The sequence below is a fragment of the Photobacterium ganghwense genome, assembly GCF_017329545.1.
GTDB lineage: Bacteria > Pseudomonadota > Gammaproteobacteria > Enterobacterales > Vibrionaceae > Photobacterium > Photobacterium ganghwense.
In genome coordinates this window covers 1,265,986-1,322,883 of record NZ_CP071326.1, presented here as the reverse complement: position 1 = coordinate 1,322,883, position 56,898 = coordinate 1,265,986, and the positions used below count along the sequence as shown (strand labels likewise).

Here is a 56,898-nt window from a genome sequence, read left to right as displayed (position 1 = left end):
CCTCATAAAGCCGACCCTTGGGGTTATCAGGCAGAGCAATATCCATCATTTGCTTCGGTTGTTTATCAGCAGTCGAACTACCAGTGGCAGGACAAAACCTGGCAGAGACGCCCGGTCACAGCAAAACATCAGCAAGCACTGTCTTTCTATGAGCTGCATGCCGGTTCGTGGCGTAAAAACGAGCAAGGTGAATTTCTTAATTACCGTGAATTAGCTGACGCGCTGATCCCTTACCTGACTGATATGGGGTATACCCATGTCGAGCTGATGCCGATTGCCGAGCACCCGTTCTATGGTTCATGGGGTTATCAGCCGATTGGCTTGTTTGCGCCGTCCAGCCGTTATGGCACGCCGGATGATTTCAAATACTTTGTTGACCGTTGTCACCAGGCCAACATTGGCGTAGTGCTGGACTGGGTACCGGCACACTTTCCTTCCGATGATCACGGTCTGGCCAATTTTGATGGCACAGCTCTGTATAACGATCCGGATCCGCGTCGTGGCTGGCACCAGGACTGGCAGAGCTACATTTATGATTACGGTCGTGAGCATGTCCGTCGCTTTCTGGTAGCCAACGCTCTGTTCTGGTTTGAGCACTACCATGTTGACGGCCTGCGCGTAGATGCCGTGGCTTCTATGTTGTATCTGGATTACTCCCGGGAGCACGATCAGTGGATTCCTAACCACGAAGGCGGCAACGTCAACTTTGATGCCGTCAGCCTGCTGCGTTGGGTCAATGAAGAAGTGTACCGTTTGTATCCGAATGCGATGACTATCGCGGAAGAGTCAACGGCGTTTCCTGGTGTAACCAAACCTACCAGTATGGGGGGGCTTGGATTCGGTTTCAAATGGAACATGGGCTGGATGCATGACAGTCTGACTTACATGAAAGAAGATCCGGTGCATCGCAAGTATCACCATAACACCATCACTTTCCCGATGGTGTATGCCTTCAGTGAAAACTATGTATTATCTCTGTCCCATGATGAGGTGGTCTACGGCAAGGGGTCGTTGCTGAATAAAATGCCGGGTGATGAATGGCAGCAAACGGCAAACCTGCGGGCCTATTTGGGCTTCATGTATGGTCAGCCGGGTAAGAAACTGAACTTCATGGGGGCAGAACTGGCACAAAGTGCAGAGTGGGCACACGAAGGGCAGTTAGAGTGGCACTGGCTGCAGTACCCACGCCATAGTGGGGTACAGCAACTGGTTAAAGATCTGAACCATTTATACACCTCAGAACCCGCGCTTTATGAACTGGATTGCGACCCAGCAGGGTTTGAATGGCGTGTACATGATGATGCGGAAAACAGTATTCTTGCTCATGAACGATTGGCACAGAACGGCGAAAAAGTGCTGGTCGTGACCAACTTTACACCGGTTCCACGACAAGGTTATCGTTTGGGTGTACCGCTGACTGGTCATTATGATTTGCTGTTGAATACCGATGATCAGAAATACTGGGGCGGACAAGCACCAGTGAAAGCGGTACTGGAAGTGACAGAGGAACCAAGTCACGGATTAGCACAGTCCGTTCAGATTGATTTGCCACCGTTAGCGACAGTGTTTTACCGTTTTAAAAAACACGAAGACTAATCTGTCTCCATCGAATCAGCAGTGATGACTCTACCTGGATGCGTTGTTCAGAAGCATGGGTGAAAAGCTACTCTTGCTGATTTCGTTTTAAGAGCGGCTGCCAGAGTAGTAAGTAAACGTTGTCATTACTATTCACTGCCATGGTGAACAAACCCGAAACCGTCATTTTGCTCTCGCAATGTGGCGGTTTTTTTTTATTGGTATTGTGTCCCATAGTCGGTTTCGTATTGTGGTTGGTTTCCAATTAGCCGATCGTATTGGAATACAATCAGTCAGCAGGTGATGAATTTGGTAGGGATGCGTGTAAGAGATCTCTCACAAAGGAGTAAGATTTTAACGAAATGTCATGTAAGTCAATAATACGTGATTTAAATAAAAGCATTAAAATCAAATGCTTGAGGTTTTATTGTTAACTCGAAATTTTTTATCAAAGAAAAATGTGATCTCTGTTGCTTGCTCAAAAACTCAGATCTTTTAATCTGTACCCCGTCGGAAGGAACTGACGGAACGGAACAGGAAAGCGGCCAGGGATGTTGGCAACCTCAGGAAGAGGTCGGTGTATCAGGATGATATATCGGACAAGGACTGTGAAGGGATAATCGAAAGGAGTCGATAACGTAAGTAGGATGCTTACGGGTCAGGAAGACAAAATGGACCACTTCAGGATGAAGTAAGGGACACCTCCAGGATGGAGAAGAGAGTCGAAACAGGATGCTTCGACGGGTCAAGGCGAGACCAACAGGACATATCCAGGACGGATAGATAAGGGACTGCGCTGAAGGAAACAGCTTAATCAAGGAATGATGCAGGGAGCACCATCGTAGCGGGATTGCTGCAAAAAAGACCAAGGGCGCGACTTATGTCGCGCCCGCTCTTTTTGGGCCTTTCATTCAAAGTAAAGGGCCAATCTTATCAGAAGCACTCTTTTTTAGATTAAGCTGCGTGATAATACGAAAGAGATGAATCAACGAGTTAGAAATACTTGTCGACCTCAAATTGTGGCCATTTTCAGCACTATGCCCCAGTCAGCGCCATGTTCCTGAATTATGTTCACAAACAAAGAGCCGTACAGATAGGCTCAAAAATAGTGTCACAAAGAAAGGCGTTGCCTTCTGATACCCAATCTCGAATGAAAAAAGCCAGCAGAAGCTGGCTTTTTGGGTTTTGGCGATTCTCTGACGTTTCACTTCACGTTGAGCCGCACTACTTTTATTCGTTCGTTGCTCTGCCGTTGTCGGTATGTGGTTACTGCGCCACTACGGTAGACTTTGTTCTGAGGCTGGCAATCAGCATATATACTGAGGTGCTCAGCAGAACTGCAAAGAAAAATCCCATCAGTCCGTATTGGCTTTCCATAAAGCGGTTTGCGGCCAGAGGTCCCAATGCTGAGCCAACGCTGTAACAAAATAGCATAACCTGAGTTGCTGACACGATGGATGCTGATGCTAAGCCATCACAAGCCAGAGTAATTGCAATCGGGTAGAGGGCAAAGGCTGACATTCCCAGCAGTGCCAGGCTGACAATCTGAATACTGTAACTTTGATCAATCAGGTAGATTCCCATCGCAAACACACCCAGCAGGCTCATCAGTGCCAGCAGAACGGATTTTGATATGCGGCAAGATACTTTACCGATGATTGGTTGGATAACCATGCCGCCCAAAACAGTAACAGCCATCAATACTCCGATACGATCGTCATTGGTTGTATTGCCTTGCAAAGCAAGAGGCAGCAGACCGTAAATAGAGCCCATGACAACGCCGGATACCATACAGCCAACCATCGCCGGTTTACTCAACCCCAAAATCTGACGTAGAGACAGACTCACGTGGTGCTCAACTTTAGGTTGGGCGCCTTTTCCTGCCATTGCCGGCAGGGTAGCCATCGCTAAAAGACAGATGATGACTATAAAGGGTAGTGCACCAGTGGTGCCAATCAGGCCAATACCGAATTGTCCCAGAGTCGTACCGCCGTACAGCGAAGTCATGTAAAGGCCAAGATTCTTCGCCCGCTCTTCTTTGCTGTCACCAATCAAAAGCCAGGACTCAATAACCACAAATACCCCGGCGACCGCGACACCTGCAACAAAGCGGCTTAATAACCAAGACGTTAGGGTATGGTTGACCATCATTAGAGCGACAGAGACTGTCAGTACAGTAATAAAGCTAACAAATGATAGTCGGTGACCAATTTTATTTATCACGGGTTCAATCAGCATGGCCCCGAAAAGCAGTCCCAGGTAATACACACTTGCCAGCCAACTCGCCGCGTTTGTTGGCAATTGGTGACTTTCCAGCGTTAAAGGCAGCAGGCTCATCAAATAACCTGAGGCAATGGCAAAAATGGTAAGGCCAGAAACAGGAACCCAGACACTGTTACGTGGTGCCTGAGTAGCGTGTGTGTTCACTACGGGTAACTCCAGATTGATAGAAAAACTCACAGCCACAACAGGACGTTATGGCACCATTTGACTCGAATAAAGCCAGAATACGTGTGATGAAAATTGTGATTGAGGACTCAATCTGGGTGGAATATGAACCTAAATTACTGTTACGTAAAATGAGTAAAACTAATGTCAATACTGAATTTGATTTATCTCATTACTATTAGAAAAAACTTAACTTGCTCTCTAATGATTTGAGTAGAATGTAATTGGTACTTTCAGTCTTAAATATCCAGTAAAAACGGTGGTTTTTACTTTTGTTTTCTCTTTGTTAATCGCAAGAATGCACGTTCTTATGTTAGAGCTGTAATGTATTTTTGGCGGCTTAAATTCTTTGGTTAGTCGCGAAAACCTTGAAAAAAAGTATTACTGAAATTCATGATGGCATGTGAGTTTGTCAGGAGCCCCTGTTTGTATTTCTCAGTCGCTGTAATGCAGGCTCTGGCGGAGATTTTTTGTTTTTAAACGAAGCTCAGTTTGCTGTCAGCTAAATGTTTCAAGTTTCAAGTTTCAAGTTTCGGATTGAGCTGTGAAGTTAGTTAGTGCTCAGGTTTTCTTTATGACTTTTCAGGACTGCTTATAAAATATGTTGTCTGTCGGTGGGCAGGAGCTGGGCGCATGTTATCGAACTATGGGAAGCCAGAAAAGAATGTTGAGTCATGGTGCAGATTATCACCATAACAGGGCAGGTCTGAGTGAATTTAAGTGGTAATCATTTGATTTTATTTGAGTTAAAGGTTGGCACGTATGATGCAGTATACACATTGCAACTTGCTGGGCCTCACGCTGTGCTCTGTGAGTTGCGGCTATGGGTACATAATCACGTTGTCATTTGACGTTGTGGCACTGTTTACCGAGTCGTTGGCGCAATTTTGTATCTTCACTTTTCTCAGTAGCGGGAGATGAGTGGTCTGATATTGACTTGTACTTTCGTGTAGGACGGTAAACAGTGCCAATTTTTTCGTTGTTTTTTCTTACATTCGTGTCGCCTGAATGCTTTTCCCTTTCCTACTTTAATCGGATATTCAATAGCATAGTGTCGAGCATGTTGCGTGTCCGAAAGGTTTTCATCATTTGATTACCTCTCGTTATTCAAAACTAAAAGCAAGTTTAGTCACTGTTTCAACATACTGCCTATATCTAACCCCTGCCAATATCAGAAAAGGTATAAAAAGTGCGTAAATTAGCCTGATACTGAATCAGGCTAGGCCAGAGAATCGCTAGATTCGGGTAAATCTCGACAGATAGCGACCGTCCCTTGAAAAGAAAATGATCTCTTTGGTGGTGTCGTTTTCGTTGCGATAAATACGGATTTGATTATCGATACCTAATGCAAACAAGCTGTTTTTGCTTTGAATCTGTAACGGAATATCAAATTGGTTTACTTTGGCTTTCAGAATTCCGCCTTCAAACACAACCTGTAGAGGCACACCGCTGTTGTCGAGATAGTTACCTATGATATCCACATCTTTTCGCCAGGTGGCAAACTTGCTTTCAGGTAGCTTCAGTGTATGAAGTGGGTCTCTGCCATCTACTAAACGGAGCAAGTCCACAGTCAGTAAGTCTATGTTCGTATTGTGCAAGTTACTTAACGCAACAATGGTGGTTTTTGTTTCCGGATGCTGGAGAAAAAGTGCTTTAAATCCGTCAATTTGGCCCTGATGGAGATAATATTGCCGTCCCTCAATTTCTTCGTTAAACAAACCGTACTCGTTGGTCAGCATCATAGTGTAGGAGGCAGGAGAAAGCAGTTCACCGTTTTGCAGCGCTTGGCTGAATGTCATTAAATCGCGGGCAGACGTAATGAGCTCGCCCGCGGCCCAGGCACAACCACTAGGCGTAATGTAAGCATCAACCAGTCCGGATAGTTCATAGGATTTTGCCAACTGAAAGGACAAAGTCAGCTTTAAGCTGGAGTCTTTCATGCCTAATGGGCGTAGCACTTCCGATGTCACAAACTTTTCAAAGGTTGATTGGGTGACTTTTTCGATGATGCCGCCCAACAGATAGTAATTGGCATTACTGTAGTTAAAAATCAGATGAGGGGGATAGTCTGCGGAGGTGTTGATTGTGTTTCTGATCAATTGGTCTGATTTACAGCTGCTGTCATATTCACGCCATGAGTTATCCCGAAACAGCCCGGATGTGTGGTTCAGTAACATTGCGATCGTAATATTGTCTGCTTTCTTCAGCTTCGGGTAGTACTTAGAAACAGGTTCATCGAGATTCAGTTTCCCCTGCTCGTGCAATCGCAGAATGGCCGCAGCGGTCAGAGGCTGGGTTAATGAGCCGACTTTAAACAGGCTGTCAGGGGTAACAGGGCGCTTCATTTTCACATCAGCCATCCCGAAACTACTTTCATAGATAAGCTTATTTTCTTTGGCAATCAAAATATTGCCGCTGAAACGTCCGTATTGATTCTGATGCGAGAGATACTGATCTACCTGAACATTCAATGCATCATGTTGTGTTTCAGCTGCCGCCTGTGAAGTCAGTGCTGCAGTAAGTAGCAGTGGAAAAAAGCTAAAAAATCGGGTGCGCATCATTTTGAAAAGAAAAGCCTTTAAAAAGAACTCGGGATTTCTTTGAAAGTAACATCGGCAGATTTGGTGGGCTAATAATCTGTCACGCAGAGAATAACTAAAGGCGCAAAAATGGAGGTATGCATCGTTTTTAATATTGTGATGCAGATGTTTTCATTGAGAAATGATGATTAGGTGCAGATTTGACTGGCAAGTGATTGTTTTATGAATTAAGCAGTCACTATGGAGTGACTGCTTAATAGTTTACCCGTTTATTCTTCCCACTGAATCAAACGATCTTTTGGCCAGTCCGCCCCAATATTGTGGTATTTTTTCTCTAATAAATGACGCTTAATTTTCAGTGTTGGTGTCAAGAAGCCATTTTCCACACTCCATGGCTCTTTAATCATCAGAACGCCTTTGATTTTAGCATGTGATTCCAGCTCTTTGTTGATCGTTTCAATGACCCGCTGCGCAGTTTTTTCATAACGTTGGCGGTCGAAGTTCGGAAAATCATGTGGAACGGCAAGGAGAATAGGAGCGGGCATCCCTGAGCCGACCAGACACATCATTTCAATACTAGCGATCTCAAAAATCCGTTTTTCAATAGGAACCGGTGATACAAATTTCCCTTTGGCGGTTTTGAAGGTGTCATTTTTACGTCCTTGTATCGTCAGGTAACCTTCTTCATCGATGGCACCGATATCGCCGGTATGCAGCCAGCCCTCATGGTCAAACATAGCCTGGCTAGCTTCTTCATTTTTGTAATAACCGGTGAACAACCCATTACCGCGAACCATGATTTCTTCATCGGCTGCGATTTTCAGCTCGATACCCGGCCCTGCATTCCCAACAGTACCAATCTTATCGCTGCGGAACGGGTAGTTCAGGGTGCTGTATGCAAAGGACTCTGTCATGCCCCAGGCTTCGGTGATATTGAGACCAATGGTTTCATACCAGCGAAGCAATGCTGGTGAAACCGGTGCCGAACCACAACCCAGAACGCGCGCTTTATCCAGCCCGAGCCCCTGTGCCAGTTTGCGTTTAATCACGCCAGAGATAAACGGGATCTTCAGCAAAATATTGAGTTTTGATTGCGGCAGCTTTTCCAGAATACGTTGCTGGAACAGTGTCCACAGACGAGGTACCGAAATGAACAGAGTCGGGCGATACATTTTGACATCATCAATGAAAGTATCCAGCGACTCCGGAAAGGCAACCTGGATCCCGGCCATGACGGACGAGCCAAAAATGTAAACGCGTTCGGTAATGTGCGCCAGCGGCAGGTAAGAGAACAGACGTTCACCGTCCTGCATGCCGATATGATCAATCAGTCGTTGCGCTGACCAGGCAAAACCGCCGTAACTCAGCATGGCGCCTTTAGGCAGGCCTGATGTGCCGGAGGTGTAAACAATGGACATGATGTCGCCCTGCTGGTGCTCTGGCCGTTCTTCACTTGGCGCATGCTCATTAATAAAGTCATTGAAATCAAAATGACATTTCGGCGCGCTAGGGTAATTAAACGCAATTGACAGCAGGTCAGGATATTTCGCCATGACAGATTCGATGGCTTGAGAATTATCCAGTTTCCCGATCAGGATAGCTTTTGATTCACTGTGGGTCAGGCAGTGCTCAATTGTATCAGCCCCGGCCGTTGGGAAAACCGGCACACTGATATAGCTTCCCAGCATTAACGCCAAATCGGTAATAAACCATTCTGCACAGTTTTTTGACATCAGCGCGATGCGGTCACCGGGCATGAAACCCTGAGCTCGGAGGGCGCTTACCAGGCGTAGTGCCTTATCGGCCACCTCTGCATAAGTGAAATCGACAAATTGCCGGTTCATAATCTGGCGAAGATAGACATCATTGGGTCGCTCTTCTGCCCATTTTAAGATCATGTCAGTTGGCAGCGGTTGTGTCATGAGTGAGTCCCTTAAGCGTTCCGATTGCAGAGGTAGATTCATACTTCGATCCTTTGAAATGTTATTATTTTGTAAAATTAAAGCAATTTTATACTATTGGTCAAGGTGTTAAAACGCTGTCAGCGCGCGTTTCCTGAAATTCATGCCGCCTGACGGGTAAAAGAAAAGCAGAGTGTTTCACTGATTAAAATAGAACAAAATTCAAACAGGTGTACAATTTTTATTGCAGCTATCGCCTATTCATAAAATTTTGTTTCTATTATACTTGCCAGACTTTAGTGAGCTGCTGATGGGTTAACTTAAAACCGTGAGTAGTTGACGGGCTTGTTGATAAAGATGAAGACAGAGTCAACGGATTATGCCAAAGCGTAGTAAAGAAGATACTGAAATCACTATCCAGACAATTATGGATGCAGTGGTCGAACAGATTTTGACCCTGGGTTATGACAAAATGTCATACACCACCCTGAGCAAGCAGACAGGCATTTCCCGTACCGGAATCAGTCACCATTTTCCCAAAAAGCAAGATTTTGCCAATGCGTTGGATCAGCGCATATTCAGCATGTTTGTTGAGAAACTTGAACTTGAAAAAGGGGTTGAAGGCTTTGCAGACAGTTGGCTGACGGCTCTGAGTGACGAGAAGTTCTGCGCCACCCTGCGCTTACTGTTTCACCATATTGCATCGGCCCAGTCAGATAGCGGGTTTTCGCAACGCGGCATAGAAAGACTCTATGTGCTGTGCCAGGAACGCTTTGGTGCTGAGGGTGAAAAAGAGCTGGAGTGGTTGTTGGGCAAGTCACTGACAACACTGGCGCGTTAAGTTAAGCGTTATACTTATTAGACGCTATGATTTTAAGAGAAAGTTCATGTTGAAATATATTGTATTGGCGCTGGTCGGTTTGGGTATCTATATCGGGGTGACCTACAAAGACGAAATCGAAGATTTGACCGACAGCCGTTCTATGGAAGATGTGCGTGATGCCATGGAAGATATGTCAGATAAAGCGTCAGACACCGCAGACGAGCTCAGCAAGAAATTTGAAGAGCTGAGCAAGTAGCGACCTGATTACGAACTGCGTGTTTGCATATACCGAGAGACCGGCTTAAGCCGGTCTTTCTTTTTTGTATTTGTCTGATTGCTGTTTTTGAGCACCGAGATTTTCTGTGCATGCAGTATATTGCAAGGCTTTGCAGCTAACCGTTATAAACGGCATTGAGGGTGGGGCGTGTTGTAAGTCGGTAGTTTGCCGATCTCTTTTCTCAAATCATCAATACGGGTTGAATGCGACGGGTGGGTCGATAGCAGTTCCGGTGGCTGATTACCCCCTGAGGCTTTAGCCATGTTCTGCCATAAACGGATACTCTCGTTCGGATCAAACCCGGCTTCTGCCATCAGTCGCAGGCCGATAATGTCCGATTCCGATTCCTGCGATCGTCCATACGGCATTAACACCCCGTATTGCATGCCCAGCCCTAAGCCAGCCATGGCCATATCATGATACTGTGTGCCGCTCATCGCCATGCTTGAAATCTGCATGCCCATATTGGCCAATTGTGAGCGGGACAGGCGTTCGTTACTGTGTTGGGCCATCACGTGGCCAATTTCGTGGCCAATGACGGTAGCCAACTGGTCTTGGTTAACGGCGACTTTCAGCAGACCAGTGTAAACTCCAATTTTGCCTCCTGGCAGCGCAAAGGCGTTAATTTGGTCACTGTCAAAAACGACCACTTCCCATTGACTGTATGCCTGGGTACCCGGCAATTTTGCGGTCAGAGCATTCGTGACACACTGTACGTACTGATTGGTTTTCCGGTCGGTGTAAATTTTTTCCTCTTGTTTCAGTGCGTCAAATGACTGAGCGCCTAGCTGCGACATATCCTGCTCTGAGAATAACAGTACCTGCTGGCGTCCGGTTGGGGAACTGGTACAAGCTGAAAGCAGCGCGGCCACTGCTAAAACACAGGCCGGCAGTAAGCGTTTCATGAGAGACTCCTTTCTGTACTTCATTGCGTTACGACATAAAACAAATATAGCGAGACAATAGCGAAATTATACATATCGCGTATTATGGTGCCTAACTTTCATTATTCGGATAACGTGATGAGTATATGGAAAAAACCGTTCACGCTGGAAAGCCTGAACAAAACCTCGGTAAATACCCTGGTTGAACATTTGGGAATTGAATATACCAGTTTCGACGACAACAGTATTACTGCGGTAATGCCGGTGGAATCCAGAACGCATCAACCTCTTGGTATGTTGCATGGTGGTGCATCGGTAGTGTTGGCCGAAACACTCGGCTCGATTGCTGCCAACATGTGTGTGGATGAAAGCAAGTATTGCGTGGGTCTGGATATCAATGCGAATCATATCCGTGCGATGCGTTCAGGGATGGTTATCGGTAAAACAAGTCCGATTCATTTAGGCGCAACCACGCAAGTGTGGCAAATTGAGATCACTGATGAGCGGGGACGACTGGTATGTACTAGCCGGTTAACCATTGCCGTTATGAAGCATAAGAAGCCAGCATGAATATTGTGTTTTCACAAGGCAGAGTGATTGCTAACCAGTACGAACTGGTTATTCGGCTTGATGGCGACGCCCGCATTACGCTTCAGGCGATGGCTGAAGATGTCTCCTTACGTGGTAAAGGGGTCAATGTTGTCACTGCGATGGGAACTGGGGTGAACTGGTCCGTACGCCTGGATAGTGAAGAGCAACTAATCCTGTTGGCAGATGCCCTCGGCATTGCAATTAGCTGATATTATCCGCTGCTTTACTTATGCCCTGTTCTGCCAGGGCGTATTTTCAGTTCTTACTATCAACTTGTTTCTATTCAATGCGTTAATTATTCAGGTTGCGCATTTAAGTTAAGCCACTTCTACGCTTTTCGGCATACAAAGGTCAAATTTTGGTGCCAGGAACTCTACTTATCTCTATTTTATTTATGTAATGAGAAATGGTTTTTCTCTGCTAATAGGGAAAGCTCACTTTTTCGGTATTTAATATGAGAGGGATGCCACATTTTTTGCGTCGCGAATTCCATTCGAGGTTAATGAAACGTTAATGTATAAGCGATTAAATATTCAGTTGTTTTATTAAAGACGTACAGCAAAATGTTTGATTTTTGTATGTGCGCGTTTCTCGACGTGTAAGGGATTGCCGGATGAGTAAGTACGGGCTAGAGCAAATAGCGTTATCCGCCTATAAAATGATGTTTCGGCAGGCCCCGGATTTTTGTAAACAAGAGCAGACCTTTTACGGCTGGCTGGTGTTTCTGGCTTCTCCGAAAGGAAAAGTGGTCGTGAAATTCTCTCGTGAGGTTGGACGCCTGGCAAAAGAGATTGAGGGCTTGGAGCGCCTGAGAAAAGCCTTGCCTTGTAAGGTCCCTCAGGTTTTTTTCTTTGGCCGGGAGGAAGGCCATGAGTACCTGATGCTTGAGTGGGTAGAGGGTATCCCGGGCCATCAATTACCTGACACGCCCGCAGCAACAAAAGCATTTTCTCACAGTTTCATCGATGTGATGCTGAACCTTCACGAATACACATCGGCATCGGGTTTCGAAGTGGCTCAGCAACACTACGAATCTGACTTTGCTCCAGCTTATGACCACTGGATGGAGCCGGTGTATCGTTATGTAATGAGTGAAGTCTCTCCTTTTTCCCCTTCTTTAAAATCAGCACTTCATGATATCTGGCAACATCGCCATGTTACTTTAAGCGGTATCTCTTCAACGCCGTCGTTGACCCATGACGACTGTCATATCGGGAACGTGATGTTCGATGCCACAACATTTCAGGTCAGTGCGATCCTTGATCCTTGTGATGTAGGGTATAAACATCGCGAGTTGGATATTTTCCATCTGGATGATGTGCGCCCTGAACTGGAGTTGAGTACTTTATATCGTCAGGCGGTTGAATTACCGGATGGGTTTGAACTGCGACGGGCATTTTTCAGCTTGTGGGATGATGCCAAGCATAGCCGTAACATGGGCTGGTATGACGAAGCCTGGTTGCAGAAGAAAGTGGATGTGTTCCGCGCGATTGAGTTGTAAGTACTGTCTATCAACGACAAAGTAAAAAGCTTGCGCGCCAGACTGGGCTTGCCACATATTTGACGACAATCTAACAGAGTACACTTTTATTAGGCGGATGATTTATTATCATAGAAGCCAATGTATTGGTAAGTATTAGTAATAAGGGATAAGTGGACACTGCCGGATGAAAAAAATGAATAAAGTGACTGCCTTTTTTGCACTGGCATTGCTGGCTGGTTGTGCGCAGCAGACAACGACTTCCCGAGAAGCGACAGCTAATCCTGAGGTGACCAAGCCTGAGACAGCAACACCTGATCAAACGACGAAGGAAACGGACATTAAAGAGCCAGCACCCGCGGTGGTCATTGCACCTGTGCCGCAGCCAAAACCTGTGGTTAAGCCGGAAGCCAAACCAAAGCCTAAACCGCAGCCAATTCCGGTTCAAAAACCTGCGGTTACAAAGACGGACGATGGCAAGTTAATTCTGGGTAGTGAAGAATGGGTTTGGTTAACTCAACCCAAACAGCATATCCGGGCTAAGGTGGACTCTCAGGCGCAACTATCAACACTAGGCGTGAGCAATATTCAGGCCTTTGAGCGTGATGGCAATGACTGGGTGAAATTCAGCTCTGGCGGTAAGAGTGTCGAGTTACCCGTAGAGCGTTGGTTGAAATCAAAAGAGAACGACAGTAAACAGGCTGTGGTTAAACTGCGGGCTAAGCTGGGTGATTTGAATGAGCTGACTGAATTTGCTCTTACTGCTGGTCAGGGAATTGTGCTCGGGGTGAACTTCATCCGCGATGTGGCTGTTGTTGATGGAAAACGGAAATTTGTTCAGCCGAAAGTAAAGTAGGTTAGTAATCTTGTGCCCCCTGCTTGCAGTCCAGCAAATCCAGAAGGCAGCACAGTAGGCTTTGCAGGTAGTGAGATTTAAGCTAAAGCGTCCAATATTGGCGTCGAGTGTGGAAACAGGTTTTCGGAGCAATGTACGGAAACTGTTTAAGAGAGCTGTTTATGCGCTTTGTTATAAGAGCTGTCTGCGAGAACCCTAACTGAAGCTAAAAAACGTTTAGAACGAACAAAAAACGGCTGAGAGACAGCCGTTTTTTGTTGCATTATCAATATCAGGCGGTTTCAACACTGACTTCGTAACTGGTGAATTTACGAATGTTAATTACCCCGGTATCAAAGATCAGATACTGGCCTTTGATACCCAGAAGTGTACCTTCCACAACCGGGTTTTTATCAAAGTTGTGTGAGGCAATTTTGCTTGGATATTGAGAAACCGGGTAATGAATATCAACGATCTCCTCATCCAGCTTTTCAATGGCATCAGCACCAAATTGTAAGGCTAAATCGCTGAGTCGGGCTTCAATTTGTGGCAGCAGTTTTTCGGCTTCGGCTTTCAGATCCATTGGATCTTGACTGCCTTTCAACATGGCGCGCCAGTTGGTTTTATCAGCAACGAGTTCGGCCAGTGCCACTTCGGCAAAACCGGAAATCTGGCGTGTTTTGACCTTCAGAACGGCCAGGGCCTGGGTGGCACCCTGATCAATCCAGCGGGTTGGCAGTTGGGTATGGCGAGTGATACCGACTTTCAGCCCTGATGTATTCGACAGATAGACAAAGTGAGGCACCATACAATGGTCATCGCCCCACTCAGGCTCACGGCATGTGCCTTCAGCATAGTGACAGGTCTCAGGCTTCATGACGCACATGTCACAGCGGGCCAGTTTTTTCATGCAAGGGAAACAGTGTCCCTGTGAATAACTCTTTTTGGTTTTACGGCCACAGGCATCACAAAAAATATTACCGGTAAACGTCATTTTCAGGTGCTGACCAATCAGTGGGTTCAGCGCCAGCAACTCGTCGCCGACCGGCAGGTGGTACTCCACCACCTCACCTAAGGTCGATTTCATTTTATTCAGTGTGCCTAACATTGCATCCTCTTGATATTGCTAAAATCATTATAGTTGTAATAGTGCGGCGTTTTCTTCAACCCGTTGCCAGTCTTCGATATAAAGAGGGCAATGAAGAGTGGGCCGAATATCGCCTGATAAGTATAAGGATAGGGTAACGAAATTTTGATGCCGATGATATGGCAGGTTGCTGGCTCTTTGTGCTGTCGGCGCTGTAATTACAGGGAAATGACGTTTAATCGGTCTGTAAATGCATTTTATGAAAAATACGGTGGACAACCGGCGCGAGCAAGGTAGCAACGGCCAGAAAAAAAACGGTTTCAATGAATAAGCTGTAGAGTGCAGTAAACACATGAGAGTGGGCAGTTTGCGGTGGATGGGGCAGTTCAATACTACCCAGCAATGAAATCGCATTCATGAAGGACTGGAAAAGGGTTAAATCATCCAGCACCATAAAGCCAATCACACCTGGCAGAATGCCTAAAAGCAGCAGTGCACAGGCCAGACAGTAAAATTTGAACAGCCTGAACAAGAAACGGTTAAAGGGAAGGATGTCATTTTTAACATGCTCAAACATAGCTAACCTGCTGACAATTTATCTCTTTGTGATTTTCTCAAAATAGAATTAGGAATAAACCGCAGAAAACTATTTTTTCACCAAGGTGAAATGCAAGTGTAGTGCACTGTCTTTGCTGATGAATCTAATATTTCCTGCTGATATAGCCTGACGTATTAATTACAGAGATTATTATGCCCTAATCATATAGGAAGACTGTGATATATAAGGCAATTGTGTTCGGATATTGTAAATATTTGTAAGTTAATCAAGGCATGTGTTTACAGCTATTTGCATCTTGGTATCATTTTTACTGCTATGCCCAATTATCCTGAATAAAATCATTTTGTCTTAATTACATGGTTTTATCTTCAGGCCACAATATCAAAATAGGGAAGTGAACCAATGAAAAAAATAATGATCGCTGGGTGCATGTTTCTTGCTGCCGGGGCTGTCGCCAGCCCGTTTGAAAAACCTGCTGAAGCTATCAAATACCGTCAGTCTGCGTTTACTCTGATTGCTGCCAACTTTGGCGACATGGCTGCAATGGTTAAAGGAAGCAAAGAATGGGATCAGAAGCTGTTCAGCCAGCGTGCCCAGTTTGTTTCTCAGTTGACTTATATGCCTGAAGAAGGCTTTAAATACGAAGGTTCAGACAAAGGCGAAACGAAAGCACGCCCTGAAATCTGGTCTGACTGGAATGGTTTCAGTGCCAAACTAACTACCTTCCAACAGGATATGGCCAATCTGGCAAACGTTGCCCGTGATGGCGATGAAAAAGCAACCAAGCGTGCGTTTGCTCAGGCTGCGAAAAACTGTAAATCGTGCCACAGTGATTACAAATATCGCTAATTGTTGTCATGACACTGAAACAGAAAAGCCAGGTATGAAACCTGGCTTTTTTTAGAATATGAACGTAATGATTTAAACCGTTTTATAAGCGCATAATCGCCAGCAAAATCCCCGCGATGACGTCAACACAGAGGTCAGTTATCAAACAAGGACTACCACAAGTAGGCGACAACTTCTTCAGCCCAGGTAAAATAAATCAGGCTGCCGATTGCGGCGGTAATTCCCCATGCCACCAGACCATTATGCATTTTGGGTGGGTTGGCTTTCAGCGCTTTTTTACCCGTAATCATTGGAGTGATCAGGTTGTCTTTACGCAGCAGATAAACGGTAATCGCAATGACATGCAACGCGATGGCACCAAGAATAAGATTGAAATTAATGGCGTGAATAGATGTCATCAAACTGCTCAGTTCCCCACTGACATATTGCGCCAGCGGGCCTTCAGAAATAATATCATCGTTGGCAAATAAGCCCGTTGTCAGCTGAGTGGCGAGCAGCAACATGAAAGCAACGACCATGTATGCCCCGGCAGGATTATGACCAACATTGGATGATTCGCCACCGCGACGTATTGCTGTCAGATATTGGAGTGCTGTTGACGGAGAACGGACGAAGTGGCGAAACTGAGCGGTTTCACTGCCGATCACGCCCCAGATAAGACGCGTTAAAAGCAACGCCAACAGGAAATAGGCAATAGCAAAATGCCAGTCCATTAACCCTTCTGTGCCTGTATACCAAAGCCCTGCAACAGACATCACCTGAAGCCAGTGATAGCCGCGAATAAAACTGTCCCAAACCGGATAGTGGGTGGTGGATGTCATGCGAGGAGTCTCCGTGATGTCTGAACGTGTGCATTCAATATGCACCTATTTTACCTTCTGAAAACAGTGTGGCTACACAGGACGCTAAATATTTTCAATTATTTACATTTATCATCAAGCGAAATGCGTTCTTCGTCTATGCCTTCGCTGCTGGCTGTGAGAAAGAGTCAATAGAAGAGTCTGATGGATATTGAAGCGGCCCGCGTTGCGGCGGGCCGGCTGTCATGAAGGAAAACCGCTACTTATGAAATAGCTACTTATGAAATGGCTACTTAAGAAATAGCTATCTAAAAATTAGCGGCTTAACAAATGACTATTTAGACAACTAGCGGAATAAAAATAGCCAGGTAGACACAAAGACGAACAGTTTAATCAGGCTTATCTGTTTTCTAACCTGTTGTAATCCAGCAAACCAGCTTCAATAGGGTAGTTCTCACGATACAGGGTATTAATCGCATCGCTGAACGACCAGAAGTTCGGGTCAGTACGGCGAACACCAAACCGGGTCATGAAAGCCTGATAGCTTTTCTCATCGGTGGTCTGAGAAAGTTGCTTAACCAGTTCAGGCAAAACCGCTTCTTTGACTTGCCAGAAAGCGCCAGGGTAACTGCCCAGCAGCCCTTTCACTAAAGTCATGTCATCCTGTTCGTACAGACGGTTCGATTCTTCATCAAACAGGCTGGAAACGTTTTTGTGTGCGCTGTTTCGGATCAGGGTAAACAGTTGTGGCCTGCTTTTGGCGGCGGCCGGTTCGACCATGATAAATGTCAGCTCAGGAAAAAGGGTGGCCTGCGTGCCTTTAAGTGCATCGATCTGCTCGAGCAGCGCAAGACTTTCAGGTTGCAGTGTTGCCTGACGATAATCGTAACGCGGCGAACTGACTGGCTTCAGTTTATTTTCCAGCATATTCAGCAACTCCGATTTTGGGTCATCGGTTTTGAAGGTAATGCCGGTAGGTTGCGAAAACTGATTGATATCACCCTGAATAAATTTGCTCAGATTTTGATCGGCATCCTGATACCAGTTAGCCAATTCCTGATGACGTATATCAGCCGGAAGCAGAGACAGGAAGTTGGATTCACCTTCCATCCGCAAGAAGTCCATGTACATCCGGGTGACAAGCTGGTGGCCGAAGTTGCCGTAAACATCAAAACCGGCGACCAGCAAATAATGAATCCGCTCAAACAGGGAATAGTCGAGTACCCATGCGGTTTTAGGATGCGTACCTACCAGTCCTTTGGTGACAGTCGCACTGTCAAAGTGGCGTAATACTGTGAGTGTAGCGTTATCATTGTGGCCGTCACCATCCCAGATTACCGCCGTTGTCAGGTGCTCACCGCCTTTAAAGGTATCAGCAAGAAATGCATTTTTTGCGCGCAGGAACCGTCCTTGCTGTTTGGCATAGCCAATCCAGTTGCTGATTGGCAGGGTGTTACTTTCATGTTCTGCTGGCATACGCAGATTGGCAGCCTGCTCATCATAAAAGGCACTGACTTTCGGGCTGTCTGACATTTCCGGATTCACGAAGAACACCCAGAATCTGTCGTTGATCACATTAAGAGCAAGCTGGCCCCGGCATACCGGGCCTTTGATGAACCCCATGATCGTATTCTGCGCATTATCCAGCATGAAGCGATAACGGGCATTTACCGGTAATTGACGGAAGGCACTCAGCGGGTTGGCCGCCAGTTCCGGTTCGTACCCCGGCAGGGTATCAATCTCGTACTCAGGTTCAAAAAATAACGCACGAATACGTGCCATTTTGTCGGCGTTCAGTGCATAAGGCATATGCGTTTTGTCGACAATGGTTTCCCGAACCTGCTGGAAGCGGTAATACACGCGATCAACATCAGGATCATCAAACGGGCGGCGCGTTGCAATCAGATCGATAGGCTTACCGGGTGCGGTACGTGAGCGAACCAGATTAAAAAACACTGGTTGTTTGACTTCGCTAAAATACAGGTGCGAGACAAACAGGTGCTCGTAAATGTAACGGCTGACCAGTTGCTGCTTCAGGCTGTCACCGTTAAGGAAGCTTTCCCATTTTTCTAGCAGAGCAAGGTTTGCCGCGTCGGGTGGCGAAACACTGCTCATCGGCGCGCCTAAAGACAACCAGTTCATCAGTACTTCGTGTTCAGCATCACTGATTTGAGGTAAACCATATGGCATTCCCCATTGTGGATAGTTGAGCTCAAAGCCTGACATTTCTTCAATGGTTGGGCACTGTTGATTGCGATCGAGCGAAAAATCCCACTCATCGGGTGTCAGTATTGCTTGCTGAGGGAGTGGGTGCGCTTGCTTGAGTTTCAGCATACGCGCCATTACGCCCGCCTGAGTGTTCGCATCCGGCGTCTGAGCGCGTTCATTTAAAATGGCATTAAAGCCAAGGTCGCGCCATTCAGCCGTATTCTGGGCATCGATGAACATGCGAGTGGTGTTGGCCGCAAGCAGTCGCGTCCCTTCGTACACTTTTTCTTTGTTGGCACCACGATCAATCCCCTCCGCAGAAGAAAACTTCAGCTGGCAGGGCGCGTCATAGCAGGCATGGCAGACAACGCAGCGGTTTTCAATGATCGGCTTTACTTCCGTCAGATACATATTGGCCTGAAGGGATGCGGGGGGAGCGATACGTTGCTGGGGAGCGGCTTTGCCATAAATCTGGTCGAAGTTGATACCGGCATAAATGGCACAACCAGAGAAGAGGAGTGTTACGGCAACGAGCGCTATTCGTTTTATTGATTTTGTTATTGTTAGCATGAATGAATAAACCGGCAAAAAGTGAATGCAAAACTGCTTCCGATAGACAAAGGGCATAACCTTTATCAATTTAAGACTAATCCCAAATGAAGCAAACTTGGCGCAGCGTTTGCCCAAAATCGAGAGAAAGCATGAATTGTACCTGAGCTGTCGGCGAAATGCCCAGGCTTCCGGTATTGAACTGGCTGACTATCAGGGCAGGCTGGGAGGGAATGCGTTATTCTTTTCTCGCTATCTGCCATCGGTAACGAGCAGATGACTGATACTACTATGAAGAAATAGCAGAACGAATAACCTGCGATGCTATCCGTTGTTATTGCTGTAAATGATTGCCGCTATTTTCTTGTGCCTCTGTGCGTTGTTTCAAAGGCGCGGTAGGTCTGAAAAGCGTGTTTTTCTCGCTGTTATGCACCCAGTAAATGCCCAGATACTCGTTAAAGACCAAATCCAGATAGGGCTGCTGGTAAAGCAGGAATTGATTCATAGGTGCATGCGATTCGTAGTGCTGACGCAGGGCATTTTCGGCCTGAATGGCCATTGAGGCATTTTCCTGAATGATCGTATTTGACTGATATGCCCAGTGGTACATTTCTGGTGTCACTTGAGCTGTTGCTAGTGTGGCCGATTGATTAGGCGTCATTTGCAGAACAGTGGCACTGATTGACAAAACATGGTGGTAATCCGATACGGCTTCGGAGATAAAGCTCATATTCGAATAACTCCACGAGGCATCAGCGGTCTGGGAAGCATACTGATAAACCACTTTGGAATCGATGCCGGAATCGTCGACATACTGAATATAGATTTGCGAGGTGGGCTCGCGTGCCATGTCCGTCTGAATGATCGGCGTTGCGCGTTTCTGTGGCAGTTGGGACAGGGCTGACTGATGAAATACATCCCAGTTGTTTTGCGCAATCACAAATGAAAAATCGGTGTCCGAAAGACAGCTACGATCATCACTCAGCTGACACCATGAGACAGAATAGGCCTGTTCATCTTTAAAGGCGAAAACGCGCACCTTCAAAGTAGATCCAGATACCTGCTGATAGTCGTGATAAAGCTGATTTAATTTGGCGATAAGATCTTCGATTTCCGGCTGCGTGCCAGCAATCACGGTGATCTGGCTGGCATCCAGCAAATATTGATGGGTGACGAACGGAAATTGAGGCTCAGATTCTGCGTTTCGAGATACCGCAAACGAGAGCAACGTACCCACAACACCAGTTGCGATTAGTGACCCTATCACCCATGCTTTGACACCTATTTTTTCATGCTGAGGGGGCGATTTAAGATCCTGCGGCGATTGCGTTACTATCGGTTCAATGCGGATTTCCGGAATCTGATAACCAACCCGTGGGACGGTTTTGATAACTTCGCCCTTCACTGATTCTTCCAGCTTGACCCTGAGGCTTCTGATGACCTGAAACAAAGAGGCTTCGGAAACGACCCGGTCTGGCCAGCCTGCTTTCAGGAGATCCGTTTTACTGACCGGATGTGCCTTGTGCGCCAGTAGGTAGCTCAGAATGTTGTGTTCAGAATAGTTGAGCGGGTAAGAGCGATGCTGTGAGCGAACCAGGCTCTGATGAGGAATAAACTCGCACTCATTCTTAAACACATATCGGCAAAGCGACGTTTGAGCTGTTAGTGACGCCGTCACAGAGCCGGATTCAGACACGTCGGAAGAATCCTGTGGTAAATGCAAGTGTGTGTTCATGGTGTAATGAGATGCTGTCGACTGTCAGGCCAATATACCTGTTCGGAGCGGGTAGAGAGTCATTAAATTATCAATAAAAAATTTTTTTGATAAGAATCTATCAGGCCATTACCTTGGATTGGCAGGCTTTTACTAATCACTGATGACTAACAACTGATGTGGAACCGTGAACGGGGAGGCTGACCTCCCCGTAAGCGCATGATTATTTTTTGAAGATTTCCAAAAACTCACGCTTCATTGGTGGGTGACGGCGCGCTTTCTTCAGCTGCTTACACATGTCTTTAACGCAGTTGTGCAGCACTTTATCCAGCATTACTGCTTTGTATTCAGCGAATTCTTCATCAGTCATGTCTGATGGTTTTTCTGTTTCCTGCATTTCACCCAGGAAATCAATGCCAGAGTAGCTTTGGCTCAGAGCAACCAGAGCGTGGAACTGTTCGAAGTTATCCAGAACGTTTTGTGCGCTGCCTGGTAGCTGATCCCACGCTTCACGTGTTGTTGATTCAGAAGCTTTATACACACTTACCAGCATGCCCAGCAGTTCTTCCGGTACTTGCTCAAACTCAACAACCTGACGAAGCTCAGGGGAGCAATCATCCAGTGTCAGCGTTTCTTCTAGTTGTTCTTCAGTGTTTACGATATCAGACATCGCTAGTTCCTACAGCATGTAAAGATTGAGGGTCGGAATCCTATAGTCCTGTGACAAAATGTCAACAGCGAACCGCAGGATGAAGCAGGATTAGCATAGCGTAATTTGCGATAGATTCTCGCAAAGACTTCTCGCGTACACATCAAACTTGTTATCAGAATCACGTTCAATGCATTTGCTGTGGTTAGTATTGAGGCAATGCTGGGGAAATAAGCAACCTGTGCTATAACTTATCTAAAGGAAAAGACTCTAAATCAAAGGGATGCCGACATGGAAGCAATGCGGATACTACTGGTAGACGATGTGCATCTGGAAAGGATGCAGTTGGCGATGCGCCTGCAGCGTCTGGGGCATATTGTCGAAGCCGTTGCTTCCGGGCAGGAGGCTATTGACAAATATCCCTTATTTGACCCTGACTTAATCCTGCTTGATGTCAGTATGCCTGACATGAGCGGCACTGAAGTGGCGGAGAAAATCCGCATTAAACACCCGGACTGGATCCCCATTATCTTCCTCAGTGGTCATGATGAACCTGAAATGATCGCGACGGCTATTGATATGGGCGGCGATGACTATCTGGTGAAGCCGGTCAACAAAATTGTGCTCGCGGCCAAGCTCAAAGCCATGCAGCGTATAGCGCATATGCGTCACCAGCTTAAAGAAACCTCAGAGAAACTGGAGCAGGCCAATGAGCTGTTGTCACAGCAGGTCAATGAAGACGGCCTGACTCAGTTGGCAAACCGTCGCTATCTGGATCAGAAGCTGACAGAGTTGCTGGCATGGCATGGTCGCAATAATTTCCCGATGACCATGATTATGATCGACGTGGATCACTTTAAGCTCTTTAACGATCATTACGGCCACCTGGAAGGCGATCGTTGCCTGCAGGCCGTTGCGGATGAACTGCGGAAAAACTTCAGTCGAGCCGGAGAACTGGCCGCGCGTTACGGCGGTGAAGAGTTTGTGGTGCTGCTGAGTAATTGCGATAAAACCCGAGCTGTTCGCGAATGTGAACGCCTCAAAGACGGCATTCAACGGCTGGAAATTCCACATTCTAAGTCCCTGACGTCAGATATTGTCACTGTTAGTCAGGGGATGGTGTCATGGGTGCCTACAGGGCTGGAGACGGCTGAGAACATGTACGAAATCGTGGATAAAGTTTTGTATAAAGCCAAGGAGCAGGGGCGTAACCGCTTTGTGGCGGCAGAGTTCACCTGATGTCTGGTACACAAATATCGAGTACTTGGTCTCTGAAGTGTCTGGTTTCCTCGACAGCAACATTCCGTCTATAAATGAACCGATAAACAATCAGCGTATTGAAGTGGCTGCAATAAAATAAATTGTGCGGCCGCTTTTTCTATGACAGCGCTAACATTATTTTCCTCAATGACGACGATTTGGCGTTTTTAGCACCAATCGACACCCAAGATGCTTGCCGTTCCGGCAGAGCGTGCTAATCTCCTTCAAACCAGTGCGTATTCCAGTGGGTATCTTTCTCTCTTAATCACAGGTTCTAACCGGTTGATTTGTCAGTGCTGGCAGGTGCCCAGTTGAATTTGTATTGTTGAAAAAAGGGTGAGGGAAGATCATGGATATTTGCTTTTCACAAACAGAAGCGCGTGTTGTCGGTTGCTTACTAGAGAAAGAGGTAACCACACCTGATCAATACCCATTAACATTAAACAGTCTGACGACTGCCTGTAATCAGAAAAGTAATCGTGATCCTGTGATGGCGCTGGAAGAAGCGGATGTGCAGGATACGGTCGAAGCGTTGAAAGTAAAGCGTATTATTCAGGAAGTGACCGCAGGCTTTGGCAGTCGCGTGTCAAAGTATCAGCACCGATTCTGTAATACAGAGTTCAGCACGTTCCAGTTCAGCCAGCAGGAAAAAGCGGTCATTTGTGTGTTATTACTGCGTGGTCCTCAGACTGCCGGTGAAATTCGTACTCGTACCAATCGTCTTTGTGATTTTAAAGATGTCAGGGAAGCGGAACAGGTTCTCAATGATCTGGCTGAACACCCGAAGGGGCCGTTTGTCGTAAAACTGCCTAAAGAGCCGGGTAAACGTGACTCCCGCTATATGCATCTGTTCAGCGGAGAAGTGGATCTGGACGCTTTGCAACAGGCTGCCGCTTCAGCTGCACCGGTTTCATCTGCTGCGTCTGAACGTATTGAAGCGCTTGAGAGTGAGGTTGAAGCCCTGAAGCAGGAAGTGGCGGAATTGAAAGCCTTGGTCGAATCTTTAACCTCTTAATTCTGTTTTTACACAAAGCCCGGCAGTGCCGGGCTTTTTTGTGTTAGGCTGCGTCTTTCTTAACACTTTGCCAATCAAGTTATCTACTCTTTGGTTATCCACATCATTGATGAGTGGTTAAAAGAGTAGAGTTGAGAGTGTCAGGACTTTCGATGGAATTGCCAACCGCCAGTGAACCGATCCTCTCCACACAGGATTTCACAGATCAGGCTCTTCAGAAACAGACTTGCAAGAAACAGGCTATCTGGTCGGTCTATTTAATCAGAACGGCCCGAGACCAGCTTTATTGTGGTGTGACGACAGACGTCAATCGCCGTTTTGAGGAGCATCAGTCCTCGCCCCGAGGGGCAAAGTATCTGAAAGGAAAAGGTCCGCTGTCTCTTGTCTGGTCGCATAGTGTTGGTGATAAACGGACAGCGATGCAGTTGGAATATCGGATAAAACGGCTGACAAAAGCGCGAAAGGAGCAACTTATCCTGCAGAGTGATAAAGACTCACAACTGCTGTGGTCACTGCTGGATTGAGACTGAATGTAATCCTTTCCGTTATTGGTTGATATTCCTCTCATTAAACCTTCAGGTATCGTTAAAAGGTATCTTTTGGAAATTGAACCGTCAGTCAGTTGACACTAAACTGCTTTCGGTCGCGTATTTACCCCAAAAGGGGAATGTTTAGGGAACACTGTTATGGCGCTTAAAGCCACTATTTACAAAGCACACATCAATGTGGCGGATCTTGATCGTCATGTATACATCGACAAGTCTCACACCTTGGCGTGTCACCCTTCTGAAACTGTTCAGCGTCTAATGCTCAGACTGATTACCTGGGGACTGAATGCGGATGAAGATCTGCTGTTCACCAAGGGGCTGTGCGATACTGATGAGCCGGATCTCTGGATTAAAAACCTGAGTGATGAGATCGAACTATGGATTGATCTTGGTTTACCCGATGAGAAACGACTGAAGAAAGCGGCACACCGTGCAAAGAAAGCGCTGATTGTGGCTTATGGTGATAATGCCGCGCCAATTTGGTGGCAGCAGAACAAAACCAAAATTCAGCAGTATGGCAATATTTCCGTGATGTTTGTTAATGATCAGACATTGGCAGAACTGGAAGACTTGACTGAGCGTTCAATGCAGTTGCAGCTGACCATTGAAGGTGAGCAGGGGTGGCTGAGTGCCGGTGAAAAGAGCTGCACGATCAATCCTGAGTGGTGGCACCGCGCCTGATTACCAGTCAGTTTTCAGGTCAGCGTTATAATTTCTTCCCTGTCAGGTTATTCGGGTGAAAAATGCTCAGAAGACGGCTTGCAATGATTGTCATCAAGCCGTCATTTGATTTCGCCACTGTATACTGAAAGCATCTGATTGAGATCGCGCAAAAGAATGTCGTGAACTCACCTGCGAATCACGGTTCACATTGCCTCATTCTGAATTCGAGGCAATGACCTGCTTGTTACCTTCTTACACATACCGTGATGTATGGTGATGACATTCGATGGAAATATCCCACTGATAAGGAGTAATGCTATGTCATCAACGGTTCATGCCCTGGCCACCAAGGTATGGAATTATCACCAGCTCAATCACACCTTGTCTCCCGCCGATTGCATTGTCGTGCTATGTAGTAATGACCTTCGGGTCGCTGAATATGCAGCACAACTTTACCTTGATGGCTTTGCTCCTTATCTGGTTTTCTCCGGCGGTGTTGGTGAACTGACCCAAGGACTGTTTGACGCATCAGAAGCTGAAGCGTTCGCTGCTATCGCAACGGATATGGGCGTACCTGCTTCCGATATTCTGATTGAGCCACAGTCGACCAACACCGGAGAAAATATCCAGTTTACCCGCGCCTTACTTGAAGCCAAAGGCTTGGCACCACAGCGTTTTATTTTGGTGCAAAAGCCATTTATGGAACGCCGCAGCTATGCGACCTTCATGTGTCAGTGGCCGGGCAAAGAGGTGATGGTTGCCTCTCCGCCAATCAGCTTTGACAACTACCCGGATGACCACTTGTCCTTTTGTGACGTTGTGAACGTGATGGTGGGGGATTTGGAACGGATTAAAGTGTACCCACAATATGGTTTTGCCATTGAACAGGACATTCCTGACGATGTGTGGGCAGCTTTTAATGAACTGGTGAAGCTGGGGTTTGACGGTCATCTAGTGGCAAAAGAGCCAGAAGAGAGCACCAGTTAAGCGACGCCAGAGCCCAGTGAGGCCAACAAGCCAGTTAACATATCGGCTGAATTGCCTTGTTGCTTCAGAAACCTTGTCGCTTCAGACACCTTATCGCCGCCACTAAAGGCTAGATAAATGCTGCGACGATAAGGTCGGAATCCGTATAGACAGGGCGTTTGAGAGAGGGGGCTGAATAGCCCCCTCTGATCTGAACAGACACACCCAGGATACTGCCGTTAAATCGGCTGGGCGGCATTCATGCCCTGTTGCCAGAAGGCGACTTCCATGCGGGTTGCGGTTTTAAATATCTCACACAAACGCTGCCCGCGCTGGCTGTTAAGCGGAATTTCTTTCAGCATCGCATCCAGGCGTTCAATTGTTGTTGCCATCCCTGCCTGAAATTCTTCGCCGCCATAAAGCTCAATCCAGCTCCGGTAAGCATTACCTTCCAATACGGTTTCGTTGTTAGCCAGTAGTTGCTGGCCAATCACCCCGTAGCCGATAGCACAAGGCGCTAAAGCTACAAACAGATCGGTTCTGTCTCCCGCCATACCAGTATCCAGTACATAGCGGGTGTAGCTGACCGTACCAAAATCTTCCGGCTCGGCTTCCATATCACGCTCTGTCAGCCCCCAGGTGCCGCAATATGCCACGTGGTGTGACATTTCGGTTTGCAGCAGAGCTGTCAGGCTAGGTAGGGGCTCTCGCATTTCCTCCAGCGTGACTGACTTGTAAATGGCCAGCGCATACGCCCGTGAATAGTGCTTAAGGAACAGGAAGTCTTGTTTCAGGTAATGCAGATAGGCGTGTTTGTTCAGCTCACCATGCGCAAGCTGAATAACGAATTCGTGCTCGGTGTATTCTGCCCAGTCCTGTTGGCAGTATTGAATCAGCTCTTTATGGTCCATCAGTATTCTCTCTTGGTTGTGTTTTGTTATCGCCAAGGCACGCAGCCCGGTGCCGGCTTATCACACTAAACTCAGGCAAATTGCTGTTTGCGGTTTTTGCTGGTTTTGCGCCGGGCTGCGAGGTGAATCAGAACGTCAGTACATAGTCTTTAGCGGCCGGTACGCTCTTGATAATGTCGAACTTTTTCATGAAGGCGGCATAGTCATCGTAGCGTTTCAGCTCGACGGCCCCCGGACGCAGCGCAAAGCGGGTCAGGGTATCTTCCCAGGCGTGGCGGTTTAGATCATTGTTCAGTGTGTCTGGAGAGTAAGCTACAAACTCTTTCCAGGCTTGCTCCGGGTGGTTGATCAGGTAAACCGTGGCTTTTTCCAGCGCCTGGTTGAATTTGGCGATAACTTCAGGATCGTATTTGTTCTTGTTCGCGACAAAGATCAGTTCATCGTAAGGAGGAACGCCGTGCTCTTCCGGATAAAAGGCCGTCGCCTCGTAGCCTTCCAGCTCAAGCTGGTTCAGTTCGAAGTTGCGTAATCCGCCCCAGATGGCATCTACTTTGCCAGAAGCCAGAGATGAAGACAGTGCCCAGCCTACGTTGATAATCTGGACGTTATCCATCTCGGCACCGGCAGAGCGCAGCATGGTGCCGATGGTGGCATCTTCATTTCCGCCAATGGCGACACCAATCTTTTTACCTTTCAGATCGGCCAGAGAGTGAATTCCCGACTTATTCAGCACAATCAGTGAGTTCAGCGGGCCGGAAATCAGTGTGGCAGAGCGAACCAGCGGCAGCTTGGCAGCTGTTGATGAAATCAGCGTGCTCTGGTACGACACGGCCAGATCAATTTTACCGGCGGCAACCAGCTTGTCCGGCACACTCGGATCGGCGGGTTCCTGAATCTCGACCTCCAGACCTTGTTCGGCAAACCAGCCTTTTTCTTTTGCCAGAATAATTGGGCCGTGGTTCGGGTTTACGAACCAGTCCAGCATTAGGGTCACTTTTTCGGCAGCGGCCGCATTGAAGGCTGTCAGGGACAGCAGCGTCGCTAACAGGTGAGACGGTTTAATCGGGGATTTCATTGTGTATTCCTTTTGATTGTGCAAGCGAAATGACGTTATTGTTTTTGCCATGGAATGGCTTTTTTCAGCAGCATATCGGCTGCGAAGTAAAGGGTGACCGAGAAGAAAGCCAGAATGAACAGGGCGGCAAACATCTCATCAACAAACATTCGGGCATTGGCCTGGAGCATGATGTAGCCCAGTCCCTCACTGGAGCCGACCCATTCTCCGATCACTGCGCCAATCGGCGCGACCACGACAGCAACCCGAATACCGGACGCTAAGGCAGGCAGGGCAGCAGGTAGTCGGATTCGCCACAACAGTTGCCAGCGCGTTGCTCCCATGGTTTTGGCAAGATCCAGGTAACCGTGAGGTGTGTGCCGTAACCCGTCGTAACAGCAGGTTGTGACTGGGAAAAAGATAATCAGTGCTGCCATGACGACTTTTGATGCAATACCATACCCCAGCCAGAGCATCAGAATAGGCGCGATTGCGAACACCGGAATTGCCTGACTGGTGATCAAAATCGGCAATAACCAACGGCGCAGCGGTGCAAACAACAGCATCTGCAGCGCGAAAAACAGTCCCATGGTCAGGCCCAGCATCAGGCCAAGAATCACTTCGCTGCCGGTCACCAGTGTGTGCTGCCACAGCACATCAAAGCGCTCTACCAGCTTGGTAAACACGGCGAGAGGACCTGGCAAAATAAAAGGCGGTAGCTCAAACAGGGTGACGCAAGACTGCCAGAGACCAAGAATGACAGCCACACTGATCCCGAAACGCATCAGCTGCATCCCAAGCCCGGCAGTTTGACGACCTGTAAGGTTCTTACGCGTAGAATCGGCACTATGGCGTTGTAGCATCAGCGGATTCTGTAGCGTCTCTGTACCGGGCTTTTTGCTTTGTACAGCTTCATTGCTGAGTGAAGGCGAGAAACCGTCAGCCATAATCATTCTCCAACTGAGTGATAATCATCTGTTGATGCTCAGCCATTTCTGCATCAAAGGTTCTTGGCGGCCGCGTATGGGGTACAGTCAGCGTCTCCAAACGGGCTGGAGAACCGGACATCACATGAATGTGATGACCGAGCCGCAATGCTTCCTGCGGATCATGCGTGATCAACAAAACGGTTTTGCCTTTCAGCAAAGTAGCGGAAAGCGTCTGAAGCTTATGGCGGGTAACCGCATCCAAAGCGGAGAAGGGTTCATCCATCAGTACCAGTGGTTTGTCCTGCATCAGTGTTCGCGCCAGCGCAACGCGCTGACGCATACCGCCGGATAATTGATCCGGCATGGCAGATGCATGCTCAGCCAGTCCAACAGCCGCGAGAAGTTGCCGCGCTTTGTCATAGTCAGGTTTATGTGGCTGATTAAAACGGGCACTCAGGCAGACGTTATCCAGTACGTTGAGCCAAGGCAGCAGTAAATCCTGCTGTGCCATGTAAGCAATATTATTCGCTGTCGGCTGGTGGTTGTGCGGTGTCAGCTTGCCCGTCCATTCAACCTGATCTTCCAATAACCCGGCCAGATATCTGAGGAGGGTTGTTTTGCCACAGCCACTTCTGCCGAGCAGGCAGGTCCACTCACCCGCCGGTAGAGACAGATCCAGAGACGAGAAGAGCGGTTGGTTGGCATCCCGATACCGCAGGGTGAGTTGCCGGATGTCTACGGAACACCCAGTTGACAATTGACTCATACGGGATCACTCAGGTTGATAATGACCGGCAAAAAAATGGTGAACCGGGCCATGTCCTTCACCGATAGTCAGCGCATCTGCATGCTGAATGGCTAGTGTGATGTACTGCTTGGCGTGCCCCACAGCTTTCGCCAGTGGGTAGCCTTGAGCCAGAAACGAAGCAATGGCGGCTGACAGAGTACACCCTGTGCCATGGGTGTTACGTGTTGCAACTCGAGGTTGGCTAAAGCGGAGAACATCGGTGTCCGTGATTAGCAGGTCGGTACTGTTCTTGTCACTCTCCAGGTGTCCCCCTTTGAGCAGCACAGATTGTGCCCCTAATGTGCGAAGCGCACCTATCATCGCTTCCATATCCGATTCATTTTCTGGGATCGGTAATTGCGTCAGTGCCGCGGCTTCCGGCAGGTTGGGGGTGATCACTGTGGCTAAAGGAAGCAATTCCGTTTTCAGCGTGGTAATGGCATCTTCCTGCAGCAGAAGATCCCCGCTGGTGGCAACCATGACCGGATCAATGACCAGGAATTCAGGTTGAAATTCGCGCAGTTTCCGCGCGACGGCACGGATAATGTTCGTGTCGCTGAGCATGCCGATTTTTACGGCTTTGATGTGAAGGTCACTGAATACGGCATCAAGTTGTTGCTCGACGAATGCCGGCTCGATACCCAGAATGCCGGTCACACCTTTGGTGTTTTGTGCCGTCAGGGCGGTGATAACGGAGCAGGCGTAGCCGCCTGTGGCTGAAATAGCCTTAATGTCGGCCTGAATGCCTGCGCCACCACCGCTGTCTGAGCCTGCGATAGTGAGTGTAATTGGAGTGTTGGAAATATTGGCCATAACTACCTCAGTCTTGCGTAGGTAGCTAATGCCAGAGATATGCCCAGTGATTCCGGTGAGGGAGAGTGGGATCTGATATTCAGCTAGTTCCCTACGCCATTGCTAAATGGATCAGGTTCAACGGGTCCCACAGAGTGGTCTCAGCACAAGGCTCCCCGACTAACAGTCTTCGATTTTCCGGTAGATAAACGAAAACCGGAAAATATTAAATTGTTTTTCAGACTTACGCCTGAAGTAAATTGATTTAAACACCTTTTAGAACAATCAGCAATAACAACAGATGAAAATTCTGTGTTTCAACATGTCTATTGTTAGTTGCCTGTCGCTCGATCAACCTCAACCTTTCAAAGTATTAGCTGCAGTGCGGTATTCCATTTTTGCGATCTGTTGCGATAAAAACGTTCTATTGGTTTTGCTCTGTTTTCACCCGTTTTCTCTGCTGCCGGGAGATAAGCCTGCAATCTTACCTGTAACCTTACCTGCAACCTTAATAGGGGAGCTGCCTGTGTATGAATGTTTCCTTCTGATGGGGGGGGCGTCATTGCTCTCAGAATCTGGGGGCGAACTTGCTGGGAATTAAATGTGTCCTCACCTTTTCAAGAACCGGCGACTCAGGCATAGTGCAAAGGAATATTCATCGTGATGAATATTTGGTTGCAAAATGACATATCTGTATATCCCGTCATGAAGGAGAATGAAAATGGGCTATCCGATCGAAGCAAGTTGTCAGTGTGGTCAGGTCACTTACAAATTATCAGCGCCACCGAAGAAAGTGATTGCCTGCCACTGTCGTGAGTGCCAGAAACTGGCAACCAGCCCTTTTAGTGTGACAGCAATTGTGTCCGCCGCAGACATTGAATTTTCCGGGACGATGCATGAGTGGGGACGCTTGGCTGAGAGTGGCAACAGAAACAACGCTAAATTTTGTTCCGGCTGTGGAAATCGGATTTTTCATTTCAATCCGGAAGAACCGGACGTTATCAAGCTGAAGTTGAAACCGGTTGGTATGATTGACGATACGGTTTTTGCGCCGACCATGCACGTCTGGGTCAGTGAAAAACTGAGCTGGTACCAGATTCCGGAAGGGATGCCGACATTTGATAAACAACCTGGTGCCTGATATCGAGTCTATTCAATATCCACGTAGTACGGAGAAAACATGGACGTTATTTTACCTAAGCCATTGAAAGCTGGAGATACGATTGGTTTCTTTTCACCTTCATCCCCAGCCACCGCGTTTGCCCCAACACGTTTTATGCGCGCAAAAGCCTATCTTGAACAGCAAGGGTTTGTGCTCAAAGCCGGACAATTAACCGGATGCAGCGATCATTATCGGTCGGGGACGATTGCGGAGCGGGTAAGTGAACTGAACACATTGATTCGTGACCCGAGTATACGCTGCATTATGTCGACAATTGGGGGAAGTAACAGTAATGCGTTATTGCCGTATATTGACTATGAGGCGCTGAAACGCGATCCCAAAATCATCATCGGTTACTCCGATGTCACCGCGTTACTGCTCGGTATTTATGCCAAAACTGGCCTGATTACCTTCTATGGTCCGGCTTTGGTGGCCTCGATGGGTGAGCTTCCCCCTTTGGTGGATGAAACATTTGCATCCTTTCGTGATTTGCTATGTGCTGAACGTCAGCAATCCTTTACCTACAGTGTGCCTGCACAGTGGAGCGAGGAAATGATTGACTGGGAAAAACAGACTGCGCCGAAGTCAACCCATGACAATCGGTGGGAGTTTCTGGGTACAGGAACGGTGTCCGGTAGAATCATTGGCGGTAACCTGAATACCATGACAGGGATTTGGGGCAGTGAGTTTATGCCAGAGGTTAGGGAAGGTGACATTCTTTTGCTGGAAGACTCACTGAAAGGAATTGAAACCGTTGAGCGATCATTTTGTCATTTGAAGCTTTGCGGCGTTTTTGATCGTGTTTCCGCCATTATTTTGGGTAAACATGAGCTTTTTAATCATCGAGGAACCGGACGTACCCCTCTGGCAGTATTGCAGGAAGTGTTGAACGATCAGGAAATGCCCATTCTCAATGGCTTTGACAGTTGTCATACACATCCGATGTTAGTGACGCCATTGGGTGTCAAAGCTGATATTGATTTTGATGCCGAAACGGTATCGCTGCGGGGACCGTGGTTGGAACAGTGAGGATGCGGAACCTCTATCGTTTGGTATTGGGGTTATACGGCCTTTGGATTCTGCTTGCTATCAGTATTACCCTCTTGATTTTATATAGTTTTGATAGCCCGAAATGGCTGTTGGGCTATCTTTTGGTGTTAGGGGATCTTGCTTTGGTGCTGTTTTGGGCGAATGTTCGATTATATCAAAGAGCCAAACAAGGAGGTCTGTGTGTCAATACCATCGGATTTAAGGAAACGCTGCTATCATGTTTGCTCTTTACCCCGATGGAAGCTGTTATTGTGCTGCCCGCGATGAACCTCTACCGTCTTCGTCATGCGGTGTTAGTAGAGAAATCACGTTGTGGGTAAAGTGTCAAACGGTCAGCATCTGGAGAGTCGACTTGACCGTTTAGCAGTGCGGACTATTCGTGGTGTAAAACATTTTCAGTGTAGAACCTTAGCAGTGTAGAACATTAGTAGTGTAGGACATCAGCGGCGAAGAAAATTCGCTATACTGCCAGCCATCAGGCGTGTTGCTTCTGTTTTTAACAGGGATAAGGCGTTGTGATTTAGTCTTTTTATGCAGATCGTGAGATTAATAAAGTTGTTAAAACATGTTCAAGGTATGCGACATGACAAACGTTAATTGGCCTGCGGTGCTCAAATATGCCGGTGATTCTGAGCTGGTATATGTTTCTGGTGAGCAAGCATGGGCCGAAGACACTGACTTGCATGCGCTGGGTTATCAGGAAGAAGATGTTCTGATTGATTCCAAAGGAATGCTCTTTGTACCGCAAGCATTGGCTAGCCAGCAGGCGGCATTGATACCGACCGGGCGTCAACTAACGTTGACGGAAATGTTGAGTTATGTGCAGCTGCATCAATCATGCTCGGGTTTCTGTTGTGCGGCGAAATCCAACTTTGCAACGATCGAAGAGGCTGTCAGGGCTCTGGATGAAATGGCTTAAATGCATATAGAGCGCAGAAAAGAATAACCAATAAGTAAATGAAACAGGATGGAAAGGGCGATATGTGTCAGTGAACCGGAAATGGATAAGTTTCTGATGCTAATTGTACCCTCGACGTTTTGACGTTAATGGTAAGTCGTACTGGATATGTGCGGCGTTGACAATATCTGTTTTATTTATCTTCAGCAAAAGGAGTGGATGTCTGGTGGAAGTGCATTTTGAAACGATGGACCAAGAGGATGTCAGATCTACCTTCGTTTTTTATAAACAAGGTATGATGCCAATTATTTCTGAAGCAATTGGATGGGACGAAGACTTTCAGCAAGAGAGATACCAAAACAGGCTTCACTCAGATTGGTTTTACTGGCTAACGCAAAATGGCCAGCGATGTGGTTATGTCTGTTATAAATACACTGACACTCACCTGCATGTACATTTGTTGATTCTTTTTCCTGAGTATCAACGAAAAGGCATTGGGCGAAAGGTTTTAATTCGGTTATCAGAAGAAGCGTATAGAAAAAATAAGGTATTGTCACTGAGTGCGTTTAAAAATAATCTTCCTGCTATTGCGTTATATCAGTCATTGGGTTTACAGATTCTCAGCGAAGATGATCTTTTCTACGATTTCACTAGTGTGATGTAAGGCGTTATTCGTCCAAACGCAAGAAATTCAGTCATTTTTATCCACAGTATGAATACCATTATTATCCATCTTCAATAGTGGTTGTTTTAAATGCGTTTGAGAATGTTGCTAAATAGCTGAGGGAAGAACGGTGTTAAATATAGAAACAGAACGACTCGTATTACGTCCATTAGTACACACAGACAGTGACTCCTTATTAGATATATTTTCTGACCCTGTAGTTATGGAATATTGGGATGGTTCACCGTGGCGCACTATCGATCAAGCACATGCATTTATCCATGATGCCCATTTGGAAAATGAGCGCAGGGAAAGCCTGACGTTGGGTATCTTTGCGCGTGATTCAGGTGAGCTGCATGGGAAATGTATGTTGTTTAAAATACATGAGGAATCGAAGCGGGCTGAATTAGGATTTGGAATCGCAAAGTCAAGTTGGGGAAAAGGCATTGCGCTGGAGGCGACATCGGCTCTTGTGACATACGCTTTCACAACCATGGCCCTGAACAGATTGGAAGCGGAAATTGATCCTGCGAATTTCGGTTCCGCTCGATTGCTGGAACGTTTGGGCTTTATAAAGGAAGGGTACCTGCCTGAAAGATGGATTATTGACGGCAAAGTATCAGATTCTGCATTGTATGGTTTGCTGATAAAAAATTGGCAGTCTTCACATTCATATTGATCCGAAAATATGATGACGTGAGTCTTTCCCTTAAGCAGAAGAAAAAACAGGCACTTTAGGTGCCTGTTTTTAAATCAAGAAAAATAGCTTATTTCTTACGGCAGTATTCAGCAATGATGAACATTGTCTGACCGTTAACTTTGCCCTGAATGTGTTTAGGATCATCTGTCACGCTGATACCACGAACCGCAGTGCCTTGTTTGATGACCATGCTGCTGCCTTTAACCGGCAGATCTTTGATGATAGTGACATCGTCACCTTTTTTCAGCTCAACGCCATTAACGTCGCGAGGCTTGTCTTCGTCAGACAACATACCTTTTTCAGCCCACTGACGAGTGTCTTCTTCCAGGTACATCATATCCAGCAGATCTTGTGCCCAGGTTTCAGAAGCCAGGCGGTTAAGCATACGGTAAGCCATAACCTGAACGGCTGGTTCTTGGCTCCACATGCTGTCGTTCAGGCAGCGCCAGTGGTTTTGATCCAATGTTTCCGCATCTTCGATTTCTGAACGGCATTTCTCACAAACCATTACACAGCTACCAGCTGTTGCATCTGGAGACGCTGGTACTTCGTAAACGCTCAGGCCTTCAGTGGAGGTACAAAGCTCACATTGTTCACCAGAACGCTGCTTAACAATAGATTCGATACTCATAGGAAAATTGTCCGTTATTGTGTAATGGTAATTTCACATACAGTGTGTTGTTCGGTTTAATATTATGCCATTAAATCCCAGAAAGGGAAGGAATCCAGATCAAGATCACAACAGTAAAGTGCGTATCGGGCGTAACACCGGCAGTCGGAATCAGTAAAATCCTGCGTTAAACTGGGATAAATTTGTGGTAACAGCTAAGCTTTCTATGACAAGAAATGAACTGTCATTTAGGTAACAGACTATCAGGGGATGCTATGAGAAAGCTGGCTGTACTGCTTTGTATTCTGGGACTTACTGGATGTAATGACGATGATGTTAAAGATACGCTGACAGGAAAAGCTGATGTTTATGCTGTTACGTCGGCCAAACTTGATGGTGAAGACCGTTTCAAGGATCTGGCAACACTGGAAAATGAGACAGGCACTACGGTTCCTGATGATTTTCCGGCTGGAACACCGGATGAGCTGGCTCAACGACTTGCATCTCTGGGCATTGACGTTGAAGAGACATCCTGCGGTGCCATCGATACCAGTAATGGCGACGTCTGTTTTGGCGAAGAAGGCAATAAAACCTGTGTTCCGCCGGAAGTTCAAACGGTAGGACTGACCATTTACAAAATCAGTATCGGTGATGTGAAATTAGCGTATGACAATGGTTTTTATCCCAAACTCGCCGCGGAACTGTTAGGCAATACCTATGCGTCATTTGATATCGACGAGGTGGCTTGCTCAGTTATTGGGCAATAGCTTAGCTTAGCTTTGATTTGAATTTGCCGTGCTGGCGTCTTCCCTTGGAACTTTGAAACAGGCACCGCCACGGCAAATTGTTCTTATGCTCTCATCTTGTCCAAGCAATGTATGTTGATGTGACCTCTTTTTTTGTCACCGATCTTGACGTAGTTGATGCTAATGTTACTGATGCTAACGTAGCATTGGCCTGCGAATTAGCCCCTGCATACTTGTTCTTTTCAGCCTCATTATGAGGCGGCTCCTCAAGTTGCGAGACATATAACGCTTCTTGGAAACGTCACTTCCGGACTTCAATAAAATTCAGCTACTCAGTCGCAGGCCTTACTTAATATCAGTAATTTGCTTTGAAAGATTGATACATTGCCCCGAGCTTAAATTGTCTTGGAAATCAATCTCATGAAATTACCTGTTTTATTACTGGCGATCGGGGCTGCCTTGAACACGCCATACTCGCTGGCTTCTGATGTGACTAGCTATGTGGTTGGTGGCGAGCCAGTAGTGGCAACAGATGATCAGAACTGGATGGCCTCGATTCGGCTCACCCAGGCAGATACCAGCCATATCTGTGGCGGCAGCCTTATCAACAAAGATTGGGTGCTGACCGCCGCGCACTGCTTGGTTCATTCGGGGGATAAAGGTTTTTTCGTCTTGGCGCCAAATCAGCTGAATGTGATGATCGGTTCAAAAAGTGTGGATGTTGAAGATACATCCAACCTTTATGCCATCACGCATGTGGTTGTCCATCCGGCTTATTCGCCAGTGCCAACGGTGAAAGTGACTTCCCAGACGGATGGTTCAGTCGTCACTGAAGTCCTGTCGTTGGCGCTTGATAATGATATTGCTCTGCTCCGGCTGGAACAAAGTGTACCTGAGTATAAAGCGACGCCGATTCAGTTGACCAATGGTCTTATGGCAGATGAGCTGGACAGACGCTTGGCCGATGAATGGGAAGATTCTAAACGTCCGAAAAATACTAAAGTGTCAGGTTGGGGTTCGATCAAGCCTGATGGCACCGGTATCGCTGAGCGGCTCATGGAAGCAGAGCTTGCATACCTGCCGATTGATGAGTGTTTCGAGCGCCTGGAACTAGGCAACCAAGCTCACTACATTATCGATAGTCCGCTAAACCGGACCAAGATTTGTACTATGCCACCAGAGGCATTGTTTGATGATGAAGGAAAACCCCTTGGGCATGGTGCTGATTCCTGTAAAGGGGACAGTGGTGGACCGTTGAGAGCAAAGGATGCTAACGGTAACTGGTTACAGCTGGGCATCGTTAGCGGAGGTCCCGCCGGAACACCAGTATGTGGATCGTATTCCCGCCCAGGATTCTACACCCGTGTAGGAACCTACTTTGAATGGATCGAGCAAAACGTCGGAAAGATCCCGGATCAAATCATCACGGAACCTGATTTTATTGTTGATCAGAACAATGACAGCAGCACAGGCGGTGGCAGTGATAGTGGTACGGGGGGGACGCCGGGCGGCAAAGACGAGGAAATCACTGGCGAATGTAATCCGAGTGTCGAAGGCATCAGTCCTAGCAACTGTAATATCTCATCGGGTGGTGGCGGTACTGCTTCATGGGGAGCCTTGTTTTCATTGCTGGTGGTCGCAGGCTGGCGACGATTTCGTCATCGTTAACAGCAAGCAAACAATCATAGGAAATCGATAGGGCCTAAACCTTGATGTCGGCTGCCTGTGAGGGATCTATTGGTTTAAGACGTATCTATTTGTCATAAGGTGTTAGCTGTAAGGTAGCCATCTGCAAGGTAGCTATCTGTAAGGTAGCTATCTGCATCGCCACTATGACTGCATGATCACTATAAATAGCTCTGAGCTATTCTCAATGGCTCAGAGCTATTTCTATATAAATTTCCCCAGAACGCTTTTTTAGTTGGCTATTCTGAACGGCAGGAAGTGACATTTTTAATAGATTACGCCTTAATCCTTTCTCGATATTCTCAGTGACTACTGAATAGCCTGGCTGAGTGTTTTGCCGTACAGATTCTCAGCGTTGAAAACTGACCATTTCATCCTTTCCGTTCAAACAGATGCTGGTCGACGCCGGCGTTGTCTGTGCAAGTATCTTTCCGTGTCGGACAGAGTAACGAACCGGAACCTGCCGACGCAGGGCATCAAAGTCATTTTCAGCCGGTAGTATGATCAGATTGCCGGGTTTACCATCATCCAGGCCATAGTTATCCTGTAAGTTCATGGTGCGTGCAGAATGGGTGCTGATTAAATCAAGAGATTGATTTAATTGCTCGTAGCCCATGATTTGACAGATGTGAAGCCCCATGTGCAGTACCTGGAGCATGTTTCCGGTTCCCAGTGGATACCAGGGGTCAAAAACATCATCATGGCCAAAGCAGACATTGATTCCGGCGGCCAGCATTTCTTTGACACGGGTGACGCCTCGTCGTTTCGGATAATCGTCAAATCTTCCTTGGAGGTGGATGTTTACCAGTGGATTGGCCACAAAATGGATGCCGGAGAGTTTGAGGAGTCTGAACAGTCGTGAAGTGTAGGCGCCATTATACGAGTGCATGGCGGTGGTGTGACTGGCAGTGACCCGATGACCGATTTGGTCCCTGTGGGCCAAGGCAGCAACGGTTTCCACAAAGCGTGATTGTTCGTCATCAATTTCATCACAGTGTACGTCAATAAGCGTATTGTATTTTTGGGCAAGCTCGAACACATAGTGAAGAGATTCAACACCGTACTCGCGGGTAAATTCGAAGTGCGGAATTGCGCCAATTACATCAGCCCCCATTTCAACGGCTTCTTTCAGCAGTGCTTTTCCATTAGGGTACGAGAGAATCCCTTCTTGCGGAAAAGCCACTATTTGAAGGTCAACCCACTCTTTTAGATCTTCTTTCAGTGATAGCATCCCTTTTAGGGCAGTCAGAGTCGGGTCAGAGACGTCCACATGGGTGCGAACATGCTGAACACCATTTGCTATCTGCCACTTTAGGGTTTTCAGGGCGCGTTGTTTTACGTCCTCTTCGGTGAGGAGTGCTTTGCGCTCAGCCCAGCGTTCAATACCTTCAAACAATGTCCCGGTCTGGTTCCAGTTGGGCTCTCCCGCCGTTTGTGTCGTATCGAGATGAATGTGAGGTTCACAAAACGGGGGCATTGCCATGCCGCCTTCGCCATCCAGTATCGTGCCTGAATAGTTAAGCTTGGTATCCATGGAAGTAATGCGGCTGATCACTCCCTGTTCTATAAGAATTTGGTGTAAGCCGCTGATTCCACGTAGGCTGACATTGGTTATCAACAGGTTGGCTTTAAGCATCATTCATCGTCCCTATGTGTAATTCCGGTTTCTGAGTATTTCCAGACTGCTGGCCGTATCTTTTCAGTATCGCTTACACCTTATTAATCCAACACAAAAAGGGGCTGAATATGGTATCTCATCCATCTTTTTTACGACCTCTTTGCTTGTGATGCCGGAATGAAAATGGGGAGAAGAGGAAGGAAAAATGTTTGATGTGCGCCCAACAAGGTGATAGTGGGCTCTGTTGATTGTAACGGAGGGCATTGAAGTGTTTTTACGGCCGCGTGTTATTGGCCAAACAGGAAAGTACAGAATGCAATACTGGCTTAATGCTCTGGGGGTAAACTGTGAGCTCTCTACCTGTGGATAACTCTCTTATCCACAAAAGTTGTGAGTAACTCTGTGGGAAATGCTCCGGTGCTAATAGCCATGCTGCTTTCCGCAAAGTCAATACCTTTGAATAATGAAAAATGATGTAAATTCAACACCCTTGATGCAGTTCAATTAATCGACATCTTGAGTGGAAATTTCACAAAGTGATGATTTTTTCGGGTTTGGTGTCCAATTTGTTAGATATCTAAATGGTACTGAACGAAAGATGATGTGCCTCGGAGACCAACACACTCAGGTAAGTGGTGCTCGGAAATGGCTCACTTGTTTATATTGTTTGTTTTTACACGTGTTGATTTCGTCAGGTTATCGACTGCAACGGGATGGAGGGCCGTGCATTAATGTGCAGGCTTTGGGCTAGCCAGGCTCCTGGCATCGAGTCATTGGGTTTCTACGTGCCGAGTGAAGTATTTTTCGGTTAATGGCTCTGTCTGATGATTTTCTATACCTAATATTTTTTCAGAGGACCAATTTTCATTTAGCTCTGGGGAATGACGGCTTTGAAACGGCAAGAGTGTACATGTAAGTTCACCCTGAATGATATTTGGGAACTGAACAAAAGTGGTGATAATTTTTACGTGGTTATTGTGAACCAGTAGACAAATAATACATCTGAGGCGGCATACAAAAATGAGTAAAAATAGATATGACGTAATTTTTTGTGTATTAAGGTTTATCGGTTAGTTGAATTTAACTGAGGCTTGAAAAGAGGAGAGTGGCAGGGTGGAGGCAAAAAAAGTGGCGCCAGAGCGCCACTGTTTAGTTATTTTCTGTAAGAACTAGCGATATTATCAATACGCTGGTTGGCACGCATAGCTTCTTGATAAGCAGCATCAGCCGCTGCGCGTGCATCGTTTACAGCGCCAGCCATCTGATCTTGCTGGCTTTGTAGCGCACCAACCTGATCAGAAAGCATATCGACTTTGTTGGTGAGTTGCTGCATTTGATCTACTTCGTCTGAGCTTGAGCAGCCAATTAGCGTCGCACTCAGGATGATTCCGGTAAGGATAGATAATGAACGGTTCATTTTTCTTAATTCTCCTTTGTTTGCCACTACAGACCGAGTGTTAAAAGATTCAGTCGGCAGAATTAGTATGGCAGAACTTGTGAAATTTGCTGCTTGAACATCAATTTAACGCGATTTTTTTTCTCTCAAATGTGAGAATCATCGCCTAAACAAGCGTAAAAATGCGGTCTGCGGTGTTACGAGCTTTTGCCTTGTAAGACTTGTTCGATGGTATCAACCAGGCGTTTCGGGTTGAGTGTGTGTTGCACTTTTTCGATTAGCGAACCGTCAGGTTTCAGGAAATAGAAGTAAGAGCTGTGATCGACAGCGTATTCAAGGGCCGATCCTTCCAGTTCTGTTCGCATATATAACACGCCGTATTTTTGCGCTAGGGCTTTAATCTGCTCATCTGTCCCCGTCATCCCAGTAATATTTTTGTGGAAATATTGCGCATATTGAGCACTTTTTTCAGCTGTGTCACGTTCTGGATCAAGAGTAATAAAGACAGGCCAGACACGTTGAAGTTGATCGTCATTTAATTGTTGCAATGCTGCCGAAAGTACAGCTAGAGAAGTAGGGCAGACATCCGGACAATGGGTATATCCGAAATAAACGACACGGATACGTGAATCTTCATTGTTATATAAATCGATAGCTTCTTTACCGCTTTCCAGAATATTCATAGGATATTCAGGCTTTGCAGCGGTCTGATTTTGCTTATCAACAATAATGCTGGTAATAAGGCCGGCAGCGAGCGCCAAAGCCAGAATTATCCATTGGTATTTCATTGTTTCATCCTTACTGAAATATATTGCGGCTGATAATCATTATTGATCGTAGTGGGTATAATCCGCCCTTTCCATGTCATTGCATCTGACACACAGAAAGGCAGCATCAGCTCACCTCGAAAAAGTGGGCTGTCAGATTCTCGGGTCAACTTGGCCTTATAAACACCCATCATCATCTCATGCCCTTCGAGTTCCACTATGAGTTCTTGAATATCGTTATCAAGTTTTGGCCAGGTAACAGAGAGGTTGGCTGGTGCCATCGGGCGAACAATATCTGTGTCCAACTCAAGCTGTGCTGAGGTTGTGTGACAGGGGGTTGTCGATAGCGCACAAATCTCCTCATCAGGTACACCTGCTATCAGTGTTGCCGTCGAGGTTTGCTGTGCATGAGAGGACATGCTATCCCCAAGCGAGCCGGACAGGACATTTTTCCCCATCCAGTATGTTAAGCCAAACCCCAGTACACATGCGCCGGCAAGGAGTACGGGATGATTCAGATGTCGCTTCATTTCAAAGACCTAACAGAAAACAGTGCGCGAATCATATCACTGAGCAGGCGAGTCACGGTGCTGATATGTGCAATTTGTGAGGAGGCTTTTGATAAAAAGGGGGAATTGTTGCTGTGACTGGATGTCTGTAATGCCTTTTTGACGTTAATAACATCCGTGTTATCACCTTGTTGGTGTTCTGAGCTGTGTTCAGGAAAATGCTAGCAGGATCACTTTAAGAAGAATACGAAAAGTGACCTCTACCTCAAAAGTATTACGCAATAGGAATAATATCCTGATCCGATTCCAATCAAATACATAAATTGCTACAGGATAATTCCGATGAAGAAGAATAAAGTGTCTCTGGGAATAATGGTTGCAGGTCTGTGCTTCAGTTCCCTCAGTTTCGCAGCTAACGACTTACCTAACATCAAAATTCTGGCAACTGGTGGGACTATCGCCGGTGCAGGACAGTCAGCGACAGAATCCAGCTATACCTCAGGACAGGTTGGTGTTGAGTCACTGATCCAAGCTGTACCCGAAATGACCAAAATTGCGGATGTCAGCGGCGAGCAAGTTGTGAACATTGGCTCGCAGGATATGAACGATGAGGTTTGGCTGAAACTGGCCAAACATGTAAATGAATTGCTGGCGCGAGATGATGTTGATGGCGTGGTGATCACCCATGGCACAGACACTATGGAAGAGACAGCATACTTCCTGGATCTGACAATCAAAAGTAATAAGCCTGTTGTGTTGGTTGGTGCAATGCGCCCGTCAACCGCAATGAGCGCGGATGGCCCGGTCAACTTATACAATGCAGTTGTGACTGCGGCTGATAAAGACTCTGCCGGACGCGGTGTACTGGTTGCCATGAATGATACGGTGTTTGATGCACGTGACGTCACTAAGACAAATACCACTGCCGTTGATACTTTCCGCTCACCAAACATGGGGGCGTTGGGGTATATCCACAACAGCGACGTTAGCTACCAGCGTAGCCCGGAACGTAAGCACACATCGGAAACGGTTTTCGATGTGACTAAACTCGATAAACTGCCGAAAGTCGGTATCGTTTATAACTATGCGAATGCCTCGGCGTTGCCAGTTAAAGCCATGGTTGAAGCTAACTTCGACGGAATTGTGAGCGCCGGTGTCGGTAACGGTAATATGTACCACACGGTATTTGATGAACTGGCAAAAGCCAGTAAAGATGGCGTGATGGTGGTACGCAGTGCCAGATCGGGGGCGGGTTCCACAACATTGGATGCAGAAGTGGACGATAAGAAATATGGCTTTGTTGCGTCCGGTACGCTAAACCCGCAGAAAGCCAGAATCTTGCTTTTGCTGTCTCTGACACAAACTCAGGACTATCGTGAAGTGCAGAAGATGTTCCAGTATTACTGATTTCAGTGTGAACGATTGCGAGTGCTTTGTTCAGGCTGTAGTGAGTATCAGTAAGTACAGTTTTCAGTAAGCACAGTTCAGGTACAGAAAAGCCCGGCATAGTCCGGGCTTTTTGTATTTTGGTGAATGATTAAAGGTATACCTTAATCTTCTGCGAGCTTTTCAAGCCCCCATACCAGGGCAATACCGACAATCATTGCCAGAACAGCATAGCCCAGCAGTGCAGGCTGGCCGGTTAGCTGTTCAAAGCTGAGAGGGGACAGGTTCTGTTCAATCAGGGGCACTTGTTCACCGCTGGAGTTTGTACGCCAAGTCAGTGTTTGTTTCCACGGCCAGATTTTGCTGAGAGTACCTATCATCAGGCCAGTCAGAAATGTCAGGGCAATGTCCCGATAGTTGCGTAGTACCCAGGATAGAACATGGGAAAACGTCAGCAGGCCAATGACACAGCCAGTAGCAAACAGTCCCAGGGTGGTGATATCCAGCGTTTTAGCAGCTCCAAGAATCGGGGTATACATGCCAAGCAGTAACAGGATGAAGCTACCTGAAATCCCCGGCAGAATCATGGCACAAATGGCGATAGAGCCGGCAAGGAGAATATTGAGCGAGGTCGGCTCCAGGTTCAGCGGGTGCAACACCGTAATGCCGAAGGCAAACAAGGCGCCTAGTGCGACAGCAACGAGGCGGCTGAAACCCCACTGGCTGACCTGCTTGAACATGTGAATTACGGAAATAATGATCAGTCCGAAGAAGAATGACCACAATGGGATTGGGTGGGTATGCAGCATCCAAGTAATGACACGGGCAAGCGTGAAGATGCTAGTCAGAATACCTGTCAGCAACAGGATCAGAAATGTACCGTTAATATGGGCAAATGCGGCTTTAAAGCCTTCGCGTCGCCAAAGCCCAATCAGACTCGGGTTAACACGGCGGATACTCTCAAGCAGGGTGTCATATATGCCCGTAATGAAGGCGATGGTGCCGCCAGACACACCAGGAACAACGTCTGCTGCCCCCATTGCCATTCCTTTCAAAAACGTAAGAACTTTACTCATGCTTTTCTGTAATCGAATCAATAATAAAAAACTGGAGGTATTATACCTGTTTAATAAAGAATTGGTCGGGTTTTTCATGTTAAGAGGTTGTCAGATGTCTGGCTCGGCGCGGTAAATTGTTCATAGGGATAACTGGACTTCCTGAGCCAAAACAGTATAAATCCCGGGAAAAATCATTAGAACCCAATATTTGTGTGACTAAATTCAAGGAATGTACAGAAGGTATTATCAACTTAGTTGAATAGACTCAACTAGAAGCATAAAATAATGCATTCCAAAGAAAATGGAGTTTGAGTTCAATATGATACCGACAGATTCGACACTTCGCGTTGTCAGACCAACCGACAATGTCAATGATATTGCCATCATGTACAGCAAAGCGCTGGGTTTTGAAATGCTAAAGCAATTCAAAGATCACGAAGGCTTTGACGGTGTTGTGCTCGGACACAAAAAGCACCCTTATCACCTGGAATTTGTGCATCAGATTGGAACAAAAGTAGGTAAAGCCCCGACTCAGGAGCATCTGCTGGTGTTTTATGTTGATTGCAGCCAAGCTTGGGAGCGCGCTTGTCGCAGCATGATTGATGCAGGCTTTAGCGTCGTTGAATCAAGCAATCCATACTGGGAACAGGTCGGTAAGACTTTTGAAGACATTGACGGTTACCGTGTTGTGCTTCAAAACCGCGACTGGGATAAGTGATTGCAGACCGGGAATGTGAAGTAAAGCTCAAGGATATCCTTGAGCTTTTTTGTTTGTATCTATCGATACCGATCACATCAGGTCGGGACCTGAACCAGTAAAGAATCAGCCGTATGCGATGTTAACTGCTAGTGGTGTCGTTTGGTTGCGACGGTTTGATAGGCTGATTTGAACATCAGCGTGAAACCATCCTGGGTCAGCTCTTTAGCGGAAATGTCAGCGGCTTTAAGGCGGCGGTAGCATTCGTCAAGCGCACGGATCACAGTATCTGCTTCATTCGATTTTAACTGTTTTGCAAACATTGCTTTTTCCTTAATAAGGCATTGACCTGGCCGCTTGATGGGGGCATACAGGCGAGGTGTTATGCCGATTACAATCATTGCTTGGATGAAAAGTCTCAGTGTTAACTTACAGTGTTTGTCATGAACCATCTCTGAATGGACTCACGCGTTTTTCTATGATTGCTTCTTTAAAACTGTAAGTTATCAATAAGAGTAATCAAGGAAAGTAGGGGAACTGTCAGAATAATGTTAGAGCGATGTCAAAAAGGAATGGATTTGCGATTTTGGTGCGAATTTATACTGCAATAATACGTGTTTTTATAAAATTTGTGGGTAGTTACCCATAATCATAGTGGCAAAATTATGCGTGGTTTATGCTGTGAGCATAAGCCAGCGAGTTATGATAAGCAGTATGATGTTCAAGCGATGAAAGTGAGTGGGAAAGTGACTCAGTCGGTGCCGTGACCACCCATGTCATCGGCACCGATGTTGAGATCAGATGTTTAGCTCAATAGTTCTTGTCAATTTCTTCCAGTTTTTTCAGGAATGCCTGAATTTGAGTCTCGTTGTTATTGTGAAACTCTGTGGTCGTTTGATTGATCACTGATTCAGGGTCTTCGTTCATGGTATGGAAGTGATATGTATTGTGGAAGTTGATATCCAGGCTGACATGCTCATCCGACAGGCTGACAGAGTAGCCATCATGACTTTCAGTGCATTTAATATCTTCCAGCTGACTGCCGAATTCTATGGGTTTTCCCTGGGTTTTTATTTTTTCGTAGACACTCAAAAGGGTACGTACATCAACGCTGTTTTTCATAATAGCCTCCATCTCTGCTGTCGATGAATGCAGGTACATTCAGGGCCGATAGCGGGTAGCAAATATCGCAGAATTTTCTATTCCTACTTTTAAATTTAGATTCTGCTGTATGGGCTGCAAGACAACCTGTCAAATCCTTATTCCAGATCAACTTTTTTAATTGCGTTTGATGTTGATTTTCCTCTTCATTTCAAGGTGACGGCAGGCAAATGAAGTGGTAGCTTGATAGTACGAAGAATGAAATCACCATAAAACGGAATTTTTATTATGTTTAAGCAGCTAGCCGAAGCACAACCGGACCCGATACTTTCCCTGACACTGGCTTTTCGTGAAGACCCGCGTGAAGAAAAAGTCGATTTGGGTATTGGGGTTTACCGAAATAATCAGGGGCAGACCCCTATCATGCAAGCTGTGCAATTGGCGCAGCAACAGGTTGTCGCAAACCAGACAACCAAAGCCTATGTTGGGCTGGCTGGCAGTGAACCTTTTAACCAGTCAATGATGGATTTGTTGTTAACTGGTACATCGGCACATTCGCGTTCAGCTGCAGTTCAAACGCCGGGTGCCAGCGGCGCACTGCGTATGCTGGCGGATCTGATGCATCTGGCGCAGCCTGATACAACGGTCTGGATCACGAATCCAAGTTACGTTAACCACAAGCCTGTGATGGAAGCTGCTGGCCTGAAAGTACGTTTTTATCCGTATTTTAATCCTGAAACTAAACAGGTGGACAGTGACGCAATGCTGGCTGAGCTGGCTAAAGCTGGTCCGAAAGATGTCGTTCTGTTGCATGGCTGTTGCCACAACCCGACCGGCGCAGATATATCCTTCGCGGACTGGCAGGCTATTACCGATCTGGCGAATAAGAATGGTTTCCTGCCATTTGTCGATATCGCGTATCAGGGGTTCGGTGACGGGTTGGAGCAGGATGCTGCAGGTCTGCAGCATCTGGCTAATAACGTTGAAGAAATGGTGATCGCAACGTCCTGTTCTAAAAACTTCGGTTTGTACCGTGAGCGTACTGGTGCAGCGATTGTGGTCAGCGATTCCTTGCAACAAGCCAACAAAGCGAAAGGCCGTATTTTGAACCTTGCTCGCTCTTCTTACACTATGCCACCGGATCATGGTGCTGCGTTGGTGGCAACCGTTCTTAATGATGCCGCACTGACGAAAGTCTGGAAGCAGGAACTGTCTGAAATGCAACAGCGTTTAGTATCACTGCGTCATGGTCTGGTTGAAGCCGTACGGGCGCAGGGCTCGGAGCAGTTTGATTTTATCTGTCTGCATAAAGGGATGTTCTCTGTGACAGGGCTAAGCCCGGAGCAGATTGGTCGACTGCGGGATGAGTTTGCCATTTATGCTGTAGGCGATGGCCGTATAAACATCGCGGGCTTGCAGGAAAATCAGCTTGATTACGTGGCGAAAGCTTTGCTGACGGTTTCTGCCTGAAAACGGTAGTACCGACCGTTGAGCACGGTCAGACACGATAGCTAATCACATGGGGCGCACATCAGGCGCCCCATTTTTCCAGCATTTCTCTGAGTTCTGAAGCCTGATAGGGCTTGCACAGAATATCGTCCATGCCACAGGCAAAACAGTCTTCTCGTTCCGCTGTGGTTGTGCCGGCGGTCAACGCGACAATCGGTTTTCGGTAACCGGATTTTCGTAGTTTTTCTGTTGTGGTGTATCCATCCATGATGGGCATTCGGCAATCCATCAGAATGATGTCAAATTCAGAGTTCTTCAGTATGTCCAGCGCTTGCTGACCATTCTCAGCAATGACTGGCTGAATGCCAAATTTACTCATCATGAGTGTAATAATCATTTGGTTGGTTTTCAGATCTTCGACAACCAGTACCCGAAGCGCATCAATTGGCCCTGGCAAATCCGGAGAAATTAGATTGGTGGTATTATCGGCATGATGTGGTTCCAGGGGGAGGGCAACTGTGAATGTGGCTCCGGCGTTCTCCTGACTGTTCACCCCAATAGCGCCGTTCATCTGTTCCGTGAGTTTTTTGCAGATTGCCAGCCCCAGTCCTGTCCCTTCATGATTTCGCTGACTTGAATTATCGACCTGAGTAAACGGCTCAAACAAATCCTGCTGGCTGGCCACAGGAATGCCGCAACCGGTATCTGTTACTGAGAATGACAAGGCGTTATCTCGCCAGCATAGCTCAGCGTTGACAGCTCCTTTCTGGGTAAACTTAATCGCGTTGCCGATAAGATTGACGTAAATCTGCTTAATCCTGTCTTCGTCCCCGATCAGCCATCGGGGGGTGTCTGGTTGACAGTGTATGTTCAGGGCCAGTTGTTTTTCATTGGCTCGGTGCTGAAAAATATCGTTTAACACCGTTGCCAGATTGTGACTATCAAATGGCTTGTTGGCGAGTTCCAGCATACCGGCGTTGATCTTACTGTAATCCAGCAGGTCATTGATGATGGCTCGTAACAGCTCCCCGGAATGGTTCAGTGTACTGAGCAAACGGTGCTGGTGCTGATCGAGCGAGGTGTCGGCAAGCAATTCAGCAGAGCCGAGCAGGCCATTGAGCGGCGTTCGCAGTTCATGGTTGATCATGGCAAGAAAATCTCGGGTGGATTTCTCGGATGCTTCTGCCTGTTGTCTGGCACGTATGGCTTCCTCCAGCTTGAGTTGACGGTCAATCGATGAACGAAGCATCTCCCCAAAAAGGTGCATATGTTGCTGAATGGTTTGAGACCATTCCGGCAGGGTATTGATGCGGGTGACAAAAAAACCGTCGACCGCGTGGTTAGACAAGGACAACCATAACGTGCCGTCTTTGGCATCCCAGTAATCGCCATTCAGGTGCAGGGTGTCAGGGCTGGTCCATTTCTGTTGTCGTCCGGAGGTATAACTGACATTGAGTCCCTTATCCAACTCACAGCGGAGGTATAACCCGCAGGCGCGAATAGTATGATTATCGACTAACGCATCAGCCAGCGCCTGAAACAGGGCTTCATTCGGGGGATGCTTGAGAAACTTGCGGCCAAATTCCAGCAGCTGCTTTTCAATCCGCATTTGATAAGCCAGGAGTTCCGAATCACTTTCCGCCCGGGCTTCGAGTTTGTCCAGACTCTTTTGAACGAGTAAATTGGCGTTAAACAGCTCCCGACTTTTTGCTTCCAGTAACTTCTCGGCGGTTCGTCTGGCTTCACGCTCTCGCTCCACTTTCTTTTCAAGGAGGGCAATGTGTTGGTGCAAATCCATAGTCACTCCGTGAGCCGCTCCACTTTGAAACGGACATGATCCTGCTGCCCTGATACCGGCATCATCTCGATAGCGATGCGGTCACCAAAATGAACGGCACAGCCTTTAATCAGCCCGAGACAGACGTGGCCCATGCAACGCGCTGACTTGTAGTCCATGATGAGGGTCGATTCTGTCTGAGACAGAAAATCAAACTTTGGCGGATTAGCATCAGGATAGAGTTTTTTGACTTCGGTGTGGATGTGGGCCTCAACCCGGTTGATGAAACTGAGGGTGTGGTATTGTTCGGCGGGCATTTCTGGCAGATTACTGAGCAGGCGAGGAAAAACGGCTTCGCCAAACCGCTCCTGTAATGAAGCTACTGAGTGTCCGGTGATGGCACTCAGGCTGCTTATTAGCCTGACCAGTTCCCGGTGGTCATAACTACCGACACTGGTATAACTTCCCTGATCGCCGGCATCGTCCAGCATTTGCTGACAGACCTGAAGGCCAAACTGATGCTCAACAATATCCAGAAATTCAGTAAAAATGATTCCTTTCATTTTACCCCTGACAGACATAATACTCCTGTCTGAAGTATGGGAAAGGAACGAGCGATGGTCAAAAATTTCTAAGTGATTACAAACCTTTGTCGCATCGCGTTGATGATGAAGACTTACCCGAATGGGGTAGATTTATGCAATGAAAATGTGAAAGAAAGCGGTTGGGATTATTGCATCTCGAACAGTGGGGAGTCAGCCTCGGCTCTGGCGATCAAAGCGTCACGCATTTCCTGGCATAAAGCGTCCTGCGCCGGAACCGGCAACGCTGCAATGTCGCTGACCAGGGTACCGAGTTCAGGATCGTGGTACAACATTCCGCATGCAGCGGGCTTACCTTTAAAAAATCCGACAAATAACTGGGCGGGAGAGTCCGGTTCAAACATGATTTGCGTAAGATATTCCACAACGGCGCTATGTTCATCCTGATCATCCCATTGGCTGGCGTATACGACGGCATAGCGGATGGTGAGAGGGTGGCAGTCAACAGGATAGATTGACAGGGCAGACGGTTCGTAACTGGCATGTGAAGCGGAAGTTGCGGTCAAACTGGTTTGCTTTGCCTGATACAACGCGAGACCCTGTTCACTTTCCGGCGTGGGAAATTCGGCTTCGGTGATGTGGCTGTCCATCCAGTGATTTTTCTTTGCGATGAGTGCTTCCATCAGTATTTCTGCCCCTGTGTTTTTACTTATTTCCCCACACCTTACCGTAATTAATCCGGTTAAGGTATGGGAATGGGGTTAATTGCTCAATTAATGACTAAAAATGACGTCATTGTTGTTTACCCGGTGTCTTTCACTATAAATCCCATCTTCAGCACGCTTGCCACAGCTGACGATCATGGTGATTTCTGCTTGTTTTGGCAGCCCTAACAGCGCTTTTATGCGCTTAGAATCAAACCCTTCCATCGGACAGGTGTCATAACCTTCTGCACGCATGGCTGTCATAAAAGTCATCGCTGCCAGCGAAGTGCTCTTGTGCAGGCAAACCCGTAAATCCGCTTTACTGACCTCTCTTACCATCGGTTTTCTCAAGCCCATGTAACAGCTCAGAACTTTTCGACCCAGTCCGAACAGCCCGAATCGATCATTGTTGTACAGAAACGGGATGAGTTTCTCATAGTAGCGTAGTGCGCGTTTTGCCGTTTCATCTTCACGGTCGGAGAAGGCTTCCCGGATAGTAGCCGCGTTTATTTCCGCTTGCTGCTTCCATTTGTAAGGGGTGACCACAAAGAGGACCAACTCGTTGGCTGTTTTCGCAGCATTCTGCCCCATACAATAATGCGCCAGTTTTGCCTTTTTATCCGCATTAATGACTCTGTGGAATTCCCATAACTGCATATTGGAACTGTTAGGTGACAGTGTAGCAAGCTCCAACGATCGCGTGACCACATCATGGTCAAATTCTGCGGCCTCATCGTATTTACGAACTGAGCGGCGGGAGCGGATGATATCGGCAAAAGTGTGGTGTTCAGCAGACATAGCAAGGTTAAGAGCCGTGAAATTAAGGGGGAGGCACTATACCGTTTTTGTCTGATGACGGATACCTGGCGGCAAACCCGAAACGGTGTGAAAACTCAAAAATAAGCGTTGCTACCAATGACTTTCTTACTTGGTGAAAGGTATCGGGGGGGGAAATCAAACTGCTAGCCCCGGAGTTTAATGTTTATCAAAAAAGTCTTTGTTTCTGATGTATTTGTTCATGTAGTGGTAGGTGATGGGGCGCAAAATCCAGCTGACCAAAGAGCGGTATAATCGTTGATACGTCGGCGTATCCTCATAAATTTTGCCATTATGAAGCCACAGTAATTTACCAACATGCCAGAACATCAGTGGCACGGGTGGCAGAAAGGTAACAACGTCTAAATCGCAGCAAATACGGTATGTTCTCTGCTCCAGCGGGTAGTGCTTTCTGAAATTCCAGAAGCCAGCAGCGGGTTGACCAAATGTCACAATGCGCTTAATGGCGTGCGGGTAACGCTGATACAGGCGGTGCGCAACCAGAATGGCCATCGCGCCACCGGAAGAATGTCCGGTAAATGCCACTCGTTTTCCCTGTGCCAGCAGAGGTTCAAGCACAGACTCAATCTGCTCATAAATGGTTTTGCTGGCAAAATCGCGTTGCCTTTCCTGAGATTGCTGGAATTCCACATTCATACTGTCAGTGACAAACGGGTCAGCAGCAGCTGGCGGTAGCTGACTTTTTTGCTCCAGCAATTTGTAGTAGCCCCAGTGAACATGGCAGCGTTTCTGCCCATAGGGTAATTGCTTGGGTAAAAATGCCAGGTTAACTAGCCAGTCCCAGATACTTTGAGAACCTTTAAAGACCACCACAATCTCCGGGTGTTCCCCCCAAAGCACTCGAATGATTGTACGCCCCCAGCGGTCAGTGATTTCATGGCGTCCTTCCGGGGAAAAACCGTATTGCGTGTGATTAAAGGTGGTGGGGTAGGCAAGCTGACACAAGATGGCGTAACGCTCATATTGATAACGTTTAAGAGGTTTCATTCATTTCCTGATGTGGGTGCAGAACTTGCTATGTAACAGACTCCTCCCAACTTAAAGGTGATTTATCTCAAACAGATGACACCCACTTTGAATCTGTTTGAGGTGACATAAAAAATGTCATGCTATGCGGTTAACCTGAACATACATCGAATTGGGTTCAAATTTTATGAAAGATAATGCGTAAAGCTTGAATGATTTGATATAAGAATAGATGTGTTTGGGCTTATTCTTTTTGGCAATTGTTAGGAAATGCATGGCAGGTAACATGATGGAATATGATTTTAAGTCTCACCCGTTCGTAAAACTCACACAGGCAGCGCAACCGGAAGAACTCTTCAGACAGTTTCAGGGGATGATGGTGGCTGGTAAGGCTATGGAAGCTGCGGCGGTGTCGAATGCCCGTCAGATGATGGACCAGAGCTATCAGCAGACACTCAAAATTCTTGAAGAAATGGATCGAAAATTTTATCAGCAGAAGGAAGAACAGCCATCGTTGCATTTTCCTTTTGATGTGTTGGATCAGATGACTCGTCAGGCGCATGAGCAGTGGAATCGCGTCACCGGTGTTTCTGGTCAGGAGCAGAAGCAAGCAGAGGAAGCGTTAAAAGCGCAGCTCGCTGAAATGGAAAAGCTGCTGTCTGAGCGTGATGACACGTTGGAAATCGCCTTGGCCGATATTGATAAGGCGGTTAAAGCTAAAGCAACGGCACAACGCAATGCGCGTAAAGTCAAAACGGAACGTGAAGAGTTTGAAGCGCAATGTAAAACTCTGTATGAGGATATTAAAACCAAGGATGCGAGCCTAGCAGAAGTCCAACAAGAGAATAACCAGCTTAAAACCAAACAGGTTGATTTGGAAAAACGCCTGGAAGTCTTAAACGCCGAACTGGCAACACTGAAGGTGAAACAGGCACAAAACGCAGGTGCCTGATTTCAAGTAAGTCTCTATAGCCAAAATAAAAAAGCGCCCACTGCGGCGCTTTTTTTCGTTTTGGCTAATAAGTCAGGGCAAAGCATGGCTTGAACGATGATGCTCAGTTAGCCATGAGAAAGCAGACAGAAAAATGTGATGCCGTCAGCATCCTTATTTGTCTCGTTCACTATTAATAGGAATATTCAGAGTGTTTTGTTATCACTGTTGTTAACACAATCGAAGCCGTTGCAAAAAGGAGTAGTGGTCAATGAGCAAGCAACAACGGGAAGTGACATTACGTTTTCTGGCCGAGCCGGGAGATGTCAATTTTGGCGGTAAAGTGCACGGTGGTGCCGTGATGAAATGGATCGACCTTGCGGCTTACGCCTGTTCCGCCGGGTGGAGTGGCAAATACTGTATTACAGCTTACGCAGGCGGTATCCGTTTCGTTAAGCCGATCCATGTCGGGAACCTGGTAGAAGTAACGGCAAGAGTCATTTATACCGGGAAAACCTCAATGCATATCGCGATTGATGTGCAGGCATGTGATCCGAAAGAACTGGAAAATCAGCTGACTACGCACTGTATTATGGTCATGGTGGCTGTGGATGAAGCGGGTCAGCCGACGGAAGTTCCTGAGTGGCAGCCGGAAAACGCGGAAGATAAAGCCCTGCGGGAATCGGCCATTAAACTGATGAACATGCGAAAAGAGATCGGCGAAGAAATGGAAGCTCACGTTAAGTTTATCAAGTAAGCCCTTGCCTCGAAGATAAGAGCAAGCAACGCAGTTCAGGGAGTGAAGCTCTGCTAGCGTTGCGATGAAGCTGTTGTTGAGCACAGATTCTTAGTTAGTCCGTCAGATCAGGAATGGGATGTCATTGTGCAACTTTAACTAAAGCATATTGACGGTTAATCGGTATGCAGTTAGTCTTGGCGTACACTTGTACGCTCAACGACTATAGGTTTCAGGATGACATCCTCAAAGCCGCCACTGATTTGGCTGAATATTTTTATCTTTACATCAACCTTGCTGATCGCTGTGATTGGCGCCCCGTTATATGCTTACTTCGTCGGTTTCGACTGGACGCAATGGGCCATGTTATTGGCGGCTTTTTCTTATTGCGGCATGTCTATCACGGCGGGTTACCATCGCTTGTGGTCGCACAAAGCTTATGAAGCCAACGCAGTGATGCGCTTCATTTTTGCCGTTGGTGGTGCCTTTGCATTGCAAAACAGCATCCTTCACTGGTCTTCAGATCACCGAATTCACCATCGTCATGTCGATAACAACGAGAAAGATCCGTACTCTGCCAAAATGGGCTTTTTCTACAGCCATATTGGCTGGATGTTGCGTGAATACCAGGCGAACCGCTACTCCGATTACAGCAACTGCCGTGATCTGCAGAAAGATAAAATCGTTATGTGGCAACACAAGTACTACGTGCCTCTGGCTGTCGCGACGAACTTTGGTATTCCTCTGCTGTTTGGTTTATGGCATGGCGATATCTGGGGGGCTTTGTTACTGGTGGGTATAGTCCGACTTGTGCTGAGTCATCATACCACTTTCTTCATTAACTCCCTGGCGCATATCTGGGGAAGTCAGCCGTATACCGATAAAAATACTGCCCGAGACAACGGTTTTCTGGCGTTGCTGACGTTTGGCGAGGGCTATCACAACTACCATCATATTTTTGAATACGATTACCGTAATGGCATTCGTTGGTGGCAGTTCGATCCGACGAAGTGGCTGATCAAATCCTGTGCTTGGATGGGAATGGCAAAGAACCTCAAAGTTTGTCCGGAAGATCGAATTGAAAAGGCCAAAGCCACCATGCAGTTACAGCGCCTGCAGCAGAAATTGGAAGCGGTGCCGAATAGTCACGCCTGCCTTGAGATGCTGAATCAGGAATATGAAATTCTGTTACATAAAATTGCTGACTACTACGGTGCCAAGAAGCGTATGCTGGAACTGAAGAAAAATGATTTACTGAAACAGTATGAGAGCTTTGAATTTCTTCAACAATACCGTGAAATGAAGTATCGTCTGGAAATGCAAAGAAAAGTCTGGAAGCAGTTGACGGCTCAGTATGCCTGATAGGGCATGAACGAGCGGCCTGACGGTCTTACAGATGAGACAGAAACAACCAAAGCGGGGCATTTAGCCCCGCTTTGTTATGCATACTGTTAATACTGCGATGGCAAAAGCTTGACGGAATGATGACGTACTTCCGCGGAGAAATCCGATACAATCGGCGATATTGCTGTCTCGATTCAGAGAAAAGCACACAAGAGCAACAGCGCAATGCGCTCATTTGCCATAATTGAGGGGATAAAAGATGGAGGCACTGTTTTGAGACGAATTTTACTCTTAATGTTTGCTTGTTTCATGTCAATGTCGGCGCAGGCGGTAGAGTATGATCGGCCGGATTCCAGCACTAAGCTGATTGGTACGATGGAGTACTACCAGGTTAACAAAGGTGACAGCCTTCTGGATATCGCCAACCGTTATGATGTTGGTTTGCTGCTGCTGATGGCGTCAAATCCAGGGGTGGATCCGTTTCTGCCGACTCCGGGATCTCTGCTGAAGATTCCGATGCAACTGATTCTGCCGGATGTAAAACGTGAAGGGATTGTCATCAACCTGGCTGAGCTGCGTTTGTACTACTTCCCATCGAACAGCGACAAGATGTACGTGTTCCCGATTGGGATTGGTCGTGTTGGACGTGAAACGCCTAAGATGACCACTTCGATCAGTCAGATGATCAAGAACCCGACGTGGACGCCGACGGCAAATATTCGTCGTGAATATCGTGAAAAGCACAATGTGATCTTGCCTGCAGTAGTCCCTGCTGGTCCGGAAAACCCTCTGGGTGATTACGCGATGCGTCTTTCCCATGGTTCTGGTCAGTACCTTATCCATGGTACCAATAAAGATTTCGGTATCGGT

The 56,898-nt window shown here is 47.0% G+C and carries 55 protein-coding genes, 1 pseudogene and 1 riboswitch (2 of these 57 cut by a window edge); of the genes and pseudogenes, 28 read left to right on the top strand and 28 right to left on the bottom strand.

Annotated elements, in window-relative coordinates; translation table 11 throughout:
* Positions 1 to 1,596 carry the 3' portion of a 1,4-alpha-glucan branching protein GlgB gene (gene glgB / locus FH974_RS22195; protein ID WP_047885976.1) on the top strand. It extends 558 nt beyond the left edge of the window, so 1,596 of the gene's 2,154 nt are visible here — the last part of the coding sequence; the start codon falls outside the window, past its left edge; the stop codon is at positions 1,594 to 1,596.
* 1,245 nt (positions 1,597 to 2,841) lie between these two features.
* Here glgB and FH974_RS22190 read toward each other — a convergent pair.
* From FH974_RS22190 to FH974_RS22180, 3 genes are all read right to left on the bottom strand, one after another.
* Entirely contained in the window at positions 2,842 to 4,002 is a 1,161-nt protein-coding gene (locus FH974_RS22190) for an MFS transporter (RefSeq protein WP_047885975.1), read from the bottom strand.
* A 1,256-nt stretch (positions 4,003 to 5,258) separates the two neighbouring features.
* Positions 5,259 to 6,584, bottom strand: coding sequence for a serine hydrolase domain-containing protein (locus FH974_RS22185; protein WP_047885974.1), 1,326 nt, complete (start codon positions 6,582 to 6,584; stop codon positions 5,259 to 5,261).
* A gap of 248 nt (positions 6,585 to 6,832) precedes the next feature.
* The gene (locus tag FH974_RS22180) at positions 6,833 to 8,485 is read right to left on the bottom strand and encodes an AMP-binding protein (RefSeq protein WP_242551909.1); all 1,653 of its coding nucleotides are present in this window, start codon (positions 8,483 to 8,485) and stop codon (positions 6,833 to 6,835) included.
* 358 nt (positions 8,486 to 8,843) lie between these two features.
* Between FH974_RS22180 and FH974_RS22175 the strand changes: the two genes are divergently transcribed.
* The gene (locus FH974_RS22175) at positions 8,844 to 9,305 is read left to right on the top strand and encodes a TetR family transcriptional regulator (RefSeq protein ID WP_047885972.1); all 462 of its coding nucleotides are present in this window, start codon (positions 8,844 to 8,846) and stop codon (positions 9,303 to 9,305) included.
* 46 nt (positions 9,306 to 9,351) lie between these two features.
* Positions 9,352 to 9,543 carry a hypothetical protein gene (locus FH974_RS22170; RefSeq protein WP_047885971.1) on the top strand — a complete coding sequence of 64 codons (192 nt, stop codon included), beginning with the start codon at positions 9,352 to 9,354 and terminating at the stop codon, positions 9,541 to 9,543.
* A gap of 143 nt (positions 9,544 to 9,686) precedes the next feature.
* Here FH974_RS22170 and FH974_RS22165 read toward each other — a convergent pair whose 3' ends face one another.
* Positions 9,687 to 10,469 (bottom strand): M48 family metallopeptidase, encoded by a 783-nt coding sequence (locus FH974_RS22165; protein ID WP_047885970.1) that lies wholly within the window; start codon positions 10,467 to 10,469, stop codon positions 9,687 to 9,689.
* 117 nt (positions 10,470 to 10,586) lie between these two features.
* On the opposite strand from FH974_RS22165, the gene FH974_RS22160 reads away from it, so the two are divergent.
* The 4 genes from FH974_RS22160 (at position 10,587) to FH974_RS22145 (ending at position 13,375) form a co-directional block, all read left to right on the top strand.
* Complete coding sequence (locus tag FH974_RS22160; RefSeq protein WP_047885969.1) at positions 10,587 to 11,018, top strand: hotdog fold thioesterase; 432 nt, start codon at positions 10,587 to 10,589, stop codon at positions 11,016 to 11,018.
* Positions 11,015 to 11,248 carry a DUF3389 domain-containing protein gene (locus tag FH974_RS22155; RefSeq protein WP_047885968.1) on the top strand — a complete coding sequence of 78 codons (234 nt, stop codon included), beginning with the start codon at positions 11,015 to 11,017 and terminating at the stop codon, positions 11,246 to 11,248. Before FH974_RS22160 ends, FH974_RS22155 begins: the two co-directional genes overlap by 4 nt.
* Positions 11,249 to 11,652: 404 nt before the next feature.
* Entirely contained in the window at positions 11,653 to 12,540 is an 888-nt protein-coding gene (locus FH974_RS22150; RefSeq protein ID WP_047885967.1) for a phosphotransferase, read from the top strand.
* Between the two features lie 175 nt (positions 12,541 to 12,715).
* Entirely contained in the window at positions 12,716 to 13,375 is a 660-nt protein-coding gene (locus FH974_RS22145) for a putative ATP-dependent zinc protease (protein WP_047886357.1), read from the top strand.
* 271 nt (positions 13,376 to 13,646) lie between these two features.
* On the opposite strand, the gene FH974_RS22140 is transcribed toward FH974_RS22145, so the two are convergent.
* Both FH974_RS22140 and FH974_RS22135 read right to left on the bottom strand, forming a co-directional pair.
* Positions 13,647 to 14,462, bottom strand: a complete 816-nt coding sequence (locus tag FH974_RS22140) for a DUF2797 domain-containing protein (RefSeq protein WP_047885966.1) — start codon at positions 14,460 to 14,462, stop codon at positions 13,647 to 13,649.
* A 214-nt stretch (positions 14,463 to 14,676) separates the two neighbouring features.
* A complete protein-coding gene (locus FH974_RS22135) occupies positions 14,677 to 15,018 on the bottom strand; it encodes a hypothetical protein (RefSeq protein WP_047885965.1) in 342 nt (113 codons plus the stop codon).
* A 384-nt stretch (positions 15,019 to 15,402) separates the two neighbouring features.
* Between FH974_RS22135 and FH974_RS22130 the strand changes: the two genes are divergently transcribed.
* Positions 15,403 to 15,849: a c-type cytochrome gene (locus tag FH974_RS22130; RefSeq protein WP_047885964.1), complete on the top strand. Its 447-nt coding sequence runs from the start codon at positions 15,403 to 15,405 to the stop codon at positions 15,847 to 15,849.
* A 152-nt stretch (positions 15,850 to 16,001) separates the two neighbouring features.
* On the opposite strand, the gene FH974_RS22125 is transcribed toward FH974_RS22130, so the two are convergent.
* The 4 genes from FH974_RS22125 to FH974_RS22110 all read right to left on the bottom strand — a co-directional run bounded on the left by FH974_RS22125 (position 16,002) and on the right by FH974_RS22110 (position 21,790).
* Complete coding sequence (locus FH974_RS22125) at positions 16,002 to 16,670, bottom strand: cytochrome b/b6 domain-containing protein (RefSeq protein WP_047885963.1); 669 nt, start codon at positions 16,668 to 16,670, stop codon at positions 16,002 to 16,004.
* A gap of 378 nt (positions 16,671 to 17,048) precedes the next feature.
* Positions 17,049 to 19,427 (bottom strand): fatty acid cis/trans isomerase, encoded by a 2,379-nt coding sequence (locus FH974_RS22120; RefSeq protein WP_207103773.1) that lies wholly within the window; start codon positions 19,425 to 19,427, stop codon positions 17,049 to 17,051.
* Between the two features lie 313 nt (positions 19,428 to 19,740).
* Positions 19,741 to 21,102, bottom strand: a complete 1,362-nt coding sequence (locus FH974_RS22115) for a winged helix-turn-helix domain-containing protein (protein WP_169776042.1) — start codon at positions 21,100 to 21,102, stop codon at positions 19,741 to 19,743.
* A 241-nt stretch (positions 21,103 to 21,343) separates the two neighbouring features.
* Entirely contained in the window at positions 21,344 to 21,790 is a 447-nt protein-coding gene (locus FH974_RS22110; protein WP_047885962.1) for a DUF3069 domain-containing protein, read from the bottom strand.
* A 270-nt stretch (positions 21,791 to 22,060) separates the two neighbouring features.
* Here FH974_RS22110 and FH974_RS22105 point away from each other — a divergent pair, with 270 nt between their 5' ends.
* From FH974_RS22105 to FH974_RS22085, 5 genes are all read left to right on the top strand, one after another.
* The gene (locus FH974_RS22105) at positions 22,061 to 23,008 is read left to right on the top strand and encodes a GGDEF domain-containing response regulator (protein ID WP_047885961.1); all 948 of its coding nucleotides are present in this window, start codon (positions 22,061 to 22,063) and stop codon (positions 23,006 to 23,008) included.
* A 370-nt stretch (positions 23,009 to 23,378) separates the two neighbouring features.
* Complete coding sequence (locus FH974_RS22100) at positions 23,379 to 24,044, top strand: YceH family protein (RefSeq protein WP_047885960.1); 666 nt, start codon at positions 23,379 to 23,381, stop codon at positions 24,042 to 24,044.
* A gap of 152 nt (positions 24,045 to 24,196) precedes the next feature.
* Positions 24,197 to 24,568, top strand: a complete 372-nt coding sequence (locus tag FH974_RS22095; protein ID WP_084712608.1) for a GIY-YIG nuclease family protein — start codon at positions 24,197 to 24,199, stop codon at positions 24,566 to 24,568.
* Positions 24,569 to 24,730: 162 nt separating this feature from the next.
* On the top strand, positions 24,731 to 25,273 hold the full coding sequence (locus FH974_RS22090) for a YaeQ family protein (RefSeq protein WP_047885959.1): 543 nt from the start codon (positions 24,731 to 24,733) through the stop codon (positions 25,271 to 25,273).
* Positions 25,274 to 25,573: 300 nt separating this feature from the next.
* Complete coding sequence (locus FH974_RS22085) at positions 25,574 to 26,242, top strand: YdcF family protein (RefSeq protein WP_047885958.1); 669 nt, start codon at positions 25,574 to 25,576, stop codon at positions 26,240 to 26,242.
* A 218-nt stretch (positions 26,243 to 26,460) separates the two neighbouring features.
* Here FH974_RS22085 and tenA read toward each other — a convergent pair whose 3' ends face one another.
* The 5 genes and pseudogenes from tenA to thiD all read right to left on the bottom strand — a co-directional run bounded on the left by tenA (position 26,461) and on the right by thiD (position 30,715).
* Positions 26,461 to 27,132, bottom strand: coding sequence for a thiaminase II (gene tenA, locus FH974_RS22080; RefSeq protein WP_047885957.1), 672 nt, complete (start codon positions 27,130 to 27,132; stop codon positions 26,461 to 26,463).
* 127 nt (positions 27,133 to 27,259) lie between these two features.
* On the bottom strand, positions 27,260 to 28,207 hold the full coding sequence (locus tag FH974_RS22075) for an ABC transporter substrate-binding protein (protein ID WP_047885956.1): 948 nt from the start codon (positions 28,205 to 28,207) through the stop codon (positions 27,260 to 27,262).
* A gap of 35 nt (positions 28,208 to 28,242) precedes the next feature.
* Positions 28,243 to 28,971: pseudogene (locus FH974_RS22070) on the bottom strand (ABC transporter permease); the annotation flags it as partial.
* Positions 28,972 to 29,125: 154 nt separating this feature from the next.
* Positions 29,126 to 29,881: an ABC transporter ATP-binding protein gene (locus FH974_RS22065; RefSeq protein ID WP_047885955.1), complete on the bottom strand. Its 756-nt coding sequence runs from the start codon at positions 29,879 to 29,881 to the stop codon at positions 29,126 to 29,128.
* Between the two features lie 6 nt (positions 29,882 to 29,887).
* Positions 29,888 to 30,715: a bifunctional hydroxymethylpyrimidine kinase/phosphomethylpyrimidine kinase gene (thiD, locus tag FH974_RS22060; RefSeq protein ID WP_047885954.1), complete on the bottom strand. Its 828-nt coding sequence runs from the start codon at positions 30,713 to 30,715 to the stop codon at positions 29,888 to 29,890.
* 71 nt (positions 30,716 to 30,786) lie between these two features.
* Positions 30,787 to 30,883: riboswitch (TPP riboswitch) on the bottom strand.
* Between the two features lie 532 nt (positions 30,884 to 31,415).
* Between thiD and FH974_RS22055 the strand changes: the two genes are divergently transcribed.
* The 6 genes from FH974_RS22055 to FH974_RS22030 all read left to right on the top strand — a co-directional run bounded on the left by FH974_RS22055 (position 31,416) and on the right by FH974_RS22030 (position 35,147).
* The gene (locus FH974_RS22055; RefSeq protein ID WP_047885953.1) at positions 31,416 to 31,835 is read left to right on the top strand and encodes a GFA family protein; all 420 of its coding nucleotides are present in this window, start codon (positions 31,416 to 31,418) and stop codon (positions 31,833 to 31,835) included.
* A gap of 39 nt (positions 31,836 to 31,874) precedes the next feature.
* Positions 31,875 to 32,885 (top strand): S66 family peptidase, encoded by a 1,011-nt coding sequence (locus tag FH974_RS22050; RefSeq protein ID WP_047885952.1) that lies wholly within the window; start codon positions 31,875 to 31,877, stop codon positions 32,883 to 32,885.
* Positions 32,886 to 32,887: 2 nt separating this feature from the next.
* Entirely contained in the window at positions 32,888 to 33,226 is a 339-nt protein-coding gene (locus FH974_RS22045; RefSeq protein WP_047885951.1) for a hypothetical protein, read from the top strand.
* A 263-nt stretch (positions 33,227 to 33,489) separates the two neighbouring features.
* Positions 33,490 to 33,825 (top strand): DUF4144 family protein, encoded by a 336-nt coding sequence (locus tag FH974_RS22040; protein ID WP_047885950.1) that lies wholly within the window; start codon positions 33,490 to 33,492, stop codon positions 33,823 to 33,825.
* Between the two features lie 205 nt (positions 33,826 to 34,030).
* Complete coding sequence (locus tag FH974_RS22035; protein ID WP_146149701.1) at positions 34,031 to 34,468, top strand: GNAT family N-acetyltransferase; 438 nt, start codon at positions 34,031 to 34,033, stop codon at positions 34,466 to 34,468.
* Positions 34,469 to 34,598: 130 nt separating this feature from the next.
* On the top strand, positions 34,599 to 35,147 hold the full coding sequence (locus FH974_RS22030) for a GNAT family N-acetyltransferase (RefSeq protein WP_084712606.1): 549 nt from the start codon (positions 34,599 to 34,601) through the stop codon (positions 35,145 to 35,147).
* Positions 35,148 to 35,235: 88 nt separating this feature from the next.
* Here FH974_RS22030 and FH974_RS22025 read toward each other — a convergent pair whose 3' ends face one another.
* Positions 35,236 to 35,799 carry a PhnA domain-containing protein gene (locus FH974_RS22025; protein ID WP_047885947.1) on the bottom strand — a complete coding sequence of 188 codons (564 nt, stop codon included), beginning with the start codon at positions 35,797 to 35,799 and terminating at the stop codon, positions 35,236 to 35,238.
* A gap of 254 nt (positions 35,800 to 36,053) precedes the next feature.
* Between FH974_RS22025 and FH974_RS22020 the strand changes: the two genes are divergently transcribed.
* Together FH974_RS22020 and FH974_RS22015 are read left to right on the top strand one after the other, a co-directional pair.
* Positions 36,054 to 36,545, top strand: coding sequence for a hypothetical protein (locus tag FH974_RS22020; protein WP_047885946.1), 492 nt, complete (start codon positions 36,054 to 36,056; stop codon positions 36,543 to 36,545).
* A 399-nt stretch (positions 36,546 to 36,944) separates the two neighbouring features.
* Positions 36,945 to 38,192 carry a S1 family peptidase gene (locus FH974_RS22015; RefSeq protein WP_047885945.1) on the top strand — a complete coding sequence of 416 codons (1,248 nt, stop codon included), beginning with the start codon at positions 36,945 to 36,947 and terminating at the stop codon, positions 38,190 to 38,192.
* Between the two features lie 367 nt (positions 38,193 to 38,559).
* On the opposite strand, the gene FH974_RS22010 is transcribed toward FH974_RS22015, so the two are convergent.
* The 4 genes from FH974_RS22010 to FH974_RS21995 all read right to left on the bottom strand — a co-directional run bounded on the left by FH974_RS22010 (position 38,560) and on the right by FH974_RS21995 (position 42,521).
* The gene (locus FH974_RS22010) at positions 38,560 to 39,846 is read right to left on the bottom strand and encodes a cytosine deaminase (RefSeq protein WP_047886352.1); all 1,287 of its coding nucleotides are present in this window, start codon (positions 39,844 to 39,846) and stop codon (positions 38,560 to 38,562) included.
* A 1,135-nt stretch (positions 39,847 to 40,981) separates the two neighbouring features.
* Positions 40,982 to 41,245: an Lpp/OprI family alanine-zipper lipoprotein gene (locus FH974_RS22005; RefSeq protein ID WP_047885944.1), complete on the bottom strand. Its 264-nt coding sequence runs from the start codon at positions 41,243 to 41,245 to the stop codon at positions 40,982 to 40,984.
* Positions 41,246 to 41,421: 176 nt separating this feature from the next.
* Positions 41,422 to 42,012 (bottom strand): SCO family protein, encoded by a 591-nt coding sequence (locus FH974_RS22000; RefSeq protein ID WP_047885943.1) that lies wholly within the window; start codon positions 42,010 to 42,012, stop codon positions 41,422 to 41,424.
* Positions 42,009 to 42,521, bottom strand: a complete 513-nt coding sequence (locus FH974_RS21995; RefSeq protein ID WP_146149700.1) for a hypothetical protein — start codon at positions 42,519 to 42,521, stop codon at positions 42,009 to 42,011. Before FH974_RS21995 ends, FH974_RS22000 begins: the two co-directional genes overlap by 4 nt.
* A gap of 321 nt (positions 42,522 to 42,842) precedes the next feature.
* Here FH974_RS21995 and ansB point away from each other — a divergent pair, with 321 nt between their 5' ends.
* Positions 42,843 to 43,907 (top strand): L-asparaginase 2, encoded by a 1,065-nt coding sequence (gene ansB, locus FH974_RS21990; protein ID WP_207103772.1) that lies wholly within the window; start codon positions 42,843 to 42,845, stop codon positions 43,905 to 43,907.
* Between the two features lie 143 nt (positions 43,908 to 44,050).
* Here ansB and FH974_RS21985 read toward each other — a convergent pair whose 3' ends face one another.
* Complete coding sequence (locus FH974_RS21985) at positions 44,051 to 44,962, bottom strand: polyprenyl-phosphate transporter (RefSeq protein ID WP_047885941.1); 912 nt, start codon at positions 44,960 to 44,962, stop codon at positions 44,051 to 44,053.
* A 301-nt stretch (positions 44,963 to 45,263) separates the two neighbouring features.
* Between FH974_RS21985 and FH974_RS21980 the strand changes: the two genes are divergently transcribed.
* Complete coding sequence (locus FH974_RS21980; RefSeq protein ID WP_047886350.1) at positions 45,264 to 45,662, top strand: VOC family protein; 399 nt, start codon at positions 45,264 to 45,266, stop codon at positions 45,660 to 45,662.
* Between the two features lie 128 nt (positions 45,663 to 45,790).
* Here the strand turns inward: FH974_RS21980 and FH974_RS21975 are convergent, their stop codons facing one another.
* Positions 45,791 to 45,964, bottom strand: a complete 174-nt coding sequence (locus FH974_RS21975; protein WP_169776041.1) for a hypothetical protein — start codon at positions 45,962 to 45,964, stop codon at positions 45,791 to 45,793.
* A gap of 487 nt (positions 45,965 to 46,451) precedes the next feature.
* Positions 46,452 to 46,763, bottom strand: a complete 312-nt coding sequence (locus FH974_RS21970) for a DUF3081 family protein (RefSeq protein WP_047885940.1) — start codon at positions 46,761 to 46,763, stop codon at positions 46,452 to 46,454.
* 267 nt (positions 46,764 to 47,030) lie between these two features.
* On the opposite strand from FH974_RS21970, the gene FH974_RS21965 reads away from it, so the two are divergent.
* Positions 47,031 to 48,212: an amino acid aminotransferase gene (locus tag FH974_RS21965; protein ID WP_047885939.1), complete on the top strand. Its 1,182-nt coding sequence runs from the start codon at positions 47,031 to 47,033 to the stop codon at positions 48,210 to 48,212.
* Positions 48,213 to 48,273: 61 nt separating this feature from the next.
* Here FH974_RS21965 and FH974_RS21960 read toward each other — a convergent pair whose 3' ends face one another.
* The 5 genes from FH974_RS21960 to FH974_RS21940 form a co-directional block, all read right to left on the bottom strand.
* Positions 48,274 to 49,989 (bottom strand): ATP-binding protein, encoded by a 1,716-nt coding sequence (locus FH974_RS21960; protein WP_047885938.1) that lies wholly within the window; start codon positions 49,987 to 49,989, stop codon positions 48,274 to 48,276.
* Between the two features lie 2 nt (positions 49,990 to 49,991).
* Complete coding sequence (locus FH974_RS21955; RefSeq protein WP_047886349.1) at positions 49,992 to 50,531, bottom strand: heme NO-binding domain-containing protein; 540 nt, start codon at positions 50,529 to 50,531, stop codon at positions 49,992 to 49,994.
* 167 nt (positions 50,532 to 50,698) lie between these two features.
* On the bottom strand, positions 50,699 to 51,193 hold the full coding sequence (locus FH974_RS21950; RefSeq protein WP_047885937.1) for a hypothetical protein: 495 nt from the start codon (positions 51,191 to 51,193) through the stop codon (positions 50,699 to 50,701).
* A 90-nt stretch (positions 51,194 to 51,283) separates the two neighbouring features.
* On the bottom strand, positions 51,284 to 52,012 hold the full coding sequence (locus FH974_RS21945; protein ID WP_047885936.1) for a nitroreductase family protein: 729 nt from the start codon (positions 52,010 to 52,012) through the stop codon (positions 51,284 to 51,286).
* A gap of 177 nt (positions 52,013 to 52,189) precedes the next feature.
* On the bottom strand, positions 52,190 to 53,038 hold the full coding sequence (locus FH974_RS21940; RefSeq protein ID WP_047885935.1) for a lipase family protein: 849 nt from the start codon (positions 53,036 to 53,038) through the stop codon (positions 52,190 to 52,192).
* A 253-nt stretch (positions 53,039 to 53,291) separates the two neighbouring features.
* On the opposite strand from FH974_RS21940, the gene FH974_RS21935 reads away from it, so the two are divergent.
* The 4 genes from FH974_RS21935 to FH974_RS21920 form a co-directional block, all read left to right on the top strand.
* On the top strand, positions 53,292 to 53,969 hold the full coding sequence (locus FH974_RS21935) for a hypothetical protein (RefSeq protein WP_207103771.1): 678 nt from the start codon (positions 53,292 to 53,294) through the stop codon (positions 53,967 to 53,969).
* A 250-nt stretch (positions 53,970 to 54,219) separates the two neighbouring features.
* Positions 54,220 to 54,705 (top strand): acyl-CoA thioesterase, encoded by a 486-nt coding sequence (locus FH974_RS21930; protein WP_047885933.1) that lies wholly within the window; start codon positions 54,220 to 54,222, stop codon positions 54,703 to 54,705.
* Between the two features lie 216 nt (positions 54,706 to 54,921).
* Positions 54,922 to 56,046 (top strand): acyl-CoA desaturase, encoded by a 1,125-nt coding sequence (locus FH974_RS21925; protein WP_047885932.1) that lies wholly within the window; start codon positions 54,922 to 54,924, stop codon positions 56,044 to 56,046.
* A gap of 255 nt (positions 56,047 to 56,301) precedes the next feature.
* Positions 56,302 to 56,898 carry the 5' portion of a L,D-transpeptidase family protein gene (locus FH974_RS21920; protein ID WP_047886348.1) on the top strand. 306 nt of this gene lie beyond the right edge of the window, so only the first 597 of its 903 coding nucleotides appear in the window; its start codon is at positions 56,302 to 56,304; the stop codon falls past the right edge of the window.

Excerpts from the sequence above, each read along its gene's own strand:
- FH974_RS22185 (WP_047885974.1), bottom strand. The coding sequence starts at position 6,584 with ATGATGCGCACCCGATTTTTTAGCTTTTTTCCACTGCTACTTACTGCA.
- FH974_RS22180 (WP_242551909.1), bottom strand. The coding sequence starts at position 8,485 with ATGACACAACCGCTGCCAACTGACATGATCTTAAAATGGGCAGAAGAG.
- FH974_RS22175 (WP_047885972.1), top strand. The coding sequence starts at position 8,844 with ATGCCAAAGCGTAGTAAAGAAGATACTGAAATCACTATCCAGACAATT.
- FH974_RS22170 (WP_047885971.1), top strand. The coding sequence starts at position 9,352 with ATGTTGAAATATATTGTATTGGCGCTGGTCGGTTTGGGTATCTATATC.
- FH974_RS22165 (WP_047885970.1), bottom strand. The coding sequence starts at position 10,469 with ATGAAACGCTTACTGCCGGCCTGTGTTTTAGCAGTGGCCGCGCTGCTT.
- FH974_RS22160 (WP_047885969.1), top strand. The coding sequence starts at position 10,587 with ATGAGTATATGGAAAAAACCGTTCACGCTGGAAAGCCTGAACAAAACC.
- FH974_RS22155 (WP_047885968.1), top strand. The coding sequence starts at position 11,015 with ATGAATATTGTGTTTTCACAAGGCAGAGTGATTGCTAACCAGTACGAA.
- FH974_RS22150 (WP_047885967.1), top strand. The coding sequence starts at position 11,653 with ATGAGTAAGTACGGGCTAGAGCAAATAGCGTTATCCGCCTATAAAATG.
- FH974_RS22145 (WP_047886357.1), top strand. The coding sequence starts at position 12,716 with ATGAATAAAGTGACTGCCTTTTTTGCACTGGCATTGCTGGCTGGTTGT.
- FH974_RS22140 (WP_047885966.1), bottom strand. The coding sequence starts at position 14,462 with ATGTTAGGCACACTGAATAAAATGAAATCGACCTTAGGTGAGGTGGTG.
- FH974_RS22135 (WP_047885965.1), bottom strand. The coding sequence starts at position 15,018 with ATGTTTGAGCATGTTAAAAATGACATCCTTCCCTTTAACCGTTTCTTG.
- FH974_RS22130 (WP_047885964.1), top strand. The coding sequence starts at position 15,403 with ATGAAAAAAATAATGATCGCTGGGTGCATGTTTCTTGCTGCCGGGGCT.
- FH974_RS22125 (WP_047885963.1), bottom strand. The coding sequence starts at position 16,670 with ATGACATCCACCACCCACTATCCGGTTTGGGACAGTTTTATTCGCGGC.
- FH974_RS22120 (WP_207103773.1), bottom strand. The coding sequence starts at position 19,427 with ATGCTAACAATAACAAAATCAATAAAACGAATAGCGCTCGTTGCCGTA.
- FH974_RS22110 (WP_047885962.1), bottom strand. The coding sequence starts at position 21,790 with ATGTCTGATATCGTAAACACTGAAGAACAACTAGAAGAAACGCTGACA.
- FH974_RS22105 (WP_047885961.1), top strand. The coding sequence starts at position 22,061 with ATGGAAGCAATGCGGATACTACTGGTAGACGATGTGCATCTGGAAAGG.
- FH974_RS22100 (WP_047885960.1), top strand. The coding sequence starts at position 23,379 with ATGGATATTTGCTTTTCACAAACAGAAGCGCGTGTTGTCGGTTGCTTA.
- FH974_RS22095 (WP_084712608.1), top strand. The coding sequence starts at position 24,197 with ATGGAATTGCCAACCGCCAGTGAACCGATCCTCTCCACACAGGATTTC.
- FH974_RS22090 (WP_047885959.1), top strand. The coding sequence starts at position 24,731 with ATGGCGCTTAAAGCCACTATTTACAAAGCACACATCAATGTGGCGGAT.
- FH974_RS22085 (WP_047885958.1), top strand. The coding sequence starts at position 25,574 with ATGTCATCAACGGTTCATGCCCTGGCCACCAAGGTATGGAATTATCAC.
- tenA (WP_047885957.1), bottom strand. The coding sequence starts at position 27,132 with ATGGACCATAAAGAGCTGATTCAATACTGCCAACAGGACTGGGCAGAA.
- FH974_RS22075 (WP_047885956.1), bottom strand. The coding sequence starts at position 28,207 with ATGAAATCCCCGATTAAACCGTCTCACCTGTTAGCGACGCTGCTGTCC.
- FH974_RS22065 (WP_047885955.1), bottom strand. The coding sequence starts at position 29,881 with ATGAGTCAATTGTCAACTGGGTGTTCCGTAGACATCCGGCAACTCACC.
- thiD (WP_047885954.1), bottom strand. The coding sequence starts at position 30,715 with ATGGCCAATATTTCCAACACTCCAATTACACTCACTATCGCAGGCTCA.
- FH974_RS22055 (WP_047885953.1), top strand. The coding sequence starts at position 31,416 with ATGGGCTATCCGATCGAAGCAAGTTGTCAGTGTGGTCAGGTCACTTAC.
- FH974_RS22050 (WP_047885952.1), top strand. The coding sequence starts at position 31,875 with ATGGACGTTATTTTACCTAAGCCATTGAAAGCTGGAGATACGATTGGT.
- FH974_RS22045 (WP_047885951.1), top strand. The coding sequence starts at position 32,888 with ATGCGGAACCTCTATCGTTTGGTATTGGGGTTATACGGCCTTTGGATT.
- FH974_RS22040 (WP_047885950.1), top strand. The coding sequence starts at position 33,490 with ATGACAAACGTTAATTGGCCTGCGGTGCTCAAATATGCCGGTGATTCT.
- FH974_RS22025 (WP_047885947.1), bottom strand. The coding sequence starts at position 35,799 with ATGAGTATCGAATCTATTGTTAAGCAGCGTTCTGGTGAACAATGTGAG.
- FH974_RS22020 (WP_047885946.1), top strand. The coding sequence starts at position 36,054 with ATGAGAAAGCTGGCTGTACTGCTTTGTATTCTGGGACTTACTGGATGT.
- FH974_RS22015 (WP_047885945.1), top strand. The coding sequence starts at position 36,945 with ATGAAATTACCTGTTTTATTACTGGCGATCGGGGCTGCCTTGAACACG.
- FH974_RS22010 (WP_047886352.1), bottom strand. The coding sequence starts at position 39,846 with ATGCTTAAAGCCAACCTGTTGATAACCAATGTCAGCCTACGTGGAATC.
- FH974_RS22005 (WP_047885944.1), bottom strand. The coding sequence starts at position 41,245 with ATGAACCGTTCATTATCTATCCTTACCGGAATCATCCTGAGTGCGACG.
- FH974_RS22000 (WP_047885943.1), bottom strand. The coding sequence starts at position 42,012 with ATGAAATACCAATGGATAATTCTGGCTTTGGCGCTCGCTGCCGGCCTT.
- FH974_RS21995 (WP_146149700.1), bottom strand. The coding sequence starts at position 42,521 with ATGAAGCGACATCTGAATCATCCCGTACTCCTTGCCGGCGCATGTGTA.
- ansB (WP_207103772.1), top strand. The coding sequence starts at position 42,843 with ATGAAGAAGAATAAAGTGTCTCTGGGAATAATGGTTGCAGGTCTGTGC.
- FH974_RS21985 (WP_047885941.1), bottom strand. The coding sequence starts at position 44,962 with ATGAGTAAAGTTCTTACGTTTTTGAAAGGAATGGCAATGGGGGCAGCA.
- FH974_RS21980 (WP_047886350.1), top strand. The coding sequence starts at position 45,264 with ATGATACCGACAGATTCGACACTTCGCGTTGTCAGACCAACCGACAAT.
- FH974_RS21975 (WP_169776041.1), bottom strand. The coding sequence starts at position 45,964 with ATGTTTGCAAAACAGTTAAAATCGAATGAAGCAGATACTGTGATCCGT.
- FH974_RS21970 (WP_047885940.1), bottom strand. The coding sequence starts at position 46,763 with ATGAAAAACAGCGTTGATGTACGTACCCTTTTGAGTGTCTACGAAAAA.
- FH974_RS21965 (WP_047885939.1), top strand. The coding sequence starts at position 47,031 with ATGTTTAAGCAGCTAGCCGAAGCACAACCGGACCCGATACTTTCCCTG.
- FH974_RS21960 (WP_047885938.1), bottom strand. The coding sequence starts at position 49,989 with ATGGATTTGCACCAACACATTGCCCTCCTTGAAAAGAAAGTGGAGCGA.
- FH974_RS21955 (WP_047886349.1), bottom strand. The coding sequence starts at position 50,531 with ATGAAAGGAATCATTTTTACTGAATTTCTGGATATTGTTGAGCATCAG.
- FH974_RS21950 (WP_047885937.1), bottom strand. The coding sequence starts at position 51,193 with ATGGAAGCACTCATCGCAAAGAAAAATCACTGGATGGACAGCCACATC.
- FH974_RS21945 (WP_047885936.1), bottom strand. The coding sequence starts at position 52,012 with ATGTCTGCTGAACACCACACTTTTGCCGATATCATCCGCTCCCGCCGC.
- FH974_RS21940 (WP_047885935.1), bottom strand. The coding sequence starts at position 53,038 with ATGAAACCTCTTAAACGTTATCAATATGAGCGTTACGCCATCTTGTGT.
- FH974_RS21935 (WP_207103771.1), top strand. The coding sequence starts at position 53,292 with ATGGCAGGTAACATGATGGAATATGATTTTAAGTCTCACCCGTTCGTA.
- FH974_RS21930 (WP_047885933.1), top strand. The coding sequence starts at position 54,220 with ATGAGCAAGCAACAACGGGAAGTGACATTACGTTTTCTGGCCGAGCCG.
- FH974_RS21925 (WP_047885932.1), top strand. The coding sequence starts at position 54,922 with ATGACATCCTCAAAGCCGCCACTGATTTGGCTGAATATTTTTATCTTT.